This window comes from Verticiella alkaliphila, from assembly GCF_018904615.1.
Classification (GTDB): domain Bacteria; phylum Pseudomonadota; class Gammaproteobacteria; order Burkholderiales; family Burkholderiaceae_B; genus Verticiella; species Verticiella alkaliphila.
This window is the reverse complement of record NZ_JADCNH010000005.1, coordinates 169,007-214,680: the sequence shown is the minus strand read 5'-3', so window position 1 is coordinate 214,680 and position 45,674 is coordinate 169,007. Positions and strand designations below refer to the sequence as shown.

38 protein-coding genes, 1 tRNA gene and 2 pseudogenes are annotated in these 45,674 nt (G+C 67.2%); 26 read left to right on the top strand and 15 right to left on the bottom strand.

The features are described from left to right. From cpaB to IMZ29_RS06115, 6 genes are all read left to right on the top strand, one after another. On the top strand, positions 1-874 hold an 874-nt coding region (gene cpaB / locus IMZ29_RS06140; protein ID WP_216181646.1), incomplete at its 5' end, for a Flp pilus assembly protein CpaB. 11 nt (positions 875-885) lie between these two features. Next, positions 886-2,523: a type II and III secretion system protein family protein gene (locus IMZ29_RS06135; RefSeq protein WP_216181643.1), complete on the top strand. Its 1,638-nt coding sequence runs from the start codon at positions 886-888 to the stop codon at positions 2,521-2,523. Then, positions 2,523-4,439 carry an ATPase, T2SS/T4P/T4SS family gene (locus IMZ29_RS06130; protein WP_216181640.1) on the top strand — a complete coding sequence of 639 codons (1,917 nt, stop codon included), beginning with the start codon at positions 2,523-2,525 and terminating at the stop codon, positions 4,437-4,439. The genes IMZ29_RS06135 and IMZ29_RS06130 overlap by 1 nt, the downstream gene beginning before the upstream one ends. Continuing rightward, entirely contained in the window at positions 4,436-5,281 is an 846-nt protein-coding gene (locus IMZ29_RS06125) for a type II secretion system F family protein (protein WP_216181638.1), read from the top strand. Before IMZ29_RS06130 ends, IMZ29_RS06125 begins: the two co-directional genes overlap by 4 nt. Positions 5,282-5,393: 112 nt before the next feature. Further along, complete coding sequence (locus IMZ29_RS06120) at positions 5,394-6,278, top strand: type II secretion system F family protein (RefSeq protein WP_253206891.1); 885 nt, start codon at positions 5,394-5,396, stop codon at positions 6,276-6,278. A gap of 23 nt (positions 6,279-6,301) precedes the next feature. Further along, entirely contained in the window at positions 6,302-6,634 is a 333-nt protein-coding gene (locus IMZ29_RS06115; protein ID WP_216181635.1) for a DUF192 domain-containing protein, read from the top strand. A gap of 48 nt (positions 6,635-6,682) precedes the next feature. Here the strand turns inward: IMZ29_RS06115 and argH are convergent, their stop codons facing one another. Beyond that, complete coding sequence (argH, locus tag IMZ29_RS06110; RefSeq protein ID WP_216181632.1) at positions 6,683-8,095, bottom strand: argininosuccinate lyase; 1,413 nt, start codon at positions 8,093-8,095, stop codon at positions 6,683-6,685. Positions 8,096-8,410: 315 nt separating this feature from the next. On the opposite strand from argH, the gene rpsU reads away from it, so the two are divergent. From rpsU to IMZ29_RS06080, 6 genes are all read left to right on the top strand, one after another. Then, positions 8,411-8,623, top strand: coding sequence for a 30S ribosomal protein S21 (gene rpsU, locus IMZ29_RS06105; RefSeq protein ID WP_216181629.1), 213 nt, complete (start codon positions 8,411-8,413; stop codon positions 8,621-8,623). 148 nt (positions 8,624-8,771) lie between these two features. Then, positions 8,772-9,233, top strand: a complete 462-nt coding sequence (locus IMZ29_RS06100; protein ID WP_216181626.1) for a GatB/YqeY domain-containing protein — start codon at positions 8,772-8,774, stop codon at positions 9,231-9,233. 103 nt (positions 9,234-9,336) lie between these two features. After that, positions 9,337-11,487 carry a DNA primase gene (gene dnaG, locus IMZ29_RS06095; RefSeq protein WP_216181623.1) on the top strand — a complete coding sequence of 717 codons (2,151 nt, stop codon included), beginning with the start codon at positions 9,337-9,339 and terminating at the stop codon, positions 11,485-11,487. A gap of 213 nt (positions 11,488-11,700) precedes the next feature. After that, entirely contained in the window at positions 11,701-12,897 is a 1,197-nt protein-coding gene (locus IMZ29_RS06090; RefSeq protein WP_216181620.1) for a DUF262 domain-containing protein, read from the top strand. A gap of 40 nt (positions 12,898-12,937) precedes the next feature. Continuing rightward, entirely contained in the window at positions 12,938-13,369 is a 432-nt protein-coding gene (locus tag IMZ29_RS06085; protein WP_216181616.1) for a hypothetical protein, read from the top strand. After that, positions 13,366-14,583: a type II toxin-antitoxin system HipA family toxin gene (locus IMZ29_RS06080; protein ID WP_216181613.1), complete on the top strand. Its 1,218-nt coding sequence runs from the start codon at positions 13,366-13,368 to the stop codon at positions 14,581-14,583. The genes IMZ29_RS06085 and IMZ29_RS06080 overlap by 4 nt, the downstream gene beginning before the upstream one ends. A 7-nt stretch (positions 14,584-14,590) precedes the next feature. Here the strand turns inward: IMZ29_RS06080 and IMZ29_RS06075 are convergent, their stop codons facing one another. Next, positions 14,591-15,295 carry an extensin-like domain-containing protein gene (locus tag IMZ29_RS06075; RefSeq protein ID WP_216181610.1) on the bottom strand — a complete coding sequence of 235 codons (705 nt, stop codon included), beginning with the start codon at positions 15,293-15,295 and terminating at the stop codon, positions 14,591-14,593. 454 nt (positions 15,296-15,749) lie between these two features. Between IMZ29_RS06075 and rpoD the strand changes: the two genes are divergently transcribed. Then, on the top strand, positions 15,750-18,017 hold the full coding sequence (rpoD, locus tag IMZ29_RS06070; protein WP_371820128.1) for an RNA polymerase sigma factor RpoD: 2,268 nt from the start codon (positions 15,750-15,752) through the stop codon (positions 18,015-18,017). Between the two features lie 91 nt (positions 18,018-18,108). Here rpoD and IMZ29_RS06065 read toward each other — a convergent pair whose 3' ends face one another. The 4 genes from IMZ29_RS06065 to IMZ29_RS06050 form a co-directional block, all read right to left on the bottom strand. Continuing rightward, complete coding sequence (locus IMZ29_RS06065) at positions 18,109-18,264, bottom strand: hypothetical protein (protein WP_216181605.1); 156 nt, start codon at positions 18,262-18,264, stop codon at positions 18,109-18,111. Positions 18,265-18,372: 108 nt separating this feature from the next. After that, positions 18,373-19,161 (bottom strand): alpha/beta fold hydrolase, encoded by a 789-nt coding sequence (locus IMZ29_RS06060; RefSeq protein ID WP_253206889.1) that lies wholly within the window; start codon positions 19,159-19,161, stop codon positions 18,373-18,375. Positions 19,162-19,244: 83 nt separating this feature from the next. After that, positions 19,245-20,048, bottom strand: a complete 804-nt coding sequence (gene dkgB, locus IMZ29_RS06055) for a 2,5-didehydrogluconate reductase DkgB (protein ID WP_216181597.1) — start codon at positions 20,046-20,048, stop codon at positions 19,245-19,247. A 174-nt stretch (positions 20,049-20,222) separates the two neighbouring features. After that, the gene (locus IMZ29_RS06050; protein ID WP_216181594.1) at positions 20,223-21,422 is read right to left on the bottom strand and encodes an MFS transporter; all 1,200 of its coding nucleotides are present in this window, start codon (positions 21,420-21,422) and stop codon (positions 20,223-20,225) included. Between the two features lie 99 nt (positions 21,423-21,521). Between IMZ29_RS06050 and IMZ29_RS06045 the strand changes: the two genes are divergently transcribed. The 3 genes from IMZ29_RS06045 (at position 21,522) to IMZ29_RS06035 (ending at position 25,235) form a co-directional block, all read left to right on the top strand. After that, entirely contained in the window at positions 21,522-22,457 is a 936-nt protein-coding gene (locus IMZ29_RS06045) for a LysR family transcriptional regulator (protein ID WP_216181591.1), read from the top strand. 17 nt (positions 22,458-22,474) lie between these two features. Then, a complete protein-coding gene (locus IMZ29_RS06040) occupies positions 22,475-23,446 on the top strand; it encodes a LytTR family transcriptional regulator DNA-binding domain-containing protein (RefSeq protein WP_216181589.1) in 972 nt (323 codons plus the stop codon). A 163-nt stretch (positions 23,447-23,609) separates the two neighbouring features. Then, positions 23,610-25,235 (top strand): serine hydrolase, encoded by a 1,626-nt coding sequence (locus tag IMZ29_RS06035; protein ID WP_216181587.1) that lies wholly within the window; start codon positions 23,610-23,612, stop codon positions 25,233-25,235. Between the two features lie 68 nt (positions 25,236-25,303). On the opposite strand, the gene IMZ29_RS06030 is transcribed toward IMZ29_RS06035, so the two are convergent. Next, entirely contained in the window at positions 25,304-27,679 is a 2,376-nt protein-coding gene (locus IMZ29_RS06030) for a cytochrome P450/oxidoreductase (RefSeq protein WP_216181585.1), read from the bottom strand. Between the two features lie 90 nt (positions 27,680-27,769). Next, positions 27,770-28,735 (bottom strand): Bug family tripartite tricarboxylate transporter substrate binding protein, encoded by a 966-nt coding sequence (locus IMZ29_RS06025; RefSeq protein ID WP_216181584.1) that lies wholly within the window; start codon positions 28,733-28,735, stop codon positions 27,770-27,772. 175 nt (positions 28,736-28,910) lie between these two features. Between IMZ29_RS06025 and IMZ29_RS06020 the strand changes: the two are divergent. Both IMZ29_RS06020 and IMZ29_RS06015 read left to right on the top strand, forming a co-directional pair. Beyond that, positions 28,911-29,704, top strand: a pseudogene (locus IMZ29_RS06020) (IclR family transcriptional regulator). 81 nt (positions 29,705-29,785) lie between these two features. Then, positions 29,786-29,864: transfer RNA gene (locus IMZ29_RS06015), tRNA-Ile, on the top strand. 50 nt (positions 29,865-29,914) lie between these two features. Here IMZ29_RS06015 and IMZ29_RS06010 read toward each other — a convergent pair. Beyond that, positions 29,915-30,061: a hypothetical protein gene (locus tag IMZ29_RS06010; protein WP_216181582.1), complete on the bottom strand. Its 147-nt coding sequence runs from the start codon at positions 30,059-30,061 to the stop codon at positions 29,915-29,917. Positions 30,062-30,081: 20 nt separating this feature from the next. After that, complete coding sequence (locus IMZ29_RS06005; protein WP_216181580.1) at positions 30,082-30,360, bottom strand: hypothetical protein; 279 nt, start codon at positions 30,358-30,360, stop codon at positions 30,082-30,084. A 167-nt stretch (positions 30,361-30,527) separates the two neighbouring features. Here IMZ29_RS06005 and IMZ29_RS06000 point away from each other — a divergent pair, with 167 nt between their 5' ends. Together IMZ29_RS06000 and IMZ29_RS05995 are read left to right on the top strand one after the other, a co-directional pair. Further along, positions 30,528-30,950: a SecDF P1 head subdomain-containing protein gene (locus IMZ29_RS06000; protein WP_216181577.1), complete on the top strand. Its 423-nt coding sequence runs from the start codon at positions 30,528-30,530 to the stop codon at positions 30,948-30,950. A 202-nt stretch (positions 30,951-31,152) separates the two neighbouring features. Then, a pseudogene (locus IMZ29_RS05995) lies at positions 31,153-32,756 on the top strand (benzoate-CoA ligase family protein). Positions 32,757-32,844: 88 nt separating this feature from the next. Here the strand turns inward: IMZ29_RS05995 and IMZ29_RS05990 are convergent. Then, positions 32,845-33,243 (bottom strand): GreA/GreB family elongation factor, encoded by a 399-nt coding sequence (locus IMZ29_RS05990; RefSeq protein ID WP_216181574.1) that lies wholly within the window; start codon positions 33,241-33,243, stop codon positions 32,845-32,847. A gap of 531 nt (positions 33,244-33,774) precedes the next feature. On the opposite strand from IMZ29_RS05990, the gene IMZ29_RS05985 reads away from it, so the two are divergent. From IMZ29_RS05985 to IMZ29_RS05965, 5 genes are all read left to right on the top strand, one after another. Next, the gene (locus IMZ29_RS05985) at positions 33,775-34,152 is read left to right on the top strand and encodes a YkgJ family cysteine cluster protein (RefSeq protein WP_253206887.1); all 378 of its coding nucleotides are present in this window, start codon (positions 33,775-33,777) and stop codon (positions 34,150-34,152) included. Positions 34,153-34,701: 549 nt separating this feature from the next. Next, a complete protein-coding gene (locus IMZ29_RS05980) occupies positions 34,702-36,627 on the top strand; it encodes a PrkA family serine protein kinase (protein WP_216181571.1) in 1,926 nt (641 codons plus the stop codon). A gap of 10 nt (positions 36,628-36,637) precedes the next feature. After that, entirely contained in the window at positions 36,638-37,897 is a 1,260-nt protein-coding gene (locus IMZ29_RS05975) for a YeaH/YhbH family protein (protein ID WP_216181568.1), read from the top strand. Beyond that, positions 37,894-39,438, top strand: coding sequence for a SpoVR family protein (locus IMZ29_RS05970; protein ID WP_216181564.1), 1,545 nt, complete (start codon positions 37,894-37,896; stop codon positions 39,436-39,438). The genes IMZ29_RS05975 and IMZ29_RS05970 overlap by 4 nt, the downstream gene beginning before the upstream one ends. Before the next feature lie 8 nt (positions 39,439-39,446). Further along, positions 39,447-39,776, top strand: a complete 330-nt coding sequence (locus tag IMZ29_RS05965) for a thioredoxin family protein (RefSeq protein ID WP_216181562.1) — start codon at positions 39,447-39,449, stop codon at positions 39,774-39,776. A gap of 11 nt (positions 39,777-39,787) precedes the next feature. Here the strand turns inward: IMZ29_RS05965 and IMZ29_RS05960 are convergent, their stop codons facing one another. The 3 genes from IMZ29_RS05960 to IMZ29_RS05950 form a co-directional block, all read right to left on the bottom strand. Next, the gene (locus IMZ29_RS05960; protein ID WP_216181559.1) at positions 39,788-41,383 is read right to left on the bottom strand and encodes a methyl-accepting chemotaxis protein; all 1,596 of its coding nucleotides are present in this window, start codon (positions 41,381-41,383) and stop codon (positions 39,788-39,790) included. Between the two features lie 102 nt (positions 41,384-41,485). Then, positions 41,486-42,466, bottom strand: coding sequence for a Bug family tripartite tricarboxylate transporter substrate binding protein (locus IMZ29_RS05955; protein ID WP_216181555.1), 981 nt, complete (start codon positions 42,464-42,466; stop codon positions 41,486-41,488). Positions 42,467-42,549: 83 nt separating this feature from the next. After that, positions 42,550-43,593: an amidohydrolase family protein gene (locus tag IMZ29_RS05950; protein ID WP_216181552.1), complete on the bottom strand. Its 1,044-nt coding sequence runs from the start codon at positions 43,591-43,593 to the stop codon at positions 42,550-42,552. A 92-nt stretch (positions 43,594-43,685) separates the two neighbouring features. Between IMZ29_RS05950 and IMZ29_RS05945 the strand changes: the two genes are divergently transcribed. Next, complete coding sequence (locus tag IMZ29_RS05945) at positions 43,686-44,630, top strand: LysR family transcriptional regulator (RefSeq protein WP_216181549.1); 945 nt, start codon at positions 43,686-43,688, stop codon at positions 44,628-44,630. Here the strand turns inward: IMZ29_RS05945 and IMZ29_RS05940 are convergent. Beyond that, positions 44,551-45,594, bottom strand: coding sequence for an alpha/beta hydrolase (locus IMZ29_RS05940; RefSeq protein WP_216181547.1), 1,044 nt, complete (start codon positions 45,592-45,594; stop codon positions 44,551-44,553). The two genes, IMZ29_RS05945 and IMZ29_RS05940, sit on opposite strands and share 80 nt — an antisense overlap. Positions 45,595-45,674: the final 80 nt, after the last annotated feature.

Here is a 45,674-nt window from a genome sequence, read left to right as displayed (position 1 = left end):
CGCGCGCCAGCCCATGCGCGAGGCCGTGGTGGCCGCAGAGGATCTCGCCGCCGGCGCCGTGCTCGATGCGCGCACGGCCGCGGTGCGCGAGGTGCCCGTCGCCTGGTTTCCGCAGGATGCCGTGCTCCCGGTCGATTTCGCCGCCGCGGAAGGCGCGCGGCTCGGTCGCGCCCTGCCACGGGGTGAGATCGTGTTGTGGAGTCACCTCGTCACGGCGCGCCAGCAACCCTTCTCGGCGCAGCTTGCCGCCGGACGGCGCGCGGTCACCATCGCGGTGGACGAGATCAATTCGCTCTCGGGCATGCTCGAGCCCGGCGACGTGATCGACCTGTACGTGTCGTTCGAGCATGAAGGCCGCCGTGTGACCGCACCGTTGCTCGCCAACGTCCGCGTGCTCGCGACAGGGCGGCAGCATGACGGTCTCGCGGATGCGACGGAGCGTGGCTTTGCCACGCTGACGCTGGATGCGGCGCCCGAGGACGCCGTGCGTCTCGTCGCCGCGCGCCAGCAGGGATCGATCGCGGCGATGTTGCGGCATCCGGGCGATGCGGGGCCTGCCGCGCCGAGCCGGGCGGGGGATCTGGCGCGGTTGCTGGGGCTGGACCGGCCGACGCGCGCACCAGCAGCCGGAGTACCCGTGGTGTTCGGCGACCGCGGGCCGCTCGCCATCCCGGGGCTGCACGAGCGCGTCGCGGCGCCGCAGGCATGGGCCGAACATGCCGAGTTCCTGGCGCAGGACGGCAGGCCTGAAGACGCGGTGCTGCCACCACCCGCCTCGCGCCAGCCGCCGGCGAGCAGTGCACGCCCGGCCACCTCATCGGCCTCAAGCGGCGCCGTGCGCAACCCGGCGCCCGCGCATCGGGGGCTGCCGTGAGACGCGTCGGCATGAATGTTGGGCGGGCACGCACGCAGGGCTGCGGCGGGCGGCGGCGACGCCGTGCCCGGTACGGCGCCGCGCTGGCGCTGTTGCTCGCGAGTCTGCCCGCAGGCCGAGGCCAGGCGCAGACAGATGTGCGCTGGGCGCAGTGGGCTGAGCCGCCACGCGACGCGACGGCGCCTGGTGCCGCGGCGCCACTGTCCGAGCCGACGCCAGCCTGGGCATTGCCGCCAACCGCATTCGCCCCCACGCCGACACGGTCGCTCAGGCCCGCGCTGCCGGCATCGCCGACCACGGGGCCCGGCGTCTCGGCAACGGCGGCGGCATCCCCCGCGCGCGATCCGCTGGCTGCACCGCTGCCCGGCGCGACGGCCAGCGCCCACGCGGAGGCGCTGGAGCTGTTCGCCGGTGAGACGCGCGTCATCGCGGCGCCCGCCGTGGCGCGGATCGCCGTGGGCGACGGCAATGTGCTCCACGCGGCGGCGGCCGACGGGCGGGAGGTCGTCGTGTTTGCCCGGGGGGTGGGTGCCACTTCGCTCGTGCTCTGGTCGCGTGACGGCAGCAGCCGCGTGCTGCGCGTGGACGTCGTGCCTGGCGAAGCCCGCCGCATCCAGGCCGAGCTCGCTGCCGTGCTCGATCGCATCCCCGGCGTGCGCAGCACGGTCGTGGGCGACAAGCTCATCGTCGAGGGGGATGGCCTGTCCGATGCCGACCAGGTCCGGCTCTCGGATCTGGTCGCCCGCTATCCCCAGGTCATCGATCTCACGGGGCCCATCGGCTGGGATCGCATGGTCTTGTTCGACGTGCAGGTGGTGGAACTGCCGCGCTCGCAGATGCAGGATCTGGGCGTACGGTGGGACACGACCAGCAGCGGTGGCATCAACGCGGCGGGGGTCTGGGACGCCGGGTCGAAGGGCGCCTTCCTCGAGCGTCCGGGAGCTGCCGGCGCGCAGGCAGCCTTTCCCGCCGCCGGTCCGGCGGGCTATCTGGGCTTGAACGCGGTTCTCTCCGCCCGGCTGCATGCCCTGTCCCAACGTGGTGACGCCGTGCTGCTGGCCCAGCCGCAGTTGCTCGCGCGCAGTGGCGCCACGGCCAGCTTTCTCGCCGGTGGCGAGCTGCCCTACACGACGGTGGATGCCAACGGCAATTCCTCCACGGTCTTCAAGCCCTATGGCGTCGGCCTCGATGTGACGCCGCGCATCGACCGCAGCGGTACGGTGCGCGCGCGTATCGAAGTCGAAGTCAGCGCCGTCGATCCGGTCGTCACCACGACGAGCGGCCCCGCGCTGCGCACGCGTCGCACGGCCACGGAATTCAACGTGCGCTCAGGGCAGACCCTTGTGCTGAGTGGCTTCCTGTCACGCGAGCAGGTCACTGACGAGGATGCCGTGCCCGGGCTGTCGCGCATTCCGCTGCTGGGGGCGCTGTTCCGCGCGCAGCGCGTGCAGCAGCGCGACACTGAGCTCGCGATCTTCGTGACGCCTGTGCTGGTGGGCGCCGATGACCCAGGCCTTGCGCAGCGCGTGCGCGAAGGCCGCGCCGTGCTTGACGCCACTTTCAGCGAGCCCACCCGGCTCTTCGGCCCGCCGGGTGGCAGCCTTGCCCCTGCCGTACCCATCGATCCCTTTCGTCTGGAGTCGCCTTGATGCTGGAGATCACCTGGACCCGCGATGACGGCCAACGCGTCGTCGAACGCGCACAGGCGCCGCTGTCGATCGGCCGCGATGCGAGTTGTGGCCTGCGCCTGCGCGGCTGGCGCATCGCCCGTCAGCATGCGCGTGTCTACGTGCACGAAGGCGGCGTCGGCCTGGACGATCTGGGCTCGCTCGCCGGTACTTGGCTTAACGGCCGGCGCATCGTGCACCAGGGCGATGTGCAGCCGAGTGACGAGGTACTCATCGGCGGCCACGTGCTGCAGTTCCGCTGGCACGGGCCTTCTGTGCAGGCGACGAGCCCGTCGGCGCCAGCACAAGCGATCCTCGCCAGGGCGCCGGGCGAGCCCGCCGCTGACACGGTGCCGAGACTCGCTGCCGACGCGAATCGCATCTCGACACCCAGCCTCCTGACGCTGTCCGCCGCCCCTGCCGTTGCGAAGGAAGGCACTGACTCGTCAGACGCGATGCCAGGAGCGCTGGGCATGTCGGCGCCCATGTCCTTCGCGCTGTGTGAGCCCAGTCCGTTGTCGACACCGGGCGACCACCTGCCGTCCTCAGGGACGACACGGTCCGCGCCGGCCCAGCCCTCCCTCGCGTCCGCCGATGCTGCCGGGCTCGCCTCCCCGTCCCATCTGGAGTGGCGCCGTCGCCTGCACGTTCGTCTGCTCGAAGCCATGGATCTGCGCCGGCGCGACGTGGCCAGCATGAGCGATGCGGCCTTGCGTGCCGAGGCCGATGGTCTGCTCGCGGGCCTCATTGCGGCCGCGCAGGATGAGATGCCCGTCGGACTGGACCGCCAGGCCCTGCGCCGCGAGGTCGTGGACGAAGCCGTCGGGCTGGGCCCGCTCGAAGCCTTGCTGGCTGATGCCGACATTTCCGAGATCATGGTCAATCGTCACGACGAGGTGTTCGTCGAGCGGGGCGGCGTGCTTGCACGGCATCCGGTGGGCTTCAGCAGCGAGCGCGCCGTGATCGGCGTGATCGAGCGCATCGTCGCGCCGCTCGGCCGACGCATCGACGAGAGCGCGCCCATGGTGGACGCGCGCCTGCCAGATGGCTCACGCGTGAACGCGGTGATCCCGCCCATCGCGCTGCACGGCGCTGCGCTCACGATCCGCAAGTTTCCCGTGCGGCGATTGCAGGCCGAGGATCTGGTGCGCGCCGGCGCGCTCGATGCGGCCATGGTGGATTTCCTTGGTCTGTGCGTGCGCGAGCGCCGCAACATCGTCGTCTCCGGCGGAACGGGATCAGGCAAGACGACACTGCTGAACATCCTGTCGAACTTCGTGCCAGCGGGCGAGCGCATCGTCACCATCGAGGACGCGGCCGAGCTGCGGCTGCACCACGCGCACCGCGTCGCCCTGGAGGCGCGCCCGGCCAACGTCGAAGGACGAGGGGCCGTCACGATCCGGGACCTGGTGCGCAATGCGCTGCGCATGCGGCCGGATCGCATCGTGGTGGGCGAGTGCCGGGGGGCGGAGGCGCTGGACATGCTGCAGGCCATGAACACCGGCCACGCGGGCTCGCTCACGACACTGCATGCCAACACCCCGCGCGACGCGCTCGCCCGGCTGGAGACGCTGGTGCTCATGGCAGGCATGGATCTGCCGCTCGCGGCGGTACGCGAGCAGATTGCCGCCGCCGTGGACGTGATCGTGCAGCAGTCGCGCGACACGGCCGGCGTGCGGCGCGTCGTGGGCATCGTCGAAGTCGCAGGCGTCGAAAGCGGCCGCATCCAGTTGCAGGAACTCTTTCGCTTCGAGGACGACCGGGAGGGCGGCGCCTTCGTCGGGGCAGGGCTGTTGCCTCGTCACTTCGAGACGTGGCTGGCGCGCGGCCTCATGCGTGACAGCACGCCGTTCTTCGGACGCACGCCGGTGCCAGCGCCCACGAGGCATCTCGCATGACCTTCATCGTCGTCCTGGCTGCGGCGTTGAGCGTGGGCGTGCTGGCCTGGCTGGCCCTGGAGGCATCGCGGGCGGCGCTGGCGCGCTATCGCCGGCATTTCACCGAAACGGCGCGCGTGCAGTTGAGTGAGTTCTTCCTCTTCATTGATCCGGCCCAGCTCTGGATAGCCAACGTCATCGCCTGTGTCCTCGCCGGCGCGCTGGTCGCGGTGCTGGCCGGCAGTGGCGTGCTCGCCGTCGGGGTGATGGCACTGTGCATCGTGCTGCCCCGCTGGGGGCTGCGCCACCTGCGACTGCGCCGCTTGGCGAACTTCGACAGCCAGTTGCCGGACGCGCTGCTGACCCTGGCCTCAGGGTTGCGCGCCGGTGCCGGCGTAAGCAGCGCACTGCGGCATCTGGTCACCGAGGCGCCGGCGCCACTCGCCCAGGAGTTCGCGCTCATGCTGCGCGAGCAGCGTCTGGGGGTAGGGCTGGACACCGCGCTTGCCAGCCTGGCGCAGCGCGTCCCCACTGAAGCCACGGCACTCACAGTGTCGGCGCTGCGCATCGCGACAGAGACGGGCGGCAACCTCGCGGAGGCGCTCGAACGGATCTCGGCGCTCGTGCGCCATCGGCTGCACATGCAGGCTCGCATCGGTAGCCTGACGGCTCAGGGGCGTCTGCAGGCCTGGGTGATCGGTGCCTTGCCGCCTCTGTTGGCCGTGGTGCTCGACCGACTCGAACCCGAGGCCATGGCGGCGCTCTGGGGCACGCTGGCCGGGTGGATGACGCTCGCGGTCATCGTCAGTCTGGAGGTGCTGGGGCTCTGGTGGGTGCGGCGCATCGTCCGCATCGACGTATGAGCGGGCGACGACGCGCGATGTGGCCCATGCGCATGCCGTGCGGGCAGGGTGCGGTTACGTCCGAGGGCCTTGGTTGGCCGCATGGCGCGCATCGCACGACAGGACACGGGCCATGCTTGGCGTGATCGCCGCTGCCGCGGGTGTCAGCGTGGGCTTGCTCGTCTGGCTGGCCCTGGCCTGGTGGCGGCATCTGCCGGCACGGGCAGGGGTGTTGCCTGTGGGCGTGCCGCTGCCCCTGTGGTGGCGGCTGCTCGCTCCCGCAGGGTCCGTCTTCGGTCATACCTTAGGGCGCCGATTCAGCGGCCGGGCCCGCCATCGTCTGGAGGCGCAGTTGCGCCAGGCCGGCTGGCATCATCGGCTGCCAGCCAACGACGTGCTGGGGATGCAGGGCGCGGCAGCGCTGGCCGCTGCGGCGCTGATGGGCGGGCTGGGCGTCGTGAGCCTGGGCCTCGAGGTGCAGATTGCCCTGGTCGTGGCCCTGGCCGCCGCCGGCATCGGGCAGGCCTTGCCGCGGCTGTGGCTGCGCGATCAGGCGCGCAGCCGTCAGCGCGCCATCGCGCGCGCCTTGCCCTTCGTGCTGGACATGGTCACGCTCTGCGTGGAAGGCGGGCTCAATCTGCAAGGGGCCTTGCAGCAGGCCGCCGAGAAGGGCGCGGAGCGCGCGATGCGGGAAGAGCTACAGCACACGTTGGCGGACATCCGCACGGGGCTGCCGCGGGCCGAGGCCCTGCGCCAACTCGCCCAGCGTACCGGCGTGCCCACCGTGCGCCTGTGGGTGACGGCCATGATCCAGGCAGAGTCGCTGGGTATGAGTCTCGCGCCAATCCTGCGCGCCCAGGCGGATCAGCGGCGCGCGGAGCGTTTTCTGGTGGCGGAGAAGCTCGCCATGCAGGCGCCCGTGAAGATGCTCCTGCCGCTGGTCACCTGCATCTTTCCCTGCACGTTCATCGTGCTGGGCTTTCCCATCGTCATCAAGCTGATCGGGGTGTTCGGATGAGGACGCTCGCACTATTGTCGAAAATGGTGGCGCCCCGTGGCACCGAGCAGCATGCGCTGCCATGCCATGCTGTTCGCGGGTTCTGGGCCCGCTCGCGCGGGCTGCTCGGCCACCCGCCACCGGCACCTGGCACCGGTTGGTGGTTCGACAATTGCCAGGCCGTTCACACCGTGGGCATGCGCTATCCGATCGATGTGGTGTTCGTCTCGGCCGCAGGCCGGATCTTGCGCATCGTCCCGGCGCTTGGCCCGGGGCGAGCCTGCTGGCAGCGCGGCGCTGTCCACGTCGTGGAACTTGCCGCGGGGCAGGCCCGTCATCTGGACCTGCGTGCCGGCGACGAGGTCCTGTTCTGCTGAGAGGGTGTTGCCGGGCGCAGACCCCGGCAACACCACGAGCCCGGACGATCAGCCCTGCGTTTCGCCCAGCACGCGCTCGGCCTCGGCGCGCACGCGCTCGGGGGCGGTGCCACCGATGTGCTTGCGGGCAGCCACCGAGCCTTCCAGCGTCAGCACGCTGTGAACATCCTCGCCGATGCTCGGGTGGAAGGCGCGCAGCTCTTCCACCGTCAGGTCGGCCAGGTCGCAGCCGCGGTCCGAGCAGTCGCGCACGGCATGGGCGACGACTTCGTGGGCGTCACGGAAGGGCAGGCCGCGCTTGACGAGGTAGTCCGCGAGGTCGGTGGCAGTGGCAAAACCTTGCAGGGCCGCGGCGCGCATGGCCTCGGCCTTGACCTGGATGCCGCCGATCAGGTCGACGAAGATGCGCACGGTGTCGCGTACGGTGTCGGCCGTGTCGAAGAGGCCTTCCTTGTCTTCCTGATTGTCCTTGTTGTAGGCCAGCGGTTGGCCCTTCATCAGCGTGAGCAGGGCAATCAGGTGACCGTTGACGCGGCCCGTCTTGCCGCGGGCGAGCTCGGGCACGTCCGGGTTTTTCTTCTGCGGCATGATCGAGCTGCCGGTGCAGAAGCGGTCGGCGAGATCGATGAAGCCCACGCGCGGGCTCATCCACAGGATGAGTTCCTCGGACAGGCGCGAGATGTGGGTCATCACGAGCGCGCCGGTGGCGCAGAACTCGATGGCGAAGTCGCGGTCGGACACAGCATCCAGCGAGTTGCGGCACACGCCGTCGAAGCCCAGCGTGGCGGCCACGCGCTCGCGATCGATCGGGTAGGACGTGCCGGCCAGGGCGGCGGCGCCCAGCGGCAGGCGGTTCACGCGGCGGCGGCAATCGGCAAGGCGCTCGGCGTCGCGCGCGAACATTTCGACGTAGGCGAGCAGGTGGTGGCCGAAGGTGACGGGCTGGGCCACCTGCAGGTGGGTGAAGCCCGGCAGGATGGTCTCGGCATGCTCACGGGCAAGCGTGGCCAGCGCGTGGCGCAGCTGGCGCAGCAGGTCGCTGATGACGTCGATCTCGGCGCGCAGCCACAGACGGATGTCGGTGGCGACCTGGTCGTTGCGCGAGCGGCCGGTGTGCAGGCGCTTGCCGGCATCACCCACGAGCTCGACGAGGCGCTTCTCGATGTTCAGGTGCACGTCTTCGAGATCGAGCAGCCATTCGAAGCGGCCGGCGTCGATCTCGGTCAGGATCTTCTGCATGCCGTCGCGGATCGCGGCGAGATCGGCATCGGACAGAATGCCGACCGATTGCAGCATGTCGGCGTGGGCCAGCGAGCCTTCGATATCGAAGCGCGCGAGGCGCTTGTCGAAGTCCACCGAGGCGGTATAGCGTTTGACCAGGTCGGACACCGGCTCGGAAAAGCGCGCGGACCAGGCCTGGGCTTTCTTGTCGAACTGATTGGAGGGCGGGGTTTGCGACATGGCGTTCCGGGCAGGCAAGTAGAGAAGGCCGCCGGGCCGGTCGCGGCATGCGCCGGGCGCAGCGGGGAAGGCTTGTAGTATCTCACATCCGTGCTATCATCTAAGGCTATTTGGTCGAGGCACCCCGGCTTTGCGGCTATGGGTCGTGCGGCGGCGGTTAGGCGCTGAGCTCGCGTGCAGGCAGAAGGTTTCCAGGGGGGCTTTATCCCAAGAGGAACCGGATGCGTGGCACCGCTGCTGCAGTCATGGCGCGCTGGCCGGGTCGAGGTGTGCAGGCCGTGAACCCTTCAAACATTACTGGGAAGGTGCATCCTCATGCCCGTCGTACGTCTGAAAGAAAACGAACCGTTCGAAGCCGCCCTGCGCCGCTTCAAGCGCACCATCGAAAAGACTGGTCTCTTGACCGAACTGCGCGCTCGTGAGTTCTACGAGAAGCCCACGTCCGAGCGCAAGCGCAAGGCCGCTGCTGCCGTGAAGCGTCACTACAAGCGCATCCGCAGCCAGCAACTGCCCCCCCGCATGTACTGATCGGTTGGAATGCCCGGCGCTGGCCGCCGGGTTGCTCCAGACGCGAGCCGCCATGGTTTCCTGGCGGCTTTTTGCCGCTGGGCCTAACCTCGACGACGTCCGGCATCCGCCTGCGCCCGCGCGCCTTTTCTTTTTTCTCGAGATTGCCATGAGCCAGCTCAAGACCCGCCTGACCGAAGACATGAAATCCGCCATGCGCGCGCGGGATGCCGCCCGCCTGGGCACCCTGCGCCTCATGCTGGCCGCCATCAAGCAGCGTGAAGTCGACGAGCGTATCGAGCTGGACGATGCACAGATCGTCGCCATCCTCGAGAAGCAGGTCAAGCAGCGTCGCGAATCCATTGCCGCGTACGAGCAGGCTGGGCGCGCCGAGACCGCTGCCGAGGAGGCCGCCGAGATTGCCGTGCTGCAGGAATACCTGCCGCAGGCGGCCGACGAGGCCGAGATCACGGCCGTGGTGGATGCGGCCGTGGCCGAACTGGCCGCGCAGGGCGTGACCGGTGCACCCGCCATGGGCAAGGCCATGGCCATCGTCAAGCCCAAGCTGGCAGGCCGTGCGGACATGTCCCAGGTCTCTAAGCTGCTCGGCGCCCGCCTGAAGGGCGCCTGATCCGTCGTACCGGCGGCGCATCGACGCGCCGCCGTGGCATGGCGCCCGTGCGGCCAGGGGCGTGCGAGAATGCCTGCGCACTGCCCACCGGCGCTATCCGCCCATGATCCCAGATTCCTTCATCCAGAGCCTGCTCGAGCGCGTCGACGTCGCTGACGTCGTCGGTCGTTACGTGCAGCTGCGCAAGGCGGGCGCGAATCTCCTGGGCCTGTGCCCGTTCCACAACGAGAAGTCGCCGTCGTTCACGGTAAGCCCGACCAAACAGTTCTATCACTGCTTCGGCTGCGGCGCCCATGGCACGTCGATCCGCTTCGTGATGGAGCACACGGGCGCAAGCTTCCCGGAAGCCGTGCGCCAGCTGGCCGACTCCGTGGGCATGACCGTGCCCCAGGAGCCGCGCGGACCGGGCGGCCGTGCCGCACGCGCTGAAGAAGCCCGCCGCCGAGAAGAAGTGAACCAGCACACCCAGGTGCTGGAGACCGCCAACGATCACTATCGCAAGGCCCTGCGCACGGCGCGCGGCGCCATCGACTACCTGAAGGGCCGCGGGCTCACGGGGCAGATCGCTGCGCAGTACGGCCTGGGCTGGGCCGCCGCGGATCGCCACGGGCTTTCCGCCGTCTTCCCGGATTACGATAAGCCGGACTTCTCCGCGCTGCTGGTCGAGTCCGGGCTCGTCATCCAGTCCGACGACGGTCGGCGCTACGACCGCTTCCGCGACCGGGTGATGTTCCCGATTCGCAACGCGCGTGGTCACCTCGTCGGCTTCGGTGGCCGGGTGATCGGCAAGCGCGAGCCCAAGTACCTGAATTCGCCCGAGACCCCGGTCTTCTCCAAGGGGACCGAGCTCTATGGGCTCTGGGAGGCGCGTCAGTCGATCCGCGCGGCGGGCCAGGTGATCGTGGTCGAAGGCTACATGGACGTGGTGGCGCTCGCCCAGATGGGCGTGGGCAATGCCGTGGCCACGCTGGGAACGGCGACCACCGCGCAACACGTGCAGAAGCTCCTGCGCGTCACCGACAACATCGTCTTCAGCTTCGATGGGGACAAGGCGGGTCGGCGCGCGGCCTGGCGCGCCTTGCAGGCGTGCCTGCCGCTGCTGCGTGACGACATCGCCATCCGCTTTCTCTTCCTGCCCGGTGAGCACGATCCCGATTCCTACATCCGCGCCGAGGGCGAGGCCGCGTTCCGGCAAGCCCTGAAGGATGCGGCCTCCCTGTCGCGCTTCATGCTGGATGAGTGGGCTGCGCAGCACGACCTGGCGCAGCCGGAGGGCCGGGCGCGCTGCCTGCACGATGCGCAACCGCTCATGCAGGCGATGCCGGCGGGCGCCTTGCGCCTGCAGGTGGTGCGCGAGCTCGCCACGCTCGTTCGCCTGACCCCGGACGAGATCGCGCCCCTGCTGGCGCTGGAAGACAAGCCCACGGGCCCGCTCGTGAATGCCGGTCGTCGCCAACCGCCGGGCGCAGCGCCGGCCGCTGGGACCACGGTGCCTGCCACGGCCGCGCGCAGTGACGCGCCGCGGGCCGGCGCAGCCTCGCGTGATGACGGCCCGCCGCCGGGGTTCGACGATCAGGGCTATGACACCGGCTACGTGCCCGACGATGGCTTTCCTGGCAGCTATGGCGACATGGAAGGCCCCCCGCCCGGCGCCGACGGCGGCTATGGCCAAGGCGGAGGGGGGCAGGGAGGTGGCTATCGCGGCAAATCCGGGTTTCGCCAGGGAGGGCGCAACGGCAAGTCCGATCGCTGGCAGGGCAAGGGCAAAGGCCGCTTCCGGGATCGCGACTGGGAAGATGAGCGCGACCCGCCGGGCTCGCGTCGTCCCGTCCCCACACTGCCGCAACGCCTGGTGCGCCTGCTGATCGCGCACCCGCAGCTTGTCGAGCACGTCGACGAACCTGCCGAAGTGCACCTGCGGGCCGCGGGCGAGTTCGCGCTGGTGCTGGCGCTCATCCGTATCGTGCGCGAGAGCGGCGCGCGGCACACCGGCGCCGTGCTGCAGGCCGCGGGGGAGTTCGAGCACGACCTGAATCTCGCAGCGGCCGATACGCTATTGGTGGATGAGTTGCCTGAGCCGCAGGCGGAATTGCGCGATACCTTGCGCAGCGTGGCGATCACGCGTCTGCAGGCTGAGCAGGCGGCGCTTGCCAAGCGGGCTGCCGACAAGGAAGCATTGGCCCGTTACCTGGAATGCGATCGCGAGATCGCGCAGCTGCGCGCGGCCGCGCGCGCCGAGGCCAGCGCGGACTGAGCGGGTAGCTCATTACGCGAGCGTTACCATGATCTGCTCATCAGACTGGTTACCACCATCGTTTAAGCCAAACTATGACAGCCCCTCTTCATGTAACCAAACAATCGGAATGAGCACACCCTAGCGCATCCGCGTGTTAGCTACTCGGTAGCTGAGTAACAGCATTGTAGGCAAACATGGCATTATGTCGCATTGGGATTCCGGCGTTCAAACATGGCTGCGAGTACTGACAAGAGCGATGGTCAACTGGGGCCAGCATCGTTGGCTAGGCGTCCAGAGGCTAAGGCGTTTAAGATTGAAGATCTTCTTGCCGAGGTGCGGCGAGGACGCGTACGCATTCCCACTTTTCAGCGTGACTTGAAATGGGAGCGGGACGACGCACTCAAACTCATGGATAGCCTCTATCGCGGCTATCCTGTGGGAACACTCCTGCTCTGGGAGCGTGAAGCTTCTGCGGAAGAGCTTGTGTTTCAGACTGTCCGAATTAGTGCTGCGGGTCGTACCGATGCACTCTGGGTTGTAGATGGTCAACAGCGAATCGTGTCACTCATTCGCGTGCTCACGGCCCCTTCAGAGGATGGCGATTCGTTCGCACTTTTCTTCGATCTCGATCAAAATAAGTTGCTACCTCCCCCGCGGCAGAAGGACCGGGCGGATGATCCTGCTCGGTGGTTGCCTCTCACTGTCATTCTTGACTCCGAGCGGTTGATGCAGTGGATTTTCGAGTTCCAACCTGATGCCGCTCGTCGCGAACGCGCTTTTCAGGTGGGGAAGCGCATTCGAGAATATGAGGTTCCGGCTTACTTGGTGCGCTCCGACAGCGAGAGCACTCTGCGTGAGATCTTTGGACGTGTGAACACAGCGGGAAAGTCGCTGAACGTCGATGAGGTTTTCGAAGCTCTCCACGGACAGCGCGGCGCTGCTGTGCCGTCCTCCATTCGAGATGTCGCCACCGCGCTCCTGCCGCATGACTTCGGGCGAGTGGATACCAAGATACTTCACCTAGTGATGAGTGCTCTCGAGGGAGTGGATTCTGGAAGGGGCCTAAGCGAACATATGTCGCGAATGTCACCTACGCAGGTTGGGGAGGCATTTGGGCGCGCAGCCGAGGTCACAGGAATCGTCATCCGATTTCTGCGAGAGTCTGTGGGCATCCCTCACTACGACTTGTTGCCTTACAAGAAGCCAATGGTGACGTTGGCAAAATTTTTTTCGTATCACCCTCTACCGAGTCCGCGTTCAAAGGAGCTGTTGACGAGGTGGGTATGGCGCGGTGCTATGAACGGACTGCATCGTGGAGACACTGTGTCTGCGCGCGCCGCGCTGGCGAGCATTAGGCCGCAGGATGAGCACGCGTCCGTGCGCGGGCTCTTGGAGCAGATCGAAGGGGGGGCGTGGCCATACGCCTGAAATTGTTGACCCGTTTAATTTTCGATTCGCAGCCAGCAAGTTGCAGACACTCGCTCTCCTTGATCTTGGCCCACGTGACTTGCGCACAGGCGAGCTTGTTCAGGTCAATGACATTCTTGATGCCGATGGCAGTGGCGTCGTGCTCCCGTCGATTGTCTCGAAAGCCGTGGTGGCTGCATCGCCGATCTTTCATACAGTAGCCAACAGGATGGTCCACCCTTATGCGGCAGGGGGCGTCCGTCGCCAGATTCTCGACTGCGCGGATGAGCGAGTTCTGCTTTCTCACGGCATTGATGCTCGCGCGTTAGGGGAACTCAAGCAAGGTGACCACGCCCGGTTCTTGCAGGCCCGGATGGCATGGCTGGCTCCTAGGCTGAGAACCTTCTTCTTGGCAAAAGCGCGCTGGGATGAGTTGGATCGCGCGAGTTTGCGTTCTCTGATCGTGACCGACGATGAGGTTGATGTGGCATGAGAGTATCCGATGCCTATCGAGTAGATGTACACAGAGTGCCCGTCGGGCTCTTGCGTGGTAACGCGAGAGGGGGTGCGGAGTTTTCTTTGTTTCAGTCCTATATCGAGGCTTATCCACGCCCGATTCTTGGGCAGACATTTCTGGATAATCCGCGTGGCAAGTTTTTTAGCCGTGCTCGTTTACCTGCATGGTTTGCTAATTTGTTGCCAGAGGGGGCGCTCCGAGAATTCATGGTTGCTAGGGCTGGGGACTCTCTTCTTCACGAGTTCCGCATGTTGGCGCATTTGCGCGCAGATCTTCCCGGGGCTGTGACGTTAGTTCCGGCGGAGGGCGCAGCTCCCCTTGAGGACAGTGGGGAAGATGACGATTCTGATGGTCGCGATGACGTCTCCTGGCATTTTTCCCTGGCTGGCGTGCAATTGAAATTTTCTGCGCGCTGGACAGAGCGTGGTCTTACCATCCCCGGGCGGGATCAGCATGGAGGAAACTGGATCGTCAAACTACCAGACGCGCGTTTCGAGAACGTGCCCGAGAATGAGTTCGCGACGATGACCTGGGCGGCGGCTAGTGGGCTGCAAGTGCCCCAGATCCGGCTTGTCCCGATGGGCGAGCTAACGCGCATTCCGATGACTGAAATGCCATTGCGCGGATCCACAGCTCTGGCTATTTTACGGTTTGATCGGACGGGAGATTCCGAACATGTCCACATGGAGGATTTTGCGCAGTTGCTCGACGTGTACCCGCATGCGAAGTACAACATGAACTACGAGACTGTCGCTAGCTTCGCGTTTGCGCTTAGTGGAGAGGCAGCGGTCGCGGATGTCGTCAAGCGCTTGATATTCATGGCTGCGTCTGGCAACGGCGATGCGCATCTTAAGAACTGGAGCGTGATCTACCCGGATCAGGTCTCAGCAGAACTGTCGCCGAATTATGATCTGGTCTCGACAATCCAGTATCAGGAAACGGACGAGCCCGCCTTGAATTTCGGAGGTCGTAAACGCTGGGAAAACTTTGACTTGAGGCGTTTTGCTTCGCTGGCAAAACGGCTTGGGATTACTCCGACAAAGATGGAAGGTTGGGTGGAAGAGGCAGCGCATAACGTTGCGTCGTCGTGGCGCTCCATTCGTGAGCAGCAGCTTTACACCAGCGATCAAGTCGTTCGCCTCGATGATCACATGCGTCGAGTGCCAGTGCTGGCACCCCACGTACGCTAATGCGTGCTCACTTGCACAGCCCGAAGCCCCGCATGCCGAAGTGAAAGTGATCCGCATGCGCGGCGTTGTACTCCGGGCCGAGCGTATTGCCGAAATGCTTGCAGGCCGCATCGCGCGCGGCGAGCAGGAAGCGGGCGGCCGCGGTCCCGCCCTCGCTGTCCCAGTCGCGCAACACGCTCACGCGCTGGCCGTCGGCCAGACGAAAGCCGACGACATCGAGTGCCTCGGCCGTGGCGTGTTCGCTGCGCCGGGCGTTCTGTCGGTGATAGATGTTTCGGCAGGCGAACGAGCCCACGTGCTCGACCCGGGTCACGCGGCTGTCGAGCGTCTCCTGGGCCGCCGCCTGCAGGCCGTGTTCCTCGAACATCGTCCAGGCCAGTGCCAGCGGGCAACTGGCCGTGAAGGGGGCGTTGAAGTCCACCCCGGCGCGACGCACGCGCACGATGTTCTCCAGCGGGCAGGCGGCCGTCGGGCTGTAGTCGGCGAGCGCATCGAATCGCAGGGCGCCTTCGCGTGCCGTGCCCAACGCGGCCAGGCAGGCGGGGCGATCCTCGCGCAGCTGGCGCAGCTTGTAGCGCGTGACGGGGGTGATCGGGTCCGTGACCGCAAGCGGTGCCCAGGGGTTCCATTCGCGCGGCACCGTCCAGCCCGATTGACGCACACCGAACCAGATCAGCCCCGCGATGACCGCCAGCACCAACAAGCCTCGCACACACGCTCCCGACAGGGCCCCGACCGGCCGCTCGACAGGACCCAAAGCACGAATCGCGCCTACGAGCGCCAGGCCGCGTCATCGGTCGAAACTACAATGGTGCTTGCAGATTCTGCACTTTTGGCGATAAAATGATGGGTTCTCGGCGCGAGGCATTGGAATATCCCGTGGCGCAAGGCGTCTGCAGTAGTGCGCATTCGTCTTTGGCACGGCACGTGAAACCATCCCACGTTGGCGCGAAGCCCATCGACACAGCGCATATGCGACCTGCAGGCCTTGATGCTCACTTCGTGCGCCTCCATATAGACATTATCCCGATGCGCGTGCTGGCGTGCGCAGGCCATTTGCCCGCCGCCAAGTTCCTATCTCGTCCCGTGCGCAGGCCCGCTGCGCCGCGCTGCCGCCCGGGACACGCATTTCCTTCCATCCTTCCCCGCTCGTCGGGGCATACGGGTTGACGAAAGCCATGGCGAAAACGACCGCAACTACTACCCCTTCCACCAAGACTGGCGATCCGGCTGCGACTGCGCCGGCCACCAAGACGGTGCGCAAGACGGTGGTCAAGGCTTCCAAGGCCGCCGCCGAGCCGGCAGCCGAAGTCAAGACCGCGCCGGTCAAGGCCGCCAGCCGTCGTGGCGCCGCCAAGGGTGCCGTTCGCACGGCCACCGCTGCCGAGCGCAAGAAGGCCGAGGAAAAGCTTGCTGACCTCATCGTGACGCCCTCCGCGCGTCGCCCGGGTCGTCCGGCCAAGAGCAATCCGGATGCGGATTACGACGATTCGATGGACGGCGACGGCGAAGTCGAGGCGCTGCCGGACATCAAGATCCCCAAGGGCCGTGGCAAGCGCGGCAAGGGGGATCCCAAGGATCTCATCGCGCGTGGCCCTGTCACGCCCGAAGAATACGAAGCGCGCCGCAATCGCCTGAAGCTGCTCATCAAGCTCGGCAAGGATCGCGGCTACCTCACGTACGGCGAGATCAACGATCATCTGCCGGACGATCTCGTCGACGCCGAAGCCATCGACGGCATCATCAGCACGTTCAACGACATGGGCATCTCGGTCTACGACCAAGCGCCTGATGCCGACACACTGCTGATGAGCGACAACGCGCCTGTGGCCTCCAGCGACGACGACGCCGAAGAAGAGGCCGATGCGGCCCTGTCGACGGTGGATTCGGACTTCGGCCGCACCACCGACCCGGTCCGCATGTACATGCGTGAAATGGGTTCGGTCGAACTCCTCACCCGCGAAGGCGAAATCGAGATCGCCAAGCGGATCGAGGATGGCCTGAAGCACATGGTCATGGCGATCTCCGCCTGCCCGACCACGATCAGCGAGATCCTGGCCCACGTCGAGCGCGTGAAGGCCGGTGACGCCCAGATCGACGAAGTCGTCGACGGCCTGGTCGATCCGGAAGACGGCGCCGAGTACGCAGGTGCCGGTTCGTCGAGCGACGAGGACGACGAGGACGAGGCCCCGGCCGGCGGCATGACGAGCAAGCAGCTCGAAGACCTGCGCGTCAAGGCGCTGGGCAAGTTCGACATCGTCGGCAAGAGCTTCGCGCGCATGCGCCAGGCCTACGAGAAGGAAGGCTACAAGTCGGACGTGTACGTCAAGGCTCAGGAGTCGATCCTGGTCGAGATGATGGGCATCCGCTTCACGGCCAAGATGGTCGAGAAGCTCGCCGACACGCTGCGCAGCCAGGTCGAGGAAGTCCGCAAGATCGAGCGCGACGTCCTGAAGGCGTGTGTGAATCGGGCCGGCATGCCGCGCTCGCACTTCATCCACGTGTTCCCGGGCAACGAAACCAACCTGCAGTGGGTGCTGGACGAGGTCGAGGGTGGCCATGCCTACTCCGAGACCTTGTCGCGCCAGGTGCCGGCCGTGCAGGAACTCCAGCAGAAGCTCATCGACCTGCAGACGCGCGTCGTGCTGCCGCTGAAGGATCTGAAGGACGTCAACAAGCGCATGGCCACCGGCGAAGCCAAGGCCCGCAAGGCCAAGCGCGAGATGACCGAGGCCAACCTGCGTCTGGTGATCTCGATCGCCAAGAAGTACACGAACCGTGGCCTGCAATTCCTGGATCTGATTCAGGAAGGCAACATCGGCCTGATGAAGGCCGTGGACAAGTTCGAATACCGTCGCGGCTACAAGTTCTCCACGTACGCCACGTGGTGGATTCGCCAGGCGATCACCCGCTCCATCGCAGACCAGGCGCGCACCATCCGGATTCCGGTGCACATGATCGAGACCATCAACAAGATGAATCGCATCAATCGCCAGATCCTGCAGGAGACGGGCGTCGAGCCGGATCCCGCCACCCTCGCGCAGAAGATGGACATGCCCGAGGACAAGATCCGCAAGATCCTGAAGATCGCCAAGGAGCCGATCTCCATGGAAACGCCGATCGGCGACGACGACGACAGCCACCTGGGCGATTTCATCGAGGACACGGCCACCCTGGCGCCCTCGGATGCTGCCCTGCATGGCTCGATGCGCGACGTGGTCAAGGAAGTGCTGGATTCGCTCACCCCGCGTGAAGCCAAGGTGCTGCGCATGCGCTTCGGCATCGAGATGAGCACGGACCAGACGCTGGAAGAAGTCGGCAAGCAGTTCGACGTCACCCGCGAACGCATCCGCCAGATCGAAGCCAAGGCCCTGCGCAAGCTGCGTCACCCCAGCCGCGCGGACAAGTTGAAGAGCTTCCTCGAAGGCCAGTAAGCCGTCAGGCTTCGGCATGAGGAAGGCGCCCCTCGGGGCGCCTTTTTCTTTGCCGCGCTCGTCACGGCTCGGCTTGCGCCGCCGCAGGGCCTCAGACCCAATTCGTCCAGAAGAGCCAGGCGAAGTCCTTCGCCCCTTCCCAGACTTGACCGACGACGGACGCGCCCGCCGTGGTCATGTCCAGCATCGCATCATCCAGCACTTGCACGGCATCGTCCGACTGCGGCAGATTGGTGGTGTTCGACATGTTGCACTCCGAGTTGGGAAGGCTCTTGTTGGAGCCAGTGAGTGCAATGTACGCGCCGCCTCCCTGGCAGTACATGGCTCTGATGTGTCATCTGCGACGCCTTGCGCGTTAGTCGATCTCGGCCAGGAACGGCACGATCAACGCCAGCACGCGCGCCGGATCTTCCCGGTGCGGCACATGACCCACGCCGCCGAGCACGTGCGCGCTCCCGCGGCCCGTGGCGATGCGATGCGGGTGCACGGTGCTTCCGTACTCGTCGTTCTCGCCGTGGATGGCGAGCACGGGGCAGCGCACGGCAGCCAGCGCGGTATCGATGGTCCAGTCGGCGAAGGCGGGCGATAGCCAGCTTTCCGTCCAGGCGTTCACCACCCAGGCGGCCTTCTCGCCGTGATAGCGGGCGAGTCGGGCGAGGTTCTCCGGCTTGGCGAAATCGTCCTTGGCAACGCGGATGCCGCTCAGCGTGCGGTCTTCGGCGAAAGCTTGCGCGCCCAGCGTGACCACTGCCAGGCAGTCGTCAGGCTGCAACGCCGCCGTTTCCACCGCCATGCCACCGCCCACGCTGTGGCCGCAGGCCACGAAGCGGTGGATGCCCAGGTGCGCCAGCAGGGCCGGCACGTAGGTCTTGGCTTCGTCGGCGACGAAGTCCAAGGCGAGCGCGCCGGGGTGCGGATCGGATCCGCCAAAGCCCAGCCGATCGTAGGCGATGACGGCGCGTCCGGTGGCCTGGGCGAGCTGGCCGGGAAAGTCGCGCCAGAGATCGATGCTGCCCAGTGAATCGTGAAAAAGGATGATCGGGGCTCGTTCCCCCCAGCCATCAGCCGTCGTCGACCAGGATTTGGCAAAGAGGCGGCCGTGCGGGGTGGGAACATGCCAGGGGCGGGGCGCAGAAACGGACAAGGATCGGGTCTCCAACAAAGGCGTCCGACGCGCGGACGGCAGGCTTGGGAGCATACCCGCGAGCGTCACACCCCGCCATGCCTTCAGTCCCAGGCAGGCGCCAGCCCTTCCGGATTCGCCAAGCGCTCGTGGCGGTCCAGGTCGGCGATCGCCGCGACGTCTTCCGCACTCAGCGTGAGATCCCGCGCGAGCAGGTTGCTCGCCAGGTTCTCCCGCTTCGTCGATGACGGAATCACCGCGAAGCCCTGCTGCAATGCCCACGCCAGGACGACCTGCGCCGGGGTGGCGTTCAGGCGCTGCGCGATCGACTGGATCACCGGGTCCTGGAGCACCTTGCCGTAGGCCAGGGTCATGTAGGACGTGAGGTGGATGCCGATCTCGCGCGCATGCTCGGCGAGCTTGCGGTTCTGCAGGTAGGGGCTGATCTCGACCTGGTTGGTGGCGATCGCGTCGCGCCCGGCGATCGCCACGGCCTGGTCGAGCAGATCGATCGTGAAGTTCGACACACCGAACGCGCGCGTCAGCCCCTGCGCCCTGGCGTCGGCGAGGGCGCCGAGCGTGTCGTCCAGGGGTACGGCCCCACCTGGCGAGGGCCAGTGGATCAGGGTGAGATCCACGGCATCCGTGCGCAGCTTGCGCAGGCTTTCCTTCAGGCTCGGTACGAGCTTGTCGGCCGAGAGCTGGTCGATCCAGATCTTGGTGGTGATGAAGAGCTCGCTGCGGGCGACGCCGGACTCGGCGACGGCTTGGCCGATGTCGGCTTCGTTGTCGTAGATCTGTGCGGTGTCGATGGCGCGGTAGCCGACGTCCAGCGCGTTGCGCACGCTGTCGATGACGGTCTGGCCCTTGAGGCGGAACGTGCCGAGGCCGAAAGCGGGGAGGGACATGGAAACTCCAGTGGGTGAAAGCAAAGGAAAGCCGTGGCTGAGGCAAAGATCAAGAGACGGTCATGTGGCGGCGAAACGCTTGGCCCGCCTCGCGGCGCTGCGCTGCGCCGGCCAGTGCGATACGTCGCAGAGCAGACGCGCGCCTGACGTAGCGCCAGGGCGCGTCTCCAGCGTTCACGACGTCGCGCACGCCAGCGGCGTGTCGTCTGTGGCGCGGCGGCGCTGGTCGAGCCAGCCGCTCCACGCCGTGAGCCCGATGGCCAGCAACACGACCAGCGCGCCCAGCCAACCGGTATGGATGAGGCCAACGTGCGCGACGACGAGGCTGCCGAGCCAGGCGCCTGCGGCAATGCCGAGATTGAAGGCAGCGATGTTCATGCCCGAGGCGACGTCGGCCGCCTGGGGCGCATACCGCTCCGCCTGGCGCACGACGTAGATCTGCAGCGCCGGCACGTTGCCGAAGGCGACGGCACCCCAGGCAAGCACGGTGAGCACCACGAGCCAGGGTGACGACGCGGTGAGCGACAGGATGGCGAGCACCGCAGCCAAACCGGTGAAGATGCGCAGCAGGGCAGAGACGGGGCCGACGCGATCGGCCAGGCGCCCGCCCCAGACGTTGCCAGCAGCCACGGAGGCGCCGAAGGCCAGCAGCACCAGGCTCACTGCGCCGTCGGAAAAGCCCGCGAGCGATTGCAGGGTGGGGGCGAGAAAGGTGAAGGCGAGAAAGGACCCGCCATAGCCGGCCGCCGTCATCGCAAAGACCAGCAGCAGCCGTGGTTGGGCTAGCACCGCCAGCTGCCGGCCGAGGCTGACCGGGGCAGGGCGGGTAAGCCGCGCCGGCAGAAAGCGCAGCGTGCCAAGAAACGCGACGACGCCGAGCGCAGCCACCACGAGGAAGGTGGCGCGCCAGCCCAGGTGCTGCCCGATGAAGGTGCCCAGGGGCACGCCGGTGACCAACGCGATGGTGAGCCCGCTGAACACCAGCGAGATGGCAGCGGCGCCGCGCTCGCGAGGCACGAGGCTGGTGGCGATCACCGACGCCACTGCAAAGAAGACGCCGTGCGCGAGTCCGGTGACGAGGCGGGCCAGCACCAGCGTGGTGTAGTCCGGTGCCAGCCAGGCGAGTGCATTGCCTACCGTGAACAAGGCCATGAGGCCCAGCAGCAGCGGTTTGCGCGGCACGCGGCTGGTCAGTGCCGTGAGGAGTGGCGCGCCAATGGCGACGCCGAGCGCATACAGGCTGACCAGGAGGCCCGCGGACGGCAGGCTGACGCCGAGATCTGCGGCAATGACGGGCACCAGGCCGACGATGACGAACTCGGTCGTGCCGATGGCAAAAGCGCTCATGGCGAGCGCCCACAAGGCGAGGGGCATGATGGGCTCCGGATGAGGAATGGCGCCAGTGTCCTCGCTTCACCTTTGCAGAAAAAGCCGGTTATCCTGCAAACATATTTCCGGCAAACGCAAGAATCCATGCGCACGACTCTGGAAGAGATGCAGGTGCTGCTGACGGTGGTGGACACGGGCGCGCTCTCGCGCGCGGCCGAACAGCTCGGCATGGCCGTATCCGCCGTCAGCCGCGCGCTCGCCCGGCTGGAGGACAAGCTGGGCGTCACGCTCTTGCATCGGACGACCCGCCGGCTCCAGCTCAGCGAGGAAGGTGCCGCATTCGTCGAACAGGCACGCAGCATCGTGGCCGCCGCGCAAGCCGCCGAGGAGCACATGCGCCTGCGGCGGCAGCGTCCGGCAGGTCGGCTGCGCGTGGATTCCGCGAGCCCCTTCCTCGTGCACGTGGTCGTGCCCTGGTTGCCCGGCTACCGGGCGCGCTACCCGGACGTACAGCTGGAGCTGACGAGCCATGAAGGCATCGTCGATCTTCTCGAACATCGCACGGACGTCGCGGTGCGCATCGGCGCGCTCACCGATTCCAGCCTGCATGCGCGACGCATCGGCCGCTCGCGGCTGCGCCTGGTGGCGTCACCGGCGTACCTCGCCCAGCGAGGCAAGCCGGTCACACCGGCAGACCTGGCCGGGCACGTACGCCTGGGCTTCACGCAACCGCGCTCGCTCAATACCTGGCCGGTGCACGACGCCGATGGCCTGCCGCTCACCATCGAGCCGGACCTGGCCGCCGCGAGTGGCGAGATACTGCTCCAGATGGCCCTGGCCGGCCTGGGCATCGCCTGCCTGTCGGATTTCATGACCCGGCGGTTGCGGGCGAGCGGCGCCCTCGTGCAGGTGCTGTCTGAGCCCACCCAGACGACGTGGCAGCCGATCCATGCGGTGTACTACCGCAACACGCCGCTGGCCGCGTGCATCGCGTCGTTCGTGGACTATCTGGCCGAACGATGGCGGGCGGAGATGGGAGACATCGACGAAGAGTTGGTGGCGCCGGGGCCTGCGGCATGAGCGCCCGAAGCGCGGTCATGCCAGCGATATCCTCTGCGGCTTCTGAGGGAGGTGCCGCCCAGGTCGCGGAGGGCGGATCCGCCCCCGCCTGGCGCCCGATCACCACCGCTGCCGTGGCACTGCCAGGCCAGCCGGACTGGCCGTTCCATGCCGCGCAGGCGCTGTTGTCCTTGCCCGCGGACGAAGCCGTGTCCGCCATCCTGGAGGCCACGGGCCTGGCCGCCCAGGCCGATCGCGCGTGGATGTTCGAGTACGACGACGAGCTGCTGCGCTTTCGCAATACCCATGAATGGGCACGACGGGGCGTGCCTTCCTTCATCCAGGATCTGCAGGACGCGCCCGTCACCATCATCGCCTGGCTGCAGCCGCACCTGCTGGCGGGCCGCTCGGTGTTGATCGCCGACGTGCCGGGCATGCCTCGCGTCGCGCGGGCGTTGCAGGCCGAGCTGCTGCGCCAGGGCAATGCGAGCATTCTGTGTGTGCCCATCCACGGCGAGGGCAAGCTGCGCGCCTGCCTCGGACTGGATGCGACGCGTGCGCCGGTGCGCTGGTCGGACGCCCAGGTCGCCGCACTGGCGCGCTGTGCCGATCTCATCGGTCGTGCGCGATACGGCGCGGGTCATGCGGGCAGGTCCACAGGGGGCTCGCTCGCTGCCGCGCTGGTCTACCTGCGTCATCGCCACGGCGTGCATGGCGTCGAGCGCGATCGCATCGTCGCCTTGCGTGCGGCCCGCAACCGCACGGATGTCTGGCTGACGGGTGGGGGCGCGGTGGTCGACCTGCGGCCGCTCGGGCAGTGGACCGCCTTGCTGCCGCCCGCCGTCTTCGTGCGCATCCACCGCACCACGCTCGTCAATCTCAAGCACGTGCGGCATGTCGAGCGCAGCCCGGCCGGCCGCTGGCGCGTGCAGGTGGACCGACCCGACGGCGGCTGGCTGCCGGTGGCGCGCTCCTGCCAGCGCGAGTTGCAGGCGCGGCTAGGGCTGTGAGATCTGCTCGACCATTCGTCCTGCCTGCGCGTCGATTCGTCCCGTCGATCTTGCGCTGCCGCCTCCAGGCTGCCTAAGCTTTCGTCGCGCGGCGATAGGCCCGACGCTGCGCGGACGGCTCTGCCGTCGTGAGGGCGTGACCCCATGCTGAGGCAACCGTGAAATGACCCAACAAAACCGGTTCCGTTCTTCAGGTTGCGTGCCACGCCGCCGCGCCGATGACGTGACGCTGCCTCTCGTGCAGGGACCGGCGTGGTCACGTCGAGGGTTCCTGGGGGCCGCCTTGGCCACGGGCGGCCTGGCTGCCTGCGGTGGCGGCAGCAGCGAAGACGAGCATCGCTCGCCCAGCGGCCAGCCGCGGCCCGGGCTGGATGCGGCGCTGGCCCGATTGCCGGATCGCGTGCGCACCCTGATGCAGACGTCGGGCGTGCCGGGCGTGTCGGTGTGCGTGGTGGTGGACGGCCGCCGTGTCTACAGCGAGGGTTTCGGCGTGCGCGCGCTGGGCTCGCCCGGCCGGGTCGACGCCGACACCGTCTTCCAGCTGGCCTCCGTCTCCAAGGCCGTGGGAGCGACCGTCGTCGCGCGTCAGGTCGGTCGCGGCCAGGTGCGCTGGGACACGCGGATGCAGACCCTGCTGTCCGATTTCGCCTTGCGCGATCCGGCCGTCACTGAGGCGCTGACAGTGGGGGACTTGTACGCCCACCGTTCCGGCCTGCCCGATCATGCCGGCGATCTGCTGGAAGACCTGGGCCATGACCAGGCGGCTCTCTTCCGGCGCCTGCGCTACCTGCCGCTGGCGCCCTTCCGCCAGCATTACGCCTACACCAACGTGGGCCTCACGGCAGCCGCCGAAGGCGTGGCCCGGCGGGCGGGTCAGACCTGGGCCGAGCTCTCTCGCGAGGCGCTCTACGCGCCGCTCGGCATGTCGCGCACCACCTCGGCCTATGCGCAGTTCCTCACCTGGGAGAACCGCAGCGTGGGCCACGTGCTGGACGCGAACGGGCGATGGGAGGTGAGCGCGCTGCAGCGGGATCCAGATGTGCAGTCGGCTGCGGGCGGTGTGAGCGCCAGCGTGAACGACATGGCGCGCTGGCTGCAGCTCATCCTGGCGCGCGGCCGCTTCGAGGGGCGTCAGCTCGTCGCCGCCGATGCGCTCGATCCCGCCCTCTCGCCGCAGATGCGGACGAACCCCGACGATCCGGACAATTTCTACGGCTTCGGCTTTCTGGTCGGCCCGAGCGGTGCGGGCCACCGCATGCTGAGCCACTCCGGTGCGTTCTCTCTGGGGGCGGCGACGGCCTTCTTCATGGTGCCTGCGCTGGACGTGGGCATCGTCGTGCTCACCAACGGGCTGCCGGTGGGTTTGCCAGAGGCGGTAGGGCGCGAGTTCATCGATCTCGTCGAGAACGGCCGTGTCACGCGCGACTGGTGGTCGCTGTATTCGGCCGCGATGGTCAGCCTGAACGCGCCGGTCGGCTCGCTGGCCGACCAGACGCCGCCTCAGCCGGCCGTCCCGCCGCAGCCGCTGGCCGCCTATGTGGGTACCTACGACAACGATTACCACGGACCGTTGACCGTGACGCTGGATGCGGGCGCGTTGGTGATGACGCTTGGGCCGCGGCCGCAACGATTGCCGTTGCGGCATTGGGATGCCGAGACCTTCGTCTTCGTGCCGGCGGGCGAGAGTGCGCCGCCGGGAAGCCTGAGCCGGGCTGATTTCGACGCGGCAGGGGTGACGCTGGAGTTCTTCAACGAGGACGGCGTCGGGCGCTTCGTGCGGCGCGCCTGATCAGCGCAGCGGGCCTGCCGCTTGCGGCAGGCCGGATCCCGGCGGGCGTCGTGCGTCGGCCCCGAACGTTACAGCGCGAGCACGATGCGCTGCTCACGCGCGCGCGAGCAGCACGCCATCATCTTGCGGTTCTCCTCGCGCTCGGCGCGGGTGAGCACCACGTCCCGGTGATCCACCGCGCCCTCGACCACGCCCACCTCGCACGAACCGCACAGACCTTCCTCGCAGTCGCTCTGCACGTCGATATTGGCGCGGCGCAGCGTGGCGAGCAGCGTCTGGTCCGCGGGCACGGTCAGCGTGAGGCCGCTATCCCTCAACTCGACGTCGAAGGCGTGCTCCACGGTGGGGTCGAGCACCGAGAGCGTGGTGTGGAAGTGTTCCACGCGCAGGGCATCCTCGGGCCATCCGGCTGCGGCGCACTGCGCCGCGAGCGCGTCGAGCAGGCGTTGCGGGCCGCAGGCAAAGATGCGCGTGCCGGGCGCGGGCGTGGCCAGCAGCGCCGCCAGATCGTTGCGCCGGTTTTCGTCGCCGCAGTACACGTGCAGACGGTCCCCATGCAAGTCAGCCAGTTCGTCGACGAAGGCCAGGCCGGCGCGCGTGCGCCCGCTATAGTGCAGCGTATAGTCCTTGCCGAGTTCGCGCGCGCGTCGGGCCATGACGCTGATCGGTGTGATGCCGATGCCGCCGGCGATGAACACCAGATGCTCGGCGTCCTCATCCAGACGGAAGTGGTTGCGCGGGCCGCGCACGCGGACCGTGTCACCTGGCTTCAGGCTGGCGTGCACCCAGGCCGAGCCGCCGCGGCTCTCGGGCTCGCGCAGCACGGCGATCGTGAAGCGCTGCGGGTCTGCCGGGTCGCCGCACAGGGAATACTGACGCGACAGACTCGTCGTTCCGCATTCCAGATCGATGTGCGAGCCCGGCGTCCAGCGGGGTAGCGCGCGGCCATCGGGGGCGGCGAGCGTGATGCGCACGATGTCTCGCGCCACCGGCTCCACCGCTTCCACCACCAGCGTGCGCGCGATGGCGTGGCGCGACGGCTCGCCGATGCGCACGGGGGTGTGGTGCGTGAGCACGGCCGGATCGTGGCGTTCCGGGTTCTGCGTCGGATCCCATTCCACCCAGAGATGCTCCGGTCCGCGGAACGACGTATTCGGCACGTAGGTGAAATTCTGCTCGGCCAGGCGCATGTGCGGCAGCCGACGCGTGAATTCCTCCAGGAACACCTGCATCTCCATGCGTGCCAGATTCTTCCCCATGCACTGGTGCGCGCCGTAGCCGAAGGTGAGGTGATCGCTGGCGTTGTCCCGGCGCACGTCGAAGAAGTCGGCGTCCGAAAAGTGCGCTTCATCGTGATTGGCCGACGCCGTCACGATGAGCAGCTTGCTGCCCGCCGGGATCGCGATGCCGCCCACCGTCACGTCACGCGTGGCGAGCCGCCGCCAGGCGGCCACGGAGCCGTTGTGCCGCAGGCATTCCTCCACCGCGTTGGGAATGAGCGAGGGATCAGCGCACAGATCGCGCCAGACGTCCGGGTGCTGCAGCAGCAGCTTCATCGCATTGGCGGTGGCGTTGGCCGTGGTCTCGTGCGCGGCCACGATGCCCGCCATCATCATCGAATGCAGGTAGGAGTCGGTCACCACGTCGGGATGCTCCTTCTGCATGCGGATGCCGAACTGCATCCAGCCGGGCGCGTCCGGGTTCTCGCGCATCTTGGCGAGGATGCGGCCAGCATGCTGCCAGAAGTTGCCCACGGCATGCGCCACGGCCACCTGTTCCTCCGGCTGGGGCCGGCCCCAGGTGTTCACGGTGTGGGCGATAGAATACTCACGCAGCGTGTCCATGTCCTCTTCGGGCACGCCCAGAAAGTGCAGGGCCACCGTGAGCGGCACTTCCCACAGCATCTGATCGACCAGATCCGCGCGGCCGTCGTCGATGAAGCGATCCACATAGGCGCGCGCGAGATCGCGCACCATGGGTTCGTGGTGGGCGAGCGCTTCGGGCGTGAAGGGCTCCATCAGCAGCCGTCGCCGCGGCATGTGCGCGGGCTCGTCCTCGTTGACCAGGGTGCGGCTCATGCCGTAGTCGTAGCTTGCGAGCACGGCGTTGGCCTCTGGGCCGGTGGGCGTGATCTTCTCGAGCGCGATCGATGGGCTGAAGGTGAGGTTGTCGCGAAAGATCGCCTTGATGTCGTCGTAGCGCGTCACCACCCAGTAGCCCAGCTGCGGGCTGTAGAACACCGGCTCCTGTTCGCGCGCCCAGCGCACGTACTCGGGTGGGTCCTGCTGATAACCGTCGCCGAAGGGGTCGAAGGCGGCCGCGCGCGCGCTGACGGGGCAACCCGTTGGCGTGCTGGCGGCAGGTGCGCCGTGCGCCACCGGACAGCCCGGCGCCGGTGCGGCGGCATGATCGACAGGGCAGCGGGGGGCATTCGGCGGGGTCATGACGACATCCAGAAAAGAAAGACGGGCGCCACCTTGGTCGCGCCCGTGATTAGACGAGGCATGCGAGACGGGTCCGCACACCTTGAAGCCTCAATCGAGCTTGATGCCCAGATCGCGGATCAGCGGCTGCCAGCGCGCGTTCTCGCTCGCGAGGAGTTCGCGGTACTCGGCAGCCGTGCTGCCCACGGGCTCGACGCCGAACTCCACCATGCGCTGGTTCACGTCCTTGTCGCGGATCGAGGCCACCACCTTCTGGTTCAGCGTGGCGATGACGTCGGCCGGCGTGCTGGCCGGGACGACCATGCCAACCAGCGCCGCGGCTTCGATCTTGCCCAGGCCGAGCTCGGCAAAGGTGGGCACATCCGGCAGCTGGGGCAGGCGCTTGTCATTGGCAACGGCCAGCGGGCGCACCTTGCCGCCCTTGATGAAGCCCGCGCCCGCGGCGAGATCCACCATCATGGCGGGGATCTGGCCACCGGCCACGTCCGTCAGCGCCGGGGCTGCGCCGCGATAGGGCACGTGCACCTGCTTCAGGCCCGCTTCCTTGTTGAGCAGCTCCATTGCCAGGTGATGCGGACTGCCGGCACCAGCCGAGCCATAGCTGAGCTTGTCGCCGGCCGCCTTGGCCTGTGCGATGAAGTCCTTGGCGTCCTTGGCCGTGCTGTTGGGGCCCACCACCAGGATCATCGGAAAGCGGCCCATCAGGGAGACCGGCGCGAGCTGGGCCGGATCGTAGGTGAGCTGGCTGTAGAGCGCCGGGTTGAAGACCAGCGTGCCGTTGTCGGCCGACAGCACCGTGTAGCCATCGCCCGGCGCGCGCGCGGTCTCGGCGGCACCGATGGCCGTGTTCCCGCCCGGCTTGTTGTCCACCAGGATGGTCTGGCCGGTTTCGCGGCCAAGCGCCTGGCTGATGGTGCGAGCGAGGAAGTCCGAGCCACCGCCGGCGGCGTAGGGCACGATCCAGCGGATCGGCTTGTTGGGGTATTCCGCCGCCACAGCCTGACCCGCCGTCAGGGTTGCCAGCGCCATCAGGCCACAGGAAAGCAGTCGTTTCATGAACATCTCCACCCGGTTGAGGATTGCGTCATCACGCGCAATTTGCGTAAATATAATACGCATTGCGTAATCGAGAATCCGGGATTTCCCGAAGGCGATACGGGGGCATCGGCCCTCGTAGAATGAGCCCCGTTGCAGCCGTCCTGACCACCATGACCGACATCACCTCAGAGGTATCCTCCGTGGCGCGCCGCGCGAACGCCGCCAGCGCGTGCAGGCGGCCGAGACGGGGGTGAACGTGCTGAAGGGTCTTGCCGCGCTGGGCGGACGTGCCAGCCTGACCGTGCTTGCCCAGCGCGTCGACGAAAGTCCGGCCAAGGTGCATCGGTATCTGGTGAGCCTGATGGAAGCGGGCTTCGTCACGCAGGACGCGGCTTCGCAGCAATATGCGTTGGGCCCGGCCGCCATCGACATCGGCTTGGCGGCAATGCGCCAAGTCGAGCCCATCCGGGCGGCCGAGCCGGCGCTGCAGCGTTTACGCGAGCAACTGGGCGTCACCTGCTTCCTGGCGGTGATGGGCAATCTCGGGCCCACGATCGTGCGTTTCGAAGAGCCCGGGCTGCCGGTCACCGTGAATGTGCGCGCAGGCTCCGTCCTGTCGCTGCTGTGGTCCGCCACGGGCCGTGCCTTCCTGGGTGCACAGGACGATGCCCGCATCACAGCGCTGGCGCAGGCCGAGCTCGCCGACGTCTCTCCCGCGCGCGCGCGTTGCTGCACAAACGTGACCCCTTGCAGGCCTTGCGCCAGGAAGTACGCGAGCGCGGCTGCGCGACCGTGCGCGATACCAACCTGCCCGGCATCAGTGCGGTCGCGGCACCGGTGTTCGATTACACCGGCCGCGTGGTGGCCGTGATGACGGCGCTTGGCGCATCCGGCGGATTCGATCCCGACCCGGATGGGGCCATCGCCCAGGCCGTGCGCGAGGCCGCCGCCAGTGTGGGGCAAGCGTTGGGGTGGCGCCACGACTGACGTCGAGTGCGCCGAGCGCATGCGCTGGCGGGCAGCGGCGCGCCGGAAGCGGATACAATGCGCGGTCCCGCCATCGGGCGAGGGCCTCTAGCTCATGCTTGGTTAGAGCAGCGGACTCATAATCCGTTGGTGCTGGGTTCGACTCCCAGGGGGCCCACCAGAAGATAGGAAAAAGCCCGCTTCGCGCGGGCTTTTTTGCGTTCGGCGGGCTTAACCCGAATTCTGCTCCTCCGGGTGATCCACGATGGGACGAGCAGGTTTTGCCGGTTCCTGCGTTGGCGTCTGCTCATCCGCTTCTTCGGGCATGGGGCCGTCGGGACGATCGCCGTCTTCCGGCATGGGGGTCTGGGTAGCCATAGGGCCTCCGGGTCGAGCGTTCAGGGTTTCGCGGGTTCATCGCCGCGTGGTTGGGCTGCGCCGGATTGGCCGCCCGTCGTGGGATTGCCGTTGCCGCCTTCGGGTGCGCCGGGGCTGCCGCCCGGATGCGCGCCCCCGGGCCGTGCGCCCGTGCCGTCCATCGGGGCTTCGCGAGAGGCGGCGTCGGGCCGGTTATCACCTGCCGGACGGCCGCTGCCGCCCACGTCCTGCGTCGGCGCTCCGCTTTGCGTGCCGGCGACGTCGCGCTTCTGGGGATCCGTGTCTGGCTGGGATGTCATGAACGTCTCCTGTGGGGGAACGGTCTTGCCTTGCGCAACCCGCGTGCCGCGCCGGTTCGCCGCGCCTGTGACGTGAAACCGGTATCGTCGAGGTTCCTTGTCGTCGGCCCGCGGGCCGACGCGCTCGTGAATTCCGGGTGCCGCGCGCCCGTTGCCGGAGAGTCCTCATGTCAGTTCTGCGTTCCTGCGTCACCGTCTGCCTGGCCGCCCTGTCGACGGTTGCTGCCGCCCAATCCATCGAGACACTTCAGATCGGACCGTGGACGGTCGGGCCGGACGACGTTCGTCGCGTCCAGGCCGTCGTCGAGTGCCATACGGGGCAGACCGTCGTGAACATGGCGTTCAGCCCGGAGGGCACGCGCCAGCTGGCCGATCTGACCGGTAAGCACATCGGCAAGACGCTGGCGGTACGCCTGGGCGAGCAGATCCTGGTCAAACCCACCGTGCGTGCGCCGATCGAGCAGGGTCACCTCCAGATCTCCGGGGGGCTGAGCAACCAGCTCGATGGTGAGGCCCTTGCTGCACGCCTGCAGGCCGCGCTGCGCCTGCCGCAGATCCCGCTCAGGCCGTGCGATGCGCCAGGCCGCTGACGCGCCTGCCAGATTCGGATTGCGCCCCGCGGATTGCGCTGCCGCGCGGGTGCACGCACACTGATTCCCACGGCTGTCTGAGGCTATCCGAACCGCTGGTAGTGGGTTCCGATAATTGACATCTAAATTATTTAGAAATAACGTACACGTCGATCGTGCGGCTCGGATGAGCTGCCGATTCCCCGCTCATCGAGGTCAGGACATGGTCAGCGCTCACATCGACACCTTTGCCAACGACAACCTGCCGCCGCCCGAGGCGCAGCCCGAGTACCGCTTCGATCTGCCTGAGCTTCAGTTCCCGGCCCAGTTGAACTGCGCCGAGGCGCTCCTCGATGCCCGCGTTTCCGCAGGCGAGGGCGCGCGACTGTGCATCCAGGGCGAGGGCGTGCGCTGGACATACGCCGATCTGCTCGCGCGTGCCAACCAGATCGCCAACGTGCTGGTCTCGGAACTGGGCCTCGTGCCGGGCAACCGTGTGCTGCTGCGGGCGCCGAACACGCCGATGATGGCGGCGGTCTGGTTCGGCGTCATCAAGGCGGGTGGCATCGCGGTGGCGACCATGCCGCTGCTGCGTGCCAAGGAGCTGGTGCCGATCATCGAGAAAGCGCGCGTGAGCCATGCCCTGTGCGATCGCGATCTCGCTGCTGAGTGCGAAGGCGCGCTCGCCCAGACCGACGTGGTGCGTCAGGTCGTGTACTTCAACGACGCCGGCGACGACGGCCTGGAGGCCCGCATGGCGCGCCAGCCCGACACGTTCACCAACGTGCCGACGGCGGCCACCGACACCTGCATCCTCGCCTTCACGTCCGGCACGACCGGGGTGCCCAAGGCCACCATGCACAATCACCGCGACGTGATGGCCATCTGCGCCTGCTGGCCGCGCCACGTGCTGCGTCCCAAGCCGGATGACGTCTTCATCGGCAGCCCGCCCATGGCCTTCACCTTCGGCTTGGGCGGTCTGCTGCTCTTTCCGATGAGCGTGGGTGCCTCCACCGTGCTGCTGGCCAAGTGCGGACCGCAGCAGCTCGTCGACGCGATCGCGGCCTACGGCGCGACCACCCTCTTCACGGCGCCCACCGCTTATCGTGCCATGGCCGCGCACGGCGCAGCGCTGCGCAGCGGCACGTTGCGCCAGTGCGTGTCGGCGGGTGAGGCGCTGCCGGCTGCCACGCGCGCGCTCTGGCGCGAAGCCACGGGCATCGAGCTCATCGATGGCATCGGCTCCACCGAGATGCTGCACATCTTCATCTCTGCGGACGAATCCGAGGCCGCGCGGGTGCCACCGGCAAGCCGGTGCCCGGCTACCAGGCGTGTGTGATGGACGACGAGGGCCGCCCGCTGCCTCCGGGTCAGGTGGGCAAGCTCGCCGTCAAGGGCCCGACGGGTTGCCGCTATCTGGATGATGCGCGTCAGGCCACGTACGTGAAAGGCGGCTGGAACTTGACGGGCGATGCCTACCTCGTGGACGAGGATGGCTTCTATCACTACCAGTCGCGCACGGATGACATGATCATCTCCGGCGGCTACAACATCGCGTCGCCCGAAGTGGAGGATGTCCTGATGCTGCATCCGGCCGTGGCCGAGTGTGGTGTGGTCGGCGTGACGGACGAGGAGCGCGGTCAGCTCGTCAAGGCTTTCGTGGTGCTGCGTCCCGGTCATGCGCGCGACGCCGCCATGGTCAAGGCCCTGCAGGATCACGTGAAGCAGACGGCGGCGCCCTACAAGTACCCGCGTGCGGTCGAGTTCGTCGACGCGCTGCCGCGCACCGAAACCGGCAAGCTGCAGCGCTTCCGTCTGAAGCAGTAGTCACGCGCCGGCAGCGGCGCCGGCGCGTCACTCGGCAGGCGTCCGAGCGAGCCGATGCCTGCGCAAGACACCGGCCCCTGCCGCGCACTCATGCTGCCGGCAGCAGCCCTGGCTGGGCCGTCTGCACGCGCACGGCGCGCTCGTGGCCATTCGGCAGGCGCAACAGGCCTGCGCCACCCTCGGGCAGCCCGAGCAGGGCCAGTCCGACGGGCGTGAAGATCGAGATCCGGCCGGCGCGTGCGTCCGCCTCGTCGGGGGCGACCACCGTCACCGTCTGCACGCCCGCCGTGCCCTGTACTTCATACGACACGACACTGCCGAGCCCCACATGGCTGGTGCTGGCCTCGTCGTCGATGACGCGCGCCTGTGCCACTAGGTCCAGCAAGGTGTCGGCGATCTCGTCGCCATGGGGCAGCTCGGGCATGCGCTCGGCCAGGTTGCGAATGCGCAGGGCGTCGCTGCGCGTGAGGATACGCTGGGTAGTCATGATGACCTCGGATGCCATCGCGATAGGATGGACAGATGCGTTCGCCCGCACGGCCAGGCGCGGCGGGTAGGGAGTGCGAGGAGAGAGGGGCTCGGGAGCGGGGCCGGCCTGGCCGGTGCCGTCAGTGCGCTCGCCGAGCCTGGCCAAGGCAGGCCAGGTCTTTGCAGAGCACGCGCTGCACGGTGCGCGGCGCCCCGGGAAGGGCGCCGGCCTGCGCCGCGCGCGCCGGACCCGCGCACGCGCGCGCCCACCCCATAGGGTGAGACTGCGGCATCACGGTGACCGGAACGAACATGCGGCGCATCCAGAAGGAGGGGGAGAACGTATCTGAGAGTATGGACGGCTAACCCGCGGGGGTCAACCGCGTGGGCCAGGCGCTTGCCGCGTGCCGTTGCATCGAAGAGGGGCGGGCCATGCCCATGGGATCGTCTGGCTGGCGTTTTCACCGCACGAGCGTTTCGCATCGGGCGCGAGTGTGGCGTGCGCGCCACCGGGGGCGACGTGGCCTGCCCATGCAGCAGGCGCCGCAGTATGATCGCCGTCCGCCGTCCTGCAGGGCGGTTCTCACCCGAGCGCAATCCCATGAGCCAGCCGTGCATCCGTTGCGGCGCCTGTTGTGCCAACTTCCGTGTCTCGTTCTATTGGGCCGAGACGGATATGCACCCGGAGGGCATCGTGCCCGCCGGTCTCACCGTTCCCCTGACCTTTCACCACGTCGCCATGCGTGGCACCGAGCAGCGCAAGCCGCGTTGCGAGGTGCTCGTGGGCGAGATCGGCGTGTCAGTGGGCTGCCAGATCTACGCGCAGCGCCCGTCGCCCTGTCGCGAGTTCGAGGCGGGCGATCCGCGTTGCGATCAGGCGCGAGCCCGACACGGCTTGCCGCCGCTCGCCAAGGACGAACTGGGCTGAACGCGTCTCGGCGCTCACGGCACCGCGACCCCTGTCACGCGTCATGCGCTTATGCCTGCAAAGGGACTTTCGCGATGCCCGTCAGCAGGCGTATGCTGAGAACACACGCCCGCCTGTCGGGCGCCGGGCCACATCCCGGGGAAGACAGGATGAATTGCCTCAGTGCGCATGCCGATGTCCACGCCGGTGCGCAACCGTGCACCACGACGGTTGCCTCGCACCGGCAGCGTGCCAACACAGCCCGCGGTGTTGGCGTGAGGTCCGTGTCGCCATCGATGGAGCGGACCTTGTCCGCTGCGCCTGCCGCGTTTTTTTTCGCCGCGCTGTCCCCACAAAATCCCTCGCACATTCAACGGCTTGCAGCCCCCGGTTGCGGTACCGCAACACGCGGGCCGTCGTTCGCACTAGACCGTTCGGAACTCTGGCATCACTGCGGGAATCAGACCAGAATAGGAACTGTGTTGGTGCGGCCCGGAATTTGCGCAGAAGGGCTCATGGGGTCTCTTCGGTTCCTTTGCAGTACCGCACGTTGCTGATGGAGGATTGGCTGTGTCGACTATCTTCGAAGGCTTCAAGGCGCAGTACGCGCGAACCCAGGAATCCGAGCTCTCGCTCGAGGAATACCTGGCCCTCGCCAAGCGTGATCCGATGGTCTATGCCTCTGCCGCCGAGCGCATGCTCGCGGCGATCGGCGAGCCCGAGGTGGTGGACACGCGCAATGATTCCCGCTTGTCGCGCCTGTTCGGTAATCGCATCATCAAGCGATATCCCGCGTTTCACGAGTTCTACGGGATGGAGGATGCGATAGGCCAGATCGTTGCCTTCTTCAAGCACGCGGCCCAAGGGCTGGAAGAACGCAAGCAGATCCTGTATCTGCTGGGGCCCGTGGGCGGAGGCAAATCCTCCATTGCCGAGCGGCTCAAGGTGCTGATGGAGACCTATCCCATCTATGCGTTGAAGGGCTCGCCCGTCAACGAATCGCCGTTGAGTCTCTTTCATCCGGACCGCTTTGGGGACACGCTGGAATCCGAATACGGCATCCCGCGTCGCTATCTCAACGGCATCATGTCGCCGTGGGCCATCAAGCGATTGAAGGAATTCGATGGGGACATTTCCAAGTTCCGCGTCGTGCGCCTGAACCCGTCCGTCCTGCGCCAGGTTGCGATCGCCAAGACCGAGCCGGGCGACGAGAACAACCAGGACATTTCCTCGCTCGTGGGCAAGGTCGATATCCGCAAGCTCGATCGCTTCGCGCAGGACGACCCGGACGCCTACAGCTACTCGGGCGGGCTGTGCCTGGCCAACCAGGGCCTGCTGGAGTTCGTCGAGATGTTCAAGGCGCCCATCAAGATGCTGCACCCGTTGCTCACCGCGACGCAGGAGGGCAACTTCAAGGGCACCGAAGGCTTCTCCGCGATACCGTTCACGGGGGTGATCCTCGCGCACTCGAATGAATCCGAGTGGCAGTCCTTCCGCAACAACAAGCACAACGAAGCCTTCCTCGACCGGATCTATGTCGTGAAGGTGCCGTATTGCCTGCAGGTATCCGAAGAGATCCGCATCTACGAGAAGCTGCTGCAGCACAGCTCTCTCTCGGCGGCGCCGTGCGCCCCACACACCCTGGAAATGTTGGCGCAATTCTCGGTGCTCACGCGCCTGAAGGAGCCGGAGAACTCCAGCCTGTATTCCAAGATGCGCATCTACGATGGCGAAAGTCTGAAGGACATCGATCCCAAGGCCAAGGCGCTGCAGGAGTACAAGGACTACGCTGGCACCGACGAAGGCATGACCGGGGTGTCCACTCGCTTCGCGTTCAAGGTGCTCTCGAGCGTCTTCAACTACGACCAGACGGAAGTGGCCGCCAACCCGGTCCACCTGATGTACGTGCTCGACCAGCGCATCGGCCGGGAGGATTTCCCGGACGACACGCGCCGGCGCTACACCGAGTTCATCAAGGGCTATCTCGCCCCGCGCTACGCGGAGTTCATCGGCAAGGAGATCCAGACGGCGTATCTGGAGTCCTATGCGGAGTATGGTCAGAACATCTTCGACCGCTATGTGACGTATGCGGACTGCTGGATCCAGGACGAGGAGTTCCGCGACCCGGAAACTGGCGAGAGCTTCGACCGCGCTTCGCTCAACGCCGAGCTCGAGAAGATCGAGAAGCCGGCGGGCATCGTCAACCCCAAGGATTTTCGCAACGAGATCGTGAACTTCGTCCTGCGCGCACGCGCCGGCAGCGGCGGCGACAACCCGCGCTGGACGAGCTACGAGAAGCTGCGCGAGGTGATCGAGAAGAAGATGTTCTCGAACACCGAAGAGCTGCTCCCGGTGATCTCCTTCAACGCCAAGGCCTCGGCCGAGGACCGCAACAAGCACGAGAGCTTCGTCGCGCGCATGGTGGAGAAGGGCTACACCGAGAAGCAGGTCCGCCTGCTCTGCGAATGGTACTTGAGGGTGCGTAAATCCTCGTGAGAAGCAGCACATGAACTCGCTTATCGATCGTCGTCTGAACGGGCGCAACAAAAGCGCCGTCAATCGCTCGCGCTTCATCCGGCGCTACAAGGAGCAGATCCGCAAGGCTGTCCGCGGGATGGTGGACGAGCGGTCGATCACCGACATGGACCAGGGTGGGGACGTGAACCTGCCTACCCGTGACATCTCTGAGCCCACGTTCCGGCATGGGCAGGGCGGGGATCGCGAGATGGTCCATCCGGGCAACAAGGAGTTCGCGCGCGGCGACACCATCGACCGGCCGCGCGGCGGGGGCGGTGGCAAGCCGGGCGGGCAGGGCGAAGGCGATGCGGTGGATCAGTTCACCTTCACGCTCTCGCGCGCCGAGTTCCTTGAGCTCTTCTTCGAGGACTTGGCCCTGCCCAACCTGGTGCGCAATCAGCTGGGCGATACCAAGCACACCAAGCTGCGTCGGGCGGGGTATACCACCACCGGTGCGCCCTCCATGCTGAGCGTGCGTCGCACGTTGCAGACCTCGTTGTCGCGTCGCATCGCGCTGGGTGCTGGCGGCAACGGCGAGCTGGCCCGCGCCCAGACCGCCTACGAGGATGCGCAGGCGCGGGGGGCGTCGGACGAGGAGCTTGCTGAACTCGATGCCGAGATCGACGCCTGCCGCGCCCGGCTGGGCCATGTGCCCTTCCTGGACGACCTCGATCTGCGCTATCGGCACCGGGTCGCCGAGCCCGCGCCCGTGGCCCGCGCCGTCATGTTCTGCCTCATGGATGTGTCCGGCTCCATGGACGAGAACAAGAAGGATCTGGCCAAGCGTTTCTTCACGCTCCTGTACCTGTTCCTCACGCGCAACTACGAGCAGGTCGACCTCGTCTTCATCCGGCATACCGAAGACGCCGAGGAGGTCGACGAGGATACGTTCTTTCATGATCCCAAGAGTGGGGGTACGGTGGTGCTCTCCGCGCTCGAGCTCATGCACGAGATCGTGGCCGATCGGTACCCGTCCTCGAGCTGGAACATCTACGCGGCGCAGGCCACCGATGGTGATGCGTTTGGTGCGGATGCCGGGCGCAGCGCGCGCTACCTGTCCGAGAAGCTGCTGCCTCTGACCCGCTACTTCGCCTACATCGAAGTGGTCGAGCCCGACGAGACCCGGCGCAGCAGCTTGTGGGTGGAGTACGAACGCGAGACGGCCGAACATTTCGCCATGCGGCGCGTGCGCGAGCGCAGCGAGATCTACCCCGTCTTTCGCGATCTGTTCAAGAAGGAAACGGCATGAATGCGATCGAATCCCGCGCGTCGGCCCTGGCCCCTTCCTCGGCGCGCCAGCCCATTTCCACGGGCTCGGAATGGACCTTCGAGCTCGTCCAGCAATACGACGAGGCGATCTCGCGCCTCGCGGCCGATGAATTCCGTCTGGATACCTACCCGAACCAGATCGAGATCATCACGTCCGAGCAGATGCTCGATGCCTATGCGTCCTCGGGTCTGCCCATCGGTTACCCCCACTGGTCCTACGGCAAGGAGTTCATCCGCAACGAGCAGTCGTATCGCTCGGGCATGCAAGGCCTTGCCTACGAGATCGTCATCAATTCGAATCCGTGCATCTCCTACCTGATGGAGGAGAACACCATGGCCATGCAGGCCCTGGTGATCGCGCATGCGTGCTACGGCCACAATTCCTTCTTCAAGGGCAACTACCTCTTTCGGCAGTGGACGGATGCGGACGGCATCCTCGACTACCTGGTGTTCGCGCGCAACTACATCATGAGTTGCGAGGAGCGCTACGGCATCGGTGAGGTCGAGGCGGTCCTGGATTCCTGCCACGCGCTCATGTCCCACGGCGTGGATCGCTACACGCGGCCGCGCCGCATCTCGCTGCGCGAGGAGGCAGCACGCCAGTCCGCCCGAGAGGAGTTCGCGCGCCAGCAGTACAACGACCTGTGGCGCACGGTGCCGGTGGGGCACGGCTCGGCGGCCGCCACGCGTGCGCCGGAAGTCTTCCCGCCGGAGCCGGAAGAGAATCTGCTCTATTTCATCGAGAAGCATTCGCCCACGCTCGCCCCGTGGCAAAAGGAGATCGTGCGCATCGTGCGCCGGCTCGCGCAGTACTTCTATCCGCAGATGCAGACCAAGGTCATGAACGAAGGCTGGGCCACGTTCTGGCACTACACGCTGCTCAACCGGATGTACGAGAAGGGGCTGGTGGACGACGGGTTCATGATGGAGTTCCTGCAGAGCCACACGAGTGTCGTGGCACAGCCCGGGTTCGATCATCGTGGCTATCGCGGCATGAACCCATATGCGCTGGGCTTCGCGATGATGCAGGACATCCGCCGCATCTGCGAGAACCCCACGGACGAGGATCGGCGCTGGTTCCCCGACATTGCAGGCTCCGATTGGCAGAAGACGCTCGACTTCGCCATGCGCAACTTCAAGGACGAGTCCTTCATCGCGCAGTTCCTGTCGCCGCGCCTCATTCGCGAGTTCCGGTTCTTCGCCGTGGCCGATCACCAGGCACGCTCCAAGCTCGAGATCGACGCCATCCACGACGACGATGGCTACCGGCGCATTCGTTCGTTGCTCGCCGAGCAGCACAATCGCGATGCCCTCGTGCCCGATATCCAGGTATGGCGTTATCACCGGGAGTCGGACCGCTCGCTCGTCCTGCGTCACCAGAAGTCGCGCGGTCGGCCGCTCGCGAGTGAAGACACCGATGCCGTCATGAAACACATCGGTCGCCTGTGGGGCTTCAAGGTGCGCCTGGAGGATGTCGACACGGAAGGGCGCGTGGGCGCGGTGCGTGAGTTGCGCCCCTAGGAGACCGCATGGCATACACCTCTGACTTTCCTGCCGTCGAACCCGCCGCGGTCGATGTGGCTGCAGTGCGAGGTCCGCTCGTGCTGGAGTTCGGGGTGGACTGGTGTCCGCATTGCAAAGCCACGCAGCCGCCCCTGGCGGAAGCGCTTGGCGACTTCGCCCACGTGCCGCACTGGAAGGTCGAAGACGGCAAGGGCAGGCCGCTGGGCCGTGCCTACCGAGTCAGGCTCTGGCCCACCCTCGTGTTTCTTCGCGACGGCCAGGAAGTGTCGCGGCTGGTGCGGCCCACGTCGGCCGCACCGATCCGCGATGCGCTGGTAGGCCTTGGCGCCACCTGAAGGCCGCAGGCTCACGCCGGCAGGAGCGCGGGGGCCTGTGGCGTCATCTCGAGCCTGAACGTCTTCATGGCTTCGCTCAGTGAGCCGGCCTGACGGCGCAGATCGTCCGACGAGGCCGCGCCTTGCTGGGCCAGGGCGGCATTCTGTTGCGTGAACTGGTCGAGGTGCTGGATGGCGCTGCTGACCTGATCGATGCTCGCGCTTTGTTGCTGGGTTGCCATGCTGATCTCGGCGATGAGATCGGAGACGCGCTGCACTTGCGACGTGATGTCCGTCATGGCTTCGCCCGCCCGGCTGGCCAGTTGCGCGCCGTCCTCCACGCGGCCGACGCTCGATTCGATCAGGGCCTTGATTTCACGAGCGGCTTGCGCACTGCGCTGGGCCAGCGCCCGGACTTCGGCCGCCACCACCGCGAAGCCCCGACCCTGCTCGCCCGCGCGCGCGGCTTCGACGGCAGCGTTGAGAGCCAGGATGTTGGTCTGGAAGGCGATCGAATCGATGACACCGATGATATCGGCGATGCGGCGCGAACTGTCCCGGATGTCGTCCATGGTGGCAACGACGTCGTTCACCACGGCGCTGCCGTGTCCGGCTGCGGCGCTGGCACCCGTGGCAAGCTCCGTGGCCTTTTGCGCGGCGTCGGCGTTGTTGCGCACGGATTGTGTCATCTGGTGCATCGAGGCGGCCGTCTGCTGCAGACTGCTCGCCTGTTCCTCAGTCCGCTGCAGCAGGCCGGCGTTGCCCGAGGCAAGATCTTCGGCGTTAGATTCCATGGCCGCCGATGCGGTGCGCACGTCAGCGACCACCGTGGCCAAGTGGCGTTGCATGGCTCCGAGCGATGCCAGGACGCTCTCGCGGCGGGTGTTGGGTGTGTCGATGACGACGCTCAGATCGCCGTCCGCCACGCGGCCTGCGACGGCCGCCAGCGCGGTGGGTTCGGCGCCAAGCTGGCCCCGGATGCTGCGTGCGACGCGCCAGGCCACCACGGCGCTGAGCAGCAGGGCGAGCGCGAGGGCAGTGAGCATCAACGGGACGAATCCGCCTGCCTCCTGCAGGGCGAACCGGTTCTGCGCCTGGATGTTGGCTTCCTTCAGATCGATGAGCTGGTTGATGGCCGCAAGCCATTGCACGTAGAGCGGACGTGCCTCGCTCCAGAGCTGCTCGCGGGCAATGGCGGTATCCTCGTCCGCAGCCGCGATCAGCGCGGCCGTGACCGGCAAGGCGCGGGCCTCGACGTCACGAATGGCCGCGTAGCGCCTGGCGAGCTCCGGCTCCACGTTGTCTGCCGACACCAGCGCTTCCAGCGGCTTACGCGACTGGTCATAGAACTGCGCAAGCTGCTGGATGTTGGCGAGCTCGCGGCGCCGCTCCTCGGCCGATGCGCTCAGGACGACGTCCCGGATCGCAATGGCGCGATCGTGTACCGAGCCGCGAAAGTTGATGGCGTAGCGTTGAACTGCGGTGTGCACCTCGGCATTGGCGCGCAGCGCCGTGTCGATCGCACTGACCTTGACGACGGAGATGCCCGCCACTACGACCAAGAGCGTCAGGATGACGCCAAAACCGGCATACAGCCGAGCTGCTACGGACCATCGGGACAACGACATGGAAATCTGGGCTCCTGAGCGTGGATCGCGCGTCATTCGAACGCGGGCACGCGCTAGAGCAATATCCGTGCTCGTCAGGCCGGCAGCCGCTCCTGGACGCGGTCAGTCCACCTTGGCACCGGAGTCGCGGATCACTTTCGCCCACTTCTGCGTTTCCGATCGCATGAGCTCGCGCAGCGCGTCAGGCGTGCTCGTCAACGGCTCCAGTCCGGCAGCGGCGAAGCGCTCACGCGTCTCCTGGTGCTGCAGCACAGCCACGATGGCTTCGTTCAGCCGGGCCACCACCGGCGCCGGTGTCCCTGCCGGCGCGAGGATCGCGAACCAGCCCACGGCCTCGTAGCCTGGCACGCCGGATTCGGCCAGCGTGGGAATCTCCGGGGCGAGCGCGCTGCGCTGAGGTCCCAGCACGCCAATGGCCTTGAGCTTGCCGCCTGTGAGCTGCTGCTTGACGCTCGCGATGTCCGCGATCGCAAGCTGGGTTTCGCCCGACATCGCGGCAAGCACCGCCGGCGCGCTGCCGCGATACGGGATGTGCTGAATCTTGCTGCCCGTCATGGATTTGAAGAGTTCACCCGACAGGTGCATGGCCGTGCCGTTGCCTCCGGAGCCGTAGGACAGTCGATCCGGTTCGGCCTTGGCGAGCCGTGCCACGCCCGCCGCATCATTGGCGGCAAGCGCCGGATTCGCCACCAGCACCAACGGGCTCGTGCCAAAGAGCGTGATGGGCGCGAAGTCGCGCTCCGGCGCATAGCCAAGGTTGGGGTACAGCGTCGGATTGGCCGTGAGGCCGCCTGCTGATGCCAGCACCAGCGTGTAGCCGTCTGCCGGGGATTTGGCCGCGGCATCAAGGCCCACGCCGCCGCCCGCACCGGGCCGGTTCTCCACGATGACCGGCTGGCCCAGCTGCTCTGCCAGCTGCGGCGCCACGATGCGGGCGGCCGCATCGCTGCTGCCGCCCGCGGGGAACGTGACGATCAGGCGAATGGCCCGATCCGGATAGGCGGCAGCGGATGCCGCCAGCGGCAACACGGCGGCCAGGGTGGCCGCACCGATCGTGCGCAGCGCATGACGTCGGTCGAACATGGTGTCTCCTCGTCCGTCCCGGTCTGTGGGCGCGTTCCGTGGGCCGCGCGCCGGGATCGGTCATGATGTCACGGGATGCTGCGCTAGAGCTTGAAGACCCGCTCGGCATTGCCCTGGAAGAACGCGTGCTTCTGCGCTGGGGTGAGGGGCAGGGCGTCCATGGCGTCGACTTCTTCCTTCACGAACTGGTAGGGATAGTCCATCGCATACATCACGCGATCGTGTCCCATCAGCTGCTGCACGTAGGTGATGGCAGGCTCCCAGCACATGCCGCTCGTGGTGTAGTGGAAGTTCTCGCGCAGGTACTCGCTGGGCGCGCGTTGCAGTGGCTTCACGCCGGGGCTGCGGTTCGCACGCACGATGCCGCCGTGCATGAAATCCACGCGATACAGCCAGTACGGCAGGCCTTCACCCAGGTGGCCCAGCACCATCTTCAGGCGCGGGAAGCGATCGAAGACCCCGGCCACGATGAGACGCAGCACGTGCAGCCCGGTCTCGGCGGCGAAGCCATAGATCGCCGCGTCCAGGCAACGCGACAGGAAGGGCTCGATCATCTGTGGCGAGGGCGTGTTCGGGTGGATGTATACCGGCACGTCCAGGGCTTCGGCCGCGGCGAAGATGTCCCAGAATTTTTCGTCGTCCAGGTATTCGCCGTTCACGTGCGAATTGATCACCACCCCCTTCAGGCCCAGCCGCGTCACCGCACGCTCGAGCTCGGCTGCCGCGGCCTGCGGGGCCTGGGGCGCCACGGCGGCGAGCCCCGCGAAGCGCGAGGGGTGGCGGCGCACGGTCTCGGCGAGCTGGTCGTTGGTCGATGCCGCCAGCGCGCAGGCCGTGTCCGGATCGAACATCTGCACGCCGGGTGCCGTGAGCATCAGGAGCTGCATGTCGATGCCGGTCGCATCCATGTCGGCCAGGCGGCGTGCTTCGAGATCCTGCACGCGTTCGTAGAGGTCACGCGCGCGCGGCGTCTGGCTGGTCGCGAAGAAGCCCCACAGGCTGGCGAAGCCCGGATCCCCATGATCACCGCGCTCCAGCATCTGCTGGTAGCGCTGCATGATCTCGGGCGTGGTCCAGGCTTCCTCAGTGGCGATGCGGCGATAGCCGCGTTCGGCGGGGTTGGGCATTGCGCAGTCTCCGATGTCTTGTGCAGGCATTGGAATGCACGCCCGAGAACGCGTAAATTGAATTATTCCAGACCATTCTTCGGGTTTTTCGAATGCGCCGTTTCGTTCCCAGTGTGCGTCAGATGCGCGCGTTCCTCGCGGTGTACCAGCTGCGCAAGTTGCGCGCCGCGGCCGAGCAGCTCTTTGTCACGCAATCCACAGTGAGCGTGCTGGTGCGCCAGCTCGAGGACGGCCTGGGCGTGCGGCTCTTCGATCGGACCACGCGATCCCTGCAACCCACGGACGCAGGCGAGGAGGCCGCTGTGGTGATCGAGCGCATCCTGCGGGACGTGGATCTGCTGGGTGCCGGCGCGGCAGGGCTGTCGGCCTTGACGCGCGGGCGGGTGAGCGTGGCCATCACGCCCACGCTGGCCGGCATGCTGATCCCGCTGGTGCTGCCGAGGTTCCGGGCCGACTATCCCGGCGTGAGCGTGCAGATCGATGATTGCGCGCCGGACCAGTTCCTGTCGCGCGTGGTGGGCGGGCACGTGGACTTCGGCATCGGCACGCCCGAGCGCGCGGGCGGCGAAGTGGACCTGACCCCCCTCGTGCGCGACGTGTTGTGTCTCGTGTGCCGCGACGACCATCCGCTGGCGGCGCGAGCCACCGTCCGCTGGCGGGATCTGGCGGGGCACCCTGTCGTGGCGGGGCGGCCCGGCTACGGCGTGCGCCCGCTGGTCGATCTGGCTGCGAGCCGGGCGGGCGTGGCGCTGGAGGTCGTCAACGAGGTGTCGTTTCTGTCGACCGCGCTGTGGCTCGCACGCAGCGGGGAGGCCGCCGCGATCCTGCCCTCTGCCTATGCCAGCGTGCCGGCCCATCCGGACCTGGTGATCCGGATGTTGGTGCCCCGGGTCTCGCGCGACGTCTCGGTGGTCACCCAGCACGGCCGCTCGCTCGCGCCGGCGGCCGAGCGCTTTCTCACGCTGCTGCGGGCGGCGCTGCGCGAGCGCAATGGTTCGGCATGGGCGGGCTATGCCCGAGTGCCGGCGCGCGGGTGAATGCAGGGCGCGCTAGAGGCCGGCGTCCCGCGGACGCGGCCGGGCAGGCCTGGCAGGGCGGCCTCCTACCCGCGTGCGCGGCTGGCTGGCTTGCCGGCGTACGCGCCCGCGCATCCCGCACGAACTGCTGCACCGCTTCGGCATAGCCTGCGCTGCGGCTGGCGCCCGAGTGCGAGGCACCCTCGAACTGCGCCAGGCGGCGCAGCCCGCCCGCGCCACCGGCAGCGTTGATGAGCGCGTCGCTCATGTCCACCGGTACCACGCGGTCGGCCGTCCCATGCAGCACGAGCAAGGGCACATGCAGACGGGCCAGCGCCGCGGTGGAGTCGAAGGGCTGGGTCACCAGCAACCCCAGGCCGGGGATCTCGTCCCAGCGCGTCGTGCCGATCATGTCGCGCACATTGGTGAAGGTGGATTCCAGGATCAGGCCGGCGAAGGGCGGGGCATCCTGTTGGGTCGCCAATTGCGCGGCCACCGCGCCGCCCAGGCTGTGGCCGTAGACGAAGCGCAGGGACGGATCGGGCTGACGGCGGGCGAGTTCCGCGAGGGCGGCTTGGGCGTCCGCGGTGGCACTCGCCTGCGAGGGCAGACGAGGCGACGAGGCGCCGAAGCCGCGGTAATCGATCGCCAGGATCGAATAGCCCAGCTCGTGCCATCGCTCCATCCGGAACACCGTGCCGTGCAGATTCCAGCGCGCGCCGTGCAGGTACAGCACGGCGGGCGCATCCGCGCGCGGCTGGCCGATATACCAGGCGCGCAAGGATTCCCCGCCCGGCAGTGCGATGTCGAACACCTCCGTGCCCGGTGGCGCCTCGCGCCACCAGCGCTGTTCGCCGAGTTCGATGGAGAAGATCTTCTCGCGTTGCCAGCGGTCGATCCAGACCAGCCCAGCCAGTGTCGAGAGCAGGAGGAGGGCCAGAAACCCGGCGAAGCATCGCCGGCGGCGGGTGGAGAGCAGAGCCATGAGGGATGAGACGCCGACGCTGCGCTACAGTTCCGCACGGAACGCCACTGACAGGCTTCACTGCTGCCCGCGATCCGCGT

What these genes read in the sequence shown, in the direction of transcription:
- IMZ29_RS06135 (WP_216181643.1), top strand. Translation starts at nt 886, where the DNA reads ATGAATGTTGGGCGGGCACGCACGCAGGGCTGCGGCGGGCGGCGGCGA.
- IMZ29_RS06130 (WP_216181640.1), top strand. Translation starts at nt 2,523, where the DNA reads ATGCTGGAGATCACCTGGACCCGCGATGACGGCCAACGCGTCGTCGAA.
- IMZ29_RS06125 (WP_216181638.1), top strand. Translation starts at nt 4,436, where the DNA reads ATGACCTTCATCGTCGTCCTGGCTGCGGCGTTGAGCGTGGGCGTGCTG.
- IMZ29_RS06120 (WP_253206891.1), top strand. Translation starts at nt 5,394, where the DNA reads ATGCTTGGCGTGATCGCCGCTGCCGCGGGTGTCAGCGTGGGCTTGCTC.
- IMZ29_RS06115 (WP_216181635.1), top strand. Translation starts at nt 6,302, where the DNA reads ATGGTGGCGCCCCGTGGCACCGAGCAGCATGCGCTGCCATGCCATGCT.
- argH (WP_216181632.1), bottom strand. Translation starts at nt 8,095, where the DNA reads ATGTCGCAAACCCCGCCCTCCAATCAGTTCGACAAGAAAGCCCAGGCC.
- rpsU (WP_216181629.1), top strand. Translation starts at nt 8,411, where the DNA reads ATGCCCGTCGTACGTCTGAAAGAAAACGAACCGTTCGAAGCCGCCCTG.
- IMZ29_RS06100 (WP_216181626.1), top strand. Translation starts at nt 8,772, where the DNA reads ATGAGCCAGCTCAAGACCCGCCTGACCGAAGACATGAAATCCGCCATG.
- dnaG (WP_216181623.1), top strand. Translation starts at nt 9,337, where the DNA reads ATGATCCCAGATTCCTTCATCCAGAGCCTGCTCGAGCGCGTCGACGTC.
- IMZ29_RS06090 (WP_216181620.1), top strand. Translation starts at nt 11,701, where the DNA reads ATGGCTGCGAGTACTGACAAGAGCGATGGTCAACTGGGGCCAGCATCG.
- IMZ29_RS06080 (WP_216181613.1), top strand. Translation starts at nt 13,366, where the DNA reads ATGAGAGTATCCGATGCCTATCGAGTAGATGTACACAGAGTGCCCGTC.
- IMZ29_RS06065 (WP_216181605.1), bottom strand. Translation starts at nt 18,264, where the DNA reads ATGTCGAACACCACCAATCTGCCGCAGTCGGACGATGCCGTGCAAGTG.
- dkgB (WP_216181597.1), bottom strand. Translation starts at nt 20,048, where the DNA reads ATGTCCCTCCCCGCTTTCGGCCTCGGCACGTTCCGCCTCAAGGGCCAG.
- IMZ29_RS06050 (WP_216181594.1), bottom strand. Translation starts at nt 21,422, where the DNA reads ATGCCCCTCGCCTTGTGGGCGCTCGCCATGAGCGCTTTTGCCATCGGC.
- IMZ29_RS06045 (WP_216181591.1), top strand. Translation starts at nt 21,522, where the DNA reads ATGCGCACGACTCTGGAAGAGATGCAGGTGCTGCTGACGGTGGTGGAC.
- IMZ29_RS06040 (WP_216181589.1), top strand. Translation starts at nt 22,475, where the DNA reads ATGCCAGCGATATCCTCTGCGGCTTCTGAGGGAGGTGCCGCCCAGGTC.
- IMZ29_RS06035 (WP_216181587.1), top strand. Translation starts at nt 23,610, where the DNA reads ATGACCCAACAAAACCGGTTCCGTTCTTCAGGTTGCGTGCCACGCCGC.
- IMZ29_RS06030 (WP_216181585.1), bottom strand. Translation starts at nt 27,679, where the DNA reads ATGACCCCGCCGAATGCCCCCCGCTGCCCTGTCGATCATGCCGCCGCA.
- IMZ29_RS06025 (WP_216181584.1), bottom strand. Translation starts at nt 28,735, where the DNA reads ATGAAACGACTGCTTTCCTGTGGCCTGATGGCGCTGGCAACCCTGACG.
- IMZ29_RS06010 (WP_216181582.1), bottom strand. Translation starts at nt 30,061, where the DNA reads ATGGCTACCCAGACCCCCATGCCGGAAGACGGCGATCGTCCCGACGGC.
- IMZ29_RS06005 (WP_216181580.1), bottom strand. Translation starts at nt 30,360, where the DNA reads ATGACATCCCAGCCAGACACGGATCCCCAGAAGCGCGACGTCGCCGGC.
- IMZ29_RS06000 (WP_216181577.1), top strand. Translation starts at nt 30,528, where the DNA reads ATGTCAGTTCTGCGTTCCTGCGTCACCGTCTGCCTGGCCGCCCTGTCG.
- IMZ29_RS05990 (WP_216181574.1), bottom strand. Translation starts at nt 33,243, where the DNA reads ATGACTACCCAGCGTATCCTCACGCGCAGCGACGCCCTGCGCATTCGC.
- IMZ29_RS05985 (WP_253206887.1), top strand. Translation starts at nt 33,775, where the DNA reads ATGATCGCCGTCCGCCGTCCTGCAGGGCGGTTCTCACCCGAGCGCAAT.
- IMZ29_RS05975 (WP_216181568.1), top strand. Translation starts at nt 36,638, where the DNA reads ATGAACTCGCTTATCGATCGTCGTCTGAACGGGCGCAACAAAAGCGCC.
- IMZ29_RS05970 (WP_216181564.1), top strand. Translation starts at nt 37,894, where the DNA reads ATGAATGCGATCGAATCCCGCGCGTCGGCCCTGGCCCCTTCCTCGGCG.
- IMZ29_RS05965 (WP_216181562.1), top strand. Translation starts at nt 39,447, where the DNA reads ATGGCATACACCTCTGACTTTCCTGCCGTCGAACCCGCCGCGGTCGAT.
- IMZ29_RS05960 (WP_216181559.1), bottom strand. Translation starts at nt 41,383, where the DNA reads ATGTCGTTGTCCCGATGGTCCGTAGCAGCTCGGCTGTATGCCGGTTTT.
- IMZ29_RS05955 (WP_216181555.1), bottom strand. Translation starts at nt 42,466, where the DNA reads ATGTTCGACCGACGTCATGCGCTGCGCACGATCGGTGCGGCCACCCTG.
- IMZ29_RS05950 (WP_216181552.1), bottom strand. Translation starts at nt 43,593, where the DNA reads ATGCCCAACCCCGCCGAACGCGGCTATCGCCGCATCGCCACTGAGGAA.
- IMZ29_RS05945 (WP_216181549.1), top strand. Translation starts at nt 43,686, where the DNA reads ATGCGCCGTTTCGTTCCCAGTGTGCGTCAGATGCGCGCGTTCCTCGCG.
- IMZ29_RS05940 (WP_216181547.1), bottom strand. Translation starts at nt 45,594, where the DNA reads ATGGCTCTGCTCTCCACCCGCCGCCGGCGATGCTTCGCCGGGTTTCTG.